This window comes from Bacillus sp. VA13, from assembly GCF_055710085.1.
Genome location: NZ_JBVQPP010000001.1, coordinates 115,000 through 172,670 on the forward strand (window position 1 = coordinate 115,000; position 57,671 = coordinate 172,670).

General features: G+C 43.2%; 63 protein-coding genes and 1 pseudogene (2 of these 64 only partly in view). 62 read left to right on the top strand and 2 right to left on the bottom strand.

Going from position 1 to position 57,671, the window contains the following annotated elements; genetic code table 11:
* From fmt to spoVM, 9 genes are all read left to right on the top strand, one after another.
* Positions 1-139 carry the final stretch of a methionyl-tRNA formyltransferase gene (gene fmt, locus AC0C66_RS00580; RefSeq protein ID WP_072183021.1) on the top strand. Its footprint begins 815 nt before the window's first position, so the window shows 139 of its 954 coding nt (coding positions 816-954); its start codon lies off the left edge, out of view; the stop codon is at positions 137-139.
* Positions 126-1,469: a 16S rRNA (cytosine(967)-C(5))-methyltransferase RsmB gene (gene rsmB / locus AC0C66_RS00585; protein ID WP_072183020.1), complete on the top strand. Its 1,344-nt coding sequence runs from the start codon at positions 126-128 to the stop codon at positions 1,467-1,469. The genes fmt and rsmB overlap by 14 nt, the downstream gene beginning before the upstream one ends.
* Positions 1,470-1,471: 2 nt before the next feature.
* On the top strand, positions 1,472-2,563 hold the full coding sequence (rlmN, locus tag AC0C66_RS00590) for a dual-specificity RNA methyltransferase RlmN (protein ID WP_072183019.1): 1,092 nt from the start codon (positions 1,472-1,474) through the stop codon (positions 2,561-2,563).
* Positions 2,564-2,569: 6 nt separating this feature from the next.
* Positions 2,570-3,334, top strand: a complete 765-nt coding sequence (prpC, locus tag AC0C66_RS00595; RefSeq protein ID WP_072183018.1) for a protein-serine/threonine phosphatase PrpC — start codon at positions 2,570-2,572, stop codon at positions 3,332-3,334.
* A complete protein-coding gene (gene prkC, locus AC0C66_RS00600; protein WP_072183017.1) occupies positions 3,328-5,274 on the top strand; it encodes a serine/threonine protein kinase PrkC in 1,947 nt (648 codons plus the stop codon). Before prpC ends, prkC begins: the two co-directional genes overlap by 7 nt.
* Positions 5,275-5,288: 14 nt before the next feature.
* On the top strand, positions 5,289-6,185 hold the full coding sequence (rsgA, locus tag AC0C66_RS00605; protein ID WP_014113756.1) for a ribosome small subunit-dependent GTPase A: 897 nt from the start codon (positions 5,289-5,291) through the stop codon (positions 6,183-6,185).
* Between the two features lie 4 nt (positions 6,186-6,189).
* Positions 6,190-6,843 (top strand): ribulose-phosphate 3-epimerase, encoded by a 654-nt coding sequence (rpe, locus tag AC0C66_RS00610; protein WP_072183016.1) that lies wholly within the window; start codon positions 6,190-6,192, stop codon positions 6,841-6,843.
* 69 nt (positions 6,844-6,912) lie between these two features.
* Positions 6,913-7,557 carry a thiamine diphosphokinase gene (locus AC0C66_RS00615; protein ID WP_014113758.1) on the top strand — a complete coding sequence of 215 codons (645 nt, stop codon included), beginning with the start codon at positions 6,913-6,915 and terminating at the stop codon, positions 7,555-7,557.
* A gap of 69 nt (positions 7,558-7,626) precedes the next feature.
* Positions 7,627-7,707: a stage V sporulation protein SpoVM gene (gene spoVM, locus AC0C66_RS00620; RefSeq protein WP_003221545.1), complete on the top strand. Its 81-nt coding sequence runs from the start codon at positions 7,627-7,629 to the stop codon at positions 7,705-7,707.
* A gap of 72 nt (positions 7,708-7,779) precedes the next feature.
* Here spoVM and rpmB read toward each other — a convergent pair whose 3' ends face one another.
* Entirely contained in the window at positions 7,780-7,968 is a 189-nt protein-coding gene (gene rpmB, locus AC0C66_RS00625) for a 50S ribosomal protein L28 (protein WP_003221548.1), read from the bottom strand.
* Between the two features lie 279 nt (positions 7,969-8,247).
* Between rpmB and AC0C66_RS00630 the strand changes: the two genes are divergently transcribed.
* From AC0C66_RS00630 to ftsY, 13 genes are all read left to right on the top strand, one after another.
* Entirely contained in the window at positions 8,248-8,610 is a 363-nt protein-coding gene (locus AC0C66_RS00630; RefSeq protein WP_003221550.1) for an Asp23/Gls24 family envelope stress response protein, read from the top strand.
* Positions 8,611-8,625: 15 nt separating this feature from the next.
* Positions 8,626-10,287 carry a DAK2 domain-containing protein gene (locus AC0C66_RS00635; RefSeq protein ID WP_061187448.1) on the top strand — a complete coding sequence of 554 codons (1,662 nt, stop codon included), beginning with the start codon at positions 8,626-8,628 and terminating at the stop codon, positions 10,285-10,287.
* 138 nt (positions 10,288-10,425) lie between these two features.
* Entirely contained in the window at positions 10,426-11,088 is a 663-nt protein-coding gene (gene sdaAB, locus AC0C66_RS00640; protein WP_019714380.1) for an L-serine ammonia-lyase, iron-sulfur-dependent subunit beta, read from the top strand.
* A gap of 23 nt (positions 11,089-11,111) precedes the next feature.
* Positions 11,112-12,014, top strand: coding sequence for an L-serine ammonia-lyase, iron-sulfur-dependent, subunit alpha (gene sdaAA / locus AC0C66_RS00645; protein WP_014113761.1), 903 nt, complete (start codon positions 11,112-11,114; stop codon positions 12,012-12,014).
* Positions 11,992-14,040, top strand: a complete 2,049-nt coding sequence (recG, locus tag AC0C66_RS00650) for an ATP-dependent DNA helicase RecG (protein ID WP_072183014.1) — start codon at positions 11,992-11,994, stop codon at positions 14,038-14,040. The genes sdaAA and recG overlap by 23 nt, the downstream gene beginning before the upstream one ends.
* Before the next feature lie 108 nt (positions 14,041-14,148).
* Positions 14,149-14,715 carry a transcription factor FapR gene (fapR, locus tag AC0C66_RS00655; protein WP_014113763.1) on the top strand — a complete coding sequence of 189 codons (567 nt, stop codon included), beginning with the start codon at positions 14,149-14,151 and terminating at the stop codon, positions 14,713-14,715.
* Between the two features lie 13 nt (positions 14,716-14,728).
* Positions 14,729-15,730 carry a phosphate acyltransferase PlsX gene (gene plsX, locus AC0C66_RS00660; RefSeq protein ID WP_072183013.1) on the top strand — a complete coding sequence of 334 codons (1,002 nt, stop codon included), beginning with the start codon at positions 14,729-14,731 and terminating at the stop codon, positions 15,728-15,730.
* A gap of 18 nt (positions 15,731-15,748) precedes the next feature.
* Positions 15,749-16,702 carry an ACP S-malonyltransferase gene (gene fabD, locus AC0C66_RS00665; protein WP_088679085.1) on the top strand — a complete coding sequence of 318 codons (954 nt, stop codon included), beginning with the start codon at positions 15,749-15,751 and terminating at the stop codon, positions 16,700-16,702.
* A complete protein-coding gene (gene fabG / locus AC0C66_RS00670; RefSeq protein ID WP_014113766.1) occupies positions 16,695-17,435 on the top strand; it encodes a 3-oxoacyl-[acyl-carrier-protein] reductase in 741 nt (246 codons plus the stop codon). Before fabD ends, fabG begins: the two co-directional genes overlap by 8 nt.
* An 84-nt stretch (positions 17,436-17,519) precedes the next feature.
* Entirely contained in the window at positions 17,520-17,753 is a 234-nt protein-coding gene (gene acpP / locus AC0C66_RS00675; protein WP_003154310.1) for an acyl carrier protein, read from the top strand.
* Between the two features lie 139 nt (positions 17,754-17,892).
* Complete coding sequence (gene rncS, locus AC0C66_RS00680; protein ID WP_014113767.1) at positions 17,893-18,642, top strand: ribonuclease III; 750 nt, start codon at positions 17,893-17,895, stop codon at positions 18,640-18,642.
* 101 nt (positions 18,643-18,743) lie between these two features.
* The gene (gene smc / locus AC0C66_RS00685) at positions 18,744-22,304 is read left to right on the top strand and encodes a chromosome segregation protein SMC (protein ID WP_072183009.1); all 3,561 of its coding nucleotides are present in this window, start codon (positions 18,744-18,746) and stop codon (positions 22,302-22,304) included.
* 19 nt (positions 22,305-22,323) lie between these two features.
* Complete coding sequence (gene ftsY / locus AC0C66_RS00690) at positions 22,324-23,313, top strand: signal recognition particle-docking protein FtsY (protein WP_014113769.1); 990 nt, start codon at positions 22,324-22,326, stop codon at positions 23,311-23,313.
* 37 nt (positions 23,314-23,350) lie between these two features.
* Here the strand turns inward: ftsY and AC0C66_RS00695 are convergent.
* Positions 23,351-23,835 (bottom strand): annotated as a pseudogene (locus AC0C66_RS00695) (Ig-like domain-containing protein).
* Between the two features lie 179 nt (positions 23,836-24,014).
* Between AC0C66_RS00695 and AC0C66_RS00700 the strand changes: the two are divergent.
* The 40 genes from AC0C66_RS00700 to fliP form a co-directional block, all read left to right on the top strand.
* Positions 24,015-24,347: a putative DNA-binding protein gene (locus tag AC0C66_RS00700; protein WP_003238590.1), complete on the top strand. Its 333-nt coding sequence runs from the start codon at positions 24,015-24,017 to the stop codon at positions 24,345-24,347.
* A 13-nt stretch (positions 24,348-24,360) separates the two neighbouring features.
* Complete coding sequence (gene ffh / locus AC0C66_RS00705; RefSeq protein WP_014113771.1) at positions 24,361-25,701, top strand: signal recognition particle protein; 1,341 nt, start codon at positions 24,361-24,363, stop codon at positions 25,699-25,701.
* A 105-nt stretch (positions 25,702-25,806) separates the two neighbouring features.
* On the top strand, positions 25,807-26,079 hold the full coding sequence (rpsP, locus tag AC0C66_RS00710) for a 30S ribosomal protein S16 (RefSeq protein ID WP_003220815.1): 273 nt from the start codon (positions 25,807-25,809) through the stop codon (positions 26,077-26,079).
* Complete coding sequence (locus AC0C66_RS00715) at positions 26,079-26,324, top strand: KH domain-containing protein (protein ID WP_003220817.1); 246 nt, start codon at positions 26,079-26,081, stop codon at positions 26,322-26,324. The genes rpsP and AC0C66_RS00715 overlap by 1 nt, the downstream gene beginning before the upstream one ends.
* A gap of 121 nt (positions 26,325-26,445) precedes the next feature.
* Positions 26,446-26,832 carry a YlqD family protein gene (locus AC0C66_RS00720; RefSeq protein WP_072183007.1) on the top strand — a complete coding sequence of 129 codons (387 nt, stop codon included), beginning with the start codon at positions 26,446-26,448 and terminating at the stop codon, positions 26,830-26,832.
* Between the two features lie 4 nt (positions 26,833-26,836).
* Positions 26,837-27,361 carry a ribosome maturation factor RimM gene (rimM, locus tag AC0C66_RS00725; protein ID WP_061187452.1) on the top strand — a complete coding sequence of 175 codons (525 nt, stop codon included), beginning with the start codon at positions 26,837-26,839 and terminating at the stop codon, positions 27,359-27,361.
* On the top strand, positions 27,358-28,089 hold the full coding sequence (gene trmD, locus AC0C66_RS00730; protein ID WP_014113774.1) for a tRNA (guanosine(37)-N1)-methyltransferase TrmD: 732 nt from the start codon (positions 27,358-27,360) through the stop codon (positions 28,087-28,089). Before rimM ends, trmD begins: the two co-directional genes overlap by 4 nt.
* A 139-nt stretch (positions 28,090-28,228) precedes the next feature.
* Positions 28,229-28,576 (top strand): 50S ribosomal protein L19, encoded by a 348-nt coding sequence (gene rplS / locus AC0C66_RS00735; RefSeq protein ID WP_003220825.1) that lies wholly within the window; start codon positions 28,229-28,231, stop codon positions 28,574-28,576.
* Positions 28,577-28,720: 144 nt separating this feature from the next.
* Positions 28,721-29,569 (top strand): ribosome biogenesis GTPase YlqF, encoded by an 849-nt coding sequence (gene ylqF, locus AC0C66_RS00740; RefSeq protein WP_072566265.1) that lies wholly within the window; start codon positions 28,721-28,723, stop codon positions 29,567-29,569.
* A gap of 70 nt (positions 29,570-29,639) precedes the next feature.
* Positions 29,640-30,407 (top strand): ribonuclease HII, encoded by a 768-nt coding sequence (gene rnhB, locus AC0C66_RS00745; protein WP_088679404.1) that lies wholly within the window; start codon positions 29,640-29,642, stop codon positions 30,405-30,407.
* Positions 30,408-30,437: 30 nt separating this feature from the next.
* On the top strand, positions 30,438-32,165 hold the full coding sequence (locus tag AC0C66_RS00750; protein WP_088679086.1) for a hypothetical protein: 1,728 nt from the start codon (positions 30,438-30,440) through the stop codon (positions 32,163-32,165).
* A complete protein-coding gene (locus AC0C66_RS00755) occupies positions 32,162-32,443 on the top strand; it encodes a FlhB-like flagellar biosynthesis protein (RefSeq protein ID WP_014113777.1) in 282 nt (93 codons plus the stop codon). The genes AC0C66_RS00750 and AC0C66_RS00755 overlap by 4 nt, the downstream gene beginning before the upstream one ends.
* Before the next feature lie 173 nt (positions 32,444-32,616).
* Positions 32,617-33,774, top strand: coding sequence for an ADP-forming succinate--CoA ligase subunit beta (gene sucC, locus AC0C66_RS00760; protein ID WP_472973465.1), 1,158 nt, complete (start codon positions 32,617-32,619; stop codon positions 33,772-33,774).
* A gap of 28 nt (positions 33,775-33,802) precedes the next feature.
* Positions 33,803-34,705 (top strand): succinate--CoA ligase subunit alpha, encoded by a 903-nt coding sequence (gene sucD, locus AC0C66_RS00765; protein WP_003238566.1) that lies wholly within the window; start codon positions 33,803-33,805, stop codon positions 34,703-34,705.
* A gap of 60 nt (positions 34,706-34,765) precedes the next feature.
* Complete coding sequence (dprA, locus tag AC0C66_RS00770) at positions 34,766-35,659, top strand: DNA-processing protein DprA (protein ID WP_061187457.1); 894 nt, start codon at positions 34,766-34,768, stop codon at positions 35,657-35,659.
* A 186-nt stretch (positions 35,660-35,845) separates the two neighbouring features.
* Positions 35,846-37,921 carry a type I DNA topoisomerase gene (gene topA / locus AC0C66_RS00775; protein ID WP_472973466.1) on the top strand — a complete coding sequence of 692 codons (2,076 nt, stop codon included), beginning with the start codon at positions 35,846-35,848 and terminating at the stop codon, positions 37,919-37,921.
* Positions 37,922-37,996: 75 nt separating this feature from the next.
* The gene (gene trmFO, locus AC0C66_RS00780) at positions 37,997-39,304 is read left to right on the top strand and encodes an FADH(2)-oxidizing methylenetetrahydrofolate--tRNA-(uracil(54)-C(5))-methyltransferase TrmFO (protein WP_014113783.1); all 1,308 of its coding nucleotides are present in this window, start codon (positions 37,997-37,999) and stop codon (positions 39,302-39,304) included.
* Between the two features lie 67 nt (positions 39,305-39,371).
* Positions 39,372-40,286 (top strand): tyrosine recombinase XerC, encoded by a 915-nt coding sequence (xerC, locus tag AC0C66_RS00785; protein WP_014113784.1) that lies wholly within the window; start codon positions 39,372-39,374, stop codon positions 40,284-40,286.
* Positions 40,287-40,298: 12 nt separating this feature from the next.
* Positions 40,299-40,844, top strand: coding sequence for an ATP-dependent protease subunit ClpQ (gene clpQ, locus AC0C66_RS00790; RefSeq protein WP_003238555.1), 546 nt, complete (start codon positions 40,299-40,301; stop codon positions 40,842-40,844).
* A gap of 16 nt (positions 40,845-40,860) precedes the next feature.
* Positions 40,861-42,264: an HslU--HslV peptidase ATPase subunit gene (gene hslU / locus AC0C66_RS00795; protein ID WP_014113785.1), complete on the top strand. Its 1,404-nt coding sequence runs from the start codon at positions 40,861-40,863 to the stop codon at positions 42,262-42,264.
* Positions 42,265-42,303: 39 nt separating this feature from the next.
* A complete protein-coding gene (gene codY / locus AC0C66_RS00800; RefSeq protein WP_003220850.1) occupies positions 42,304-43,083 on the top strand; it encodes a GTP-sensing pleiotropic transcriptional regulator CodY in 780 nt (259 codons plus the stop codon).
* Between the two features lie 381 nt (positions 43,084-43,464).
* Positions 43,465-43,854 (top strand): flagellar basal body rod protein FlgB, encoded by a 390-nt coding sequence (gene flgB / locus AC0C66_RS00805; protein WP_014113786.1) that lies wholly within the window; start codon positions 43,465-43,467, stop codon positions 43,852-43,854.
* The gene (gene flgC / locus AC0C66_RS00810) at positions 43,854-44,306 is read left to right on the top strand and encodes a flagellar basal body rod protein FlgC (RefSeq protein WP_072182136.1); all 453 of its coding nucleotides are present in this window, start codon (positions 43,854-43,856) and stop codon (positions 44,304-44,306) included. Before flgB ends, flgC begins: the two co-directional genes overlap by 1 nt.
* An 11-nt stretch (positions 44,307-44,317) precedes the next feature.
* On the top strand, positions 44,318-44,638 hold the full coding sequence (fliE, locus tag AC0C66_RS00815) for a flagellar hook-basal body complex protein FliE (protein ID WP_072182135.1): 321 nt from the start codon (positions 44,318-44,320) through the stop codon (positions 44,636-44,638).
* 45 nt (positions 44,639-44,683) lie between these two features.
* Entirely contained in the window at positions 44,684-46,294 is a 1,611-nt protein-coding gene (fliF, locus tag AC0C66_RS00820; RefSeq protein ID WP_072182134.1) for a flagellar basal-body MS-ring/collar protein FliF, read from the top strand.
* A 12-nt stretch (positions 46,295-46,306) separates the two neighbouring features.
* Positions 46,307-47,323, top strand: coding sequence for a flagellar motor switch protein FliG (fliG, locus tag AC0C66_RS00825; RefSeq protein WP_003220860.1), 1,017 nt, complete (start codon positions 46,307-46,309; stop codon positions 47,321-47,323).
* Positions 47,316-48,068 carry a flagellar assembly protein FliH gene (gene fliH, locus AC0C66_RS00830; RefSeq protein WP_072182133.1) on the top strand — a complete coding sequence of 251 codons (753 nt, stop codon included), beginning with the start codon at positions 47,316-47,318 and terminating at the stop codon, positions 48,066-48,068. Before fliG ends, fliH begins: the two co-directional genes overlap by 8 nt.
* A complete protein-coding gene (fliI, locus tag AC0C66_RS00835) occupies positions 48,065-49,381 on the top strand; it encodes a flagellar protein export ATPase FliI (RefSeq protein ID WP_041520951.1) in 1,317 nt (438 codons plus the stop codon). The genes fliH and fliI overlap by 4 nt, the downstream gene beginning before the upstream one ends.
* 2 nt (positions 49,382-49,383) lie before the next feature.
* On the top strand, positions 49,384-49,827 hold the full coding sequence (fliJ, locus tag AC0C66_RS00840) for a flagellar export protein FliJ (RefSeq protein ID WP_003220866.1): 444 nt from the start codon (positions 49,384-49,386) through the stop codon (positions 49,825-49,827).
* An 11-nt stretch (positions 49,828-49,838) separates the two neighbouring features.
* Positions 49,839-50,453 carry a MotE family protein gene (locus AC0C66_RS00845; RefSeq protein ID WP_072182132.1) on the top strand — a complete coding sequence of 205 codons (615 nt, stop codon included), beginning with the start codon at positions 49,839-49,841 and terminating at the stop codon, positions 50,451-50,453.
* Between the two features lie 12 nt (positions 50,454-50,465).
* Positions 50,466-51,932 carry a flagellar hook-length control protein FliK gene (locus AC0C66_RS00850; protein ID WP_072182131.1) on the top strand — a complete coding sequence of 489 codons (1,467 nt, stop codon included), beginning with the start codon at positions 50,466-50,468 and terminating at the stop codon, positions 51,930-51,932.
* Complete coding sequence (gene flgD / locus AC0C66_RS00855; RefSeq protein ID WP_072182130.1) at positions 51,929-52,351, top strand: flagellar hook assembly protein FlgD; 423 nt, start codon at positions 51,929-51,931, stop codon at positions 52,349-52,351. The genes AC0C66_RS00850 and flgD overlap by 4 nt, the downstream gene beginning before the upstream one ends.
* 21 nt (positions 52,352-52,372) lie before the next feature.
* A complete protein-coding gene (gene flgG / locus AC0C66_RS00860; RefSeq protein ID WP_014113794.1) occupies positions 52,373-53,167 on the top strand; it encodes a flagellar basal body rod protein FlgG in 795 nt (264 codons plus the stop codon).
* Positions 53,168-53,206: 39 nt separating this feature from the next.
* A complete protein-coding gene (swrD, locus tag AC0C66_RS00865) occupies positions 53,207-53,422 on the top strand; it encodes a swarming motility protein SwrD (protein WP_003220876.1) in 216 nt (71 codons plus the stop codon).
* Entirely contained in the window at positions 53,419-53,844 is a 426-nt protein-coding gene (fliL, locus tag AC0C66_RS00870) for a flagellar basal body-associated protein FliL (protein WP_072566272.1), read from the top strand. The genes swrD and fliL overlap by 4 nt, the downstream gene beginning before the upstream one ends.
* A 33-nt stretch (positions 53,845-53,877) precedes the next feature.
* Positions 53,878-54,876 carry a flagellar motor switch protein FliM gene (gene fliM / locus AC0C66_RS00875; RefSeq protein WP_003220879.1) on the top strand — a complete coding sequence of 333 codons (999 nt, stop codon included), beginning with the start codon at positions 53,878-53,880 and terminating at the stop codon, positions 54,874-54,876.
* The gene (gene fliY, locus AC0C66_RS00880; RefSeq protein ID WP_061187464.1) at positions 54,866-56,002 is read left to right on the top strand and encodes a flagellar motor switch phosphatase FliY; all 1,137 of its coding nucleotides are present in this window, start codon (positions 54,866-54,868) and stop codon (positions 56,000-56,002) included. The genes fliM and fliY overlap by 11 nt, the downstream gene beginning before the upstream one ends.
* Positions 56,003-56,027: 25 nt before the next feature.
* Positions 56,028-56,390: a chemotaxis protein CheY gene (gene cheY / locus AC0C66_RS00885; protein WP_003220882.1), complete on the top strand. Its 363-nt coding sequence runs from the start codon at positions 56,028-56,030 to the stop codon at positions 56,388-56,390.
* A 14-nt stretch (positions 56,391-56,404) separates the two neighbouring features.
* Positions 56,405-57,064 (top strand): flagella biosynthesis regulatory protein FliZ, encoded by a 660-nt coding sequence (gene fliZ / locus AC0C66_RS00890; protein ID WP_072183478.1) that lies wholly within the window; start codon positions 56,405-56,407, stop codon positions 57,062-57,064.
* Positions 57,057-57,671, top strand: the 5' portion of a protein-coding gene (fliP, locus tag AC0C66_RS00895; protein ID WP_003220886.1) for a flagellar type III secretion system pore protein FliP. 51 nt of this gene lie beyond the right edge of the window; only the first 615 of its 666 coding nucleotides appear in the window; the start codon lies at positions 57,057-57,059; the stop codon falls past the right edge of the window. Before fliZ ends, fliP begins: the two co-directional genes overlap by 8 nt.

Consider the following 57,671-nt stretch of genomic DNA (forward strand, 5'->3'; position numbering starts at 1 on the left):
TGCCACAGGTAACGATACGGCCCTGTTATTAACCGAACTTCAGCCAGCCGGCAAAAAACGCATGAAAGGCGAGGATTTTGTGCGCGGCGCTCATGTTGAAGCTGGTGAAAAGTTAGGAGTAAACAATGAAAAAAAATAGTGTTCGTGATATCGCCCTTGAGGCGCTGATCAAACTAGAACAAAACCAGGCATACAGCAACCTGCTCCTGAAATCGGTCATTAAATCAAATGAACTGAGTGATCAGGACAGAGGGCTTTTGACTGAACTTGTCTACGGGACATTGCAAAACAAAATCGCGCTTGATTATATGCTCAAACCGTTTATTAATAAGCCTCAAAAAGTAAAGCCGTGGGTGATTCAGCTTCTTCGCCTATCCTTATATCAAATGGAGTATCTGGAAAAAATTCCAGACAGGGCTGCTATTCATGAAGCGGTCGAGATTGCTAAAATCCGCGGACACAAGGGCATTGCTTCATTTGTCAACGGTGTGCTTCGTTCCATACAGCGCGAAGGTGTTCCAACCTTTGACGCCATCGAAGATCCTGTCCGCCGGTTGGCGACAGAGACAAGTCATCCGGAATGGCTCGTAAAAGAGTGGACGGATGCGTATGGATTTGATGCGGCTGAAAAGATTTGCCGCATCCATCTCATTCCGCCGAGGCAGACACTGCGTGTCAATCAAATGAAAGCAGATAGAGCGGATTTGCTTGATCAAATGGCTGCTGAGGGAATCGAAGTTGAAAATGGCGACCTCGCAGAAGACGCGGTGAAGCTCTTAAAGGGGTCAATCGCTGGAACTCATTTCTTCCAAAACGGTGAAGTTTCCATCCAGGATGAGAGCTCCATGCTCGTCGCCCGTGCCCTTGATCCTAAGCCCGGTGAAACGGTGCTTGACGCGTGTGCTGCGCCCGGCGGAAAGTCAGCTCATATCGGAGAATTAATGGAGAACAAGGGAAGCGTTACATCGCTTGATCTTCACAAACATAAAGTGAAGCTGATTAAAGAAGCGGCAGACCGGCTTGGCCTTACAATCATTGACGCGAAAACAATGGATGCGAGACAAGCAGGAGAAACGTTTGAAAATGGACAGTTTGACAGGATATTGGTCGATGCCCCGTGCTCAGGTTTTGGAGTGATCCGAAGAAAGCCGGACATGAAATACACGAAAAAGCCTGACGACAGCGCACGGCTTGCTGAAATCCAACTGTCGATCTTGAGGGAAATCGCACCATTAGTAAAAAAAGGTGGCACTCTTGTCTACAGTACGTGTACAATGGACCGGACAGAAAATGATGAAGTAATACATGCGTTTATACAAGAACATCCTGATTTTGAACCCGATTTGTCTCTTGAAAAGCGGCTGCCCGAAAAGGCGAGACCCTTTGTTCGGGATGGAAGGCTGCAAATCCTTCCTCATTATTTCGGAACAGATGGTTTCTTTATTTGCAGCATGAGAAAGAAGGGATAACAATGGCAGAACTTAAAAAAACAAAAGCAAGAAAAGAATTGCGGACAGAGCGTCCGTCTATTTATTCTTTTGAATTAGATGAAATCAAACAATGGCTGACAGACAACGGAGAGAAACCGTTCCGCGCGGCACAGATCTTTGAATGGCTATATGAAAAACGCGTAACTTCTTTTGAAGAAATGACAAACCTGTCAAAGGATCTGCGTGAGAAATTAAGCACTCATTTTGTGTTAACAACGCTGAAAACGGCTGTTAAGCAAACCTCCCAAGACGGTACGATGAAGTTTTTGTTCGAGCTTCATGACGGTTATACAATCGAAACCGTTTTAATGAGACACGAGTATGGCAATTCTGTATGTGTAACGACACAAGTCGGCTGCCGTATTGGCTGTACATTCTGCGCGTCAACGCTCGGGGGTTTGAAACGAAACCTTGAAGCGGGTGAAATTGTCGCTCAAGTACTCAAAGTTCAAAAAGCTCTGGATGAAACGGATGAACGCGTCAGCTCTGTCGTGATCATGGGAATCGGTGAACCTTTTGATAACTTTAATGAAATGCTCGCTTTCTTGAAAATCATTAACCATGACAAGGGCCTGAATATTGGCGCTCGCCATATTACGGTTTCTACAAGTGGAATCATCCCGAAAATTTACGAATTCGCTGATCAGCAAATGCAGATTAACTTTGCGATTTCTCTGCACGCCCCGAATACAGAAATCAGAAGCCGTTTGATGCCGATTAACAGAGCGTACAAGCTGCCTGAGTTAATGGAAGCCGTTAAATATTATATTAACAAAACGGGACGCCGTATCAGTTTTGAATACGGGCTGTTCGGAGGCGTAAACGACCAGGTTGAGCACGCTGAAGAGCTTGCCGACTTATTGGAAGGAATTAAATGCCACGTGAACTTGATTCCGGTAAACTACGTGCCTGAACGGGACTATGTGCGCACACCGCGTGATCAGATTTTTGCTTTTGAGAAAACGCTGAAATCCCGCGGAGTAAATGTCACAATCCGAAGAGAGCAAGGCCATGACATTGACGCAGCCTGCGGTCAGCTTCGCGCGAAGGAGCGTCAAGACGAGACGAGGTGATGAGGGTTGTTAACAGCCTTAAAAACAGATACAGGAAAAATCCGCCAGCATAATGAAGATGATGCGGGGATATTCAAGGGGAAAGATCAATTTGTATTAGCGGTTGTCGCTGATGGCATGGGCGGCCATCTTGCTGGAGATGTTGCAAGCAAGATGGCTGTGAAAGCCATGGGGGAGAAATGGAATGAAGCAGAGGCGATTCCAGTTGCGCCTTCAGAATGTGAAGAATGGCTCATTGAACAGATTCTTGCGGTAAACAGCAAAATATACGATCACGCCCAAGCCCATGAAGAATGCCAAGGCATGGGGACGACGATTGTATGTGCGCTTTTTACGGGGAAAACGGTTTCTGTTGCTCATATAGGTGACAGCAGATGCTATTTGCTTCAGGACGATGATTTCATTCAGGTGACAGAAGATCATTCGCTTGTAAATGAACTGGTTCGCACTGGAGAGATTTCCAGAGAAGACGCCGAACATCATCCGCGAAAAAATGTGTTGACGAAGGCACTCGGAACAGACCGGTCAGTCAGCATTGACACACGTTCCTTTGACATTGAAGCCGGGGACAAACTGCTTCTATGTTCTGACGGACTGACGAATAAAGTGGAAGGCACTGAGTTAAAAGACATCCTGCAAAGCGATTCAGCTCCTCAGGAAAAAGTAAACCTGCTTGTGGACAAAGCCAATCAGAATGGCGGGGAAGACAACATTACAGCAGTTTTGCTTGAGCTTGCTTTACATGTTGAAGAGGGTGAAGATCAGTGCTAATCGGCAAGCGGATCAGCGGGCGTTACCAAATTCTCCGCGTTATAGGCGGCGGGGGAATGGCCAACGTGTATTTAGCTGAGGATATCATTCTAGACCGTGAAGTCGCAATCAAAATCCTGCGGTTTGACTATGTGAACGACAATGAGTTTGTCAGGCGTTTCCGCAGAGAAGCCCAATCCGCATCAAGCCTCGATCACCCGAATATTGTCAGCATTTACGATTTGGGCGAGGAAGATGATATTTATTATATTGTCATGGAATACGTTGAGGGCATGACGCTTAAAGAATACATAACAGCAAACGGGCCGCTTCACCCTAAAGAAGCGCTGAACATCATGGAGCAAATTGTCTCAGCCATTGCTCATGCCCATCAAAATCAGATTGTTCACAGAGACATTAAGCCGCATAACATTTTGATTGACCACATGGGAAATATCAAAGTGACGGATTTCGGAATTGCGACAGCACTAAGCTCGACTACAATCACCCATACAAATTCTGTGCTGGGCTCAGTCCATTACCTATCACCTGAACAGGCGCGGGGCGGTTTGGCAACAAAAAAATCGGATATTTATGCGATTGGAATCGTTCTATTCGAGCTCTTAACCGGCCGTATCCCGTTTGATGGAGAATCAGCAGTCAGCATCGCCTTAAAGCATCTACAGGCGGAAACCCCTTCGGCGAGAAGGTGGAATCCGTCAGTACCCCAAAGTGTTGAAAACATCATACTAAAGGCAACTGCCAAAGATCCTTTTCATCGCTACGAAACGGCTGAAGACATGGAAGCAGATATCCAAACAGCTTTTGATGCCGACAGACTCAATGAAAAGAGATTTACGGTTCAAGAAGATGAAGAAATGACAAAAGCGATTCCTATCATTAAAGATGAAGAGCTCGCTAAAGCTGCTGGCGAAAAAGAAGCTGAATTGACATCCGCCCAAGACAACAAAACAAAGAAAAACGGCAAAAGAAAAAAGTGGCCGTGGGTTTTGCTCACGATATGCATCGTTTTCATCACAGCTGGAATTCTCGCTGTCACCGTTTTTCCGTCGCTTTTTATGCCTGAAGATGTCAAAATACCTGATGTCTCCGGAATGGAATACGAAAAGGCGGCAGACCTCTTGGAAAAAGACGGTTTGCAGGTTGATTCAGAGGTTTTGGAAATCTCAGATGAGAAAATTGAAGAAGGCCTGATGGTAAAAACGGATCCTAAAGCGGATTCGACAGTGAAAGAAGGCGCAACGGTCACGCTTTATAAGAGCACCGGAAAAGCTAAAACAGAGATCGGTGATGTAACAGGCCAAACGGTCGATCAGGCAAAAAAAGCCTTAAAGGACCAAGGGTTTAAACATGTAACGGTGAATGAAGTGAATGACGAGAAAAGCGCTGGCACTGTCATTGAACAGAATCCGTCAGCAGGGACTGAACTTGTACCGAGTGAAGATCCAATCAAACTCACAGTCAGTATCGGGCCCGAAGACATTACGCTTAGAGACTTGAAAACTTACAGTAAAGAAGCAGCGTCTGGATATCTGGAAGACAACGGACTGAAGCTGATCGAAAAAGAAGCATACTCAGATGACGTTCCAGAAGGACAGGTTGTCAAACAAAAACCAGCAGCAGGAACGGCAGTAAAGCCGGGAAACGAAGTTGAAGTGACATTCTCTCTGGGACCTGAGAAAAAACCTGCGAAAACAGTGAAAGAAAAGGTCGAGATCCCCTACGAGCCAGAAAATGAAGGGGACGAGCTTGAAGTGCAAATCGCGATTGACGATGCAGATCACAGTATCTCTGACTCTTACGAAGAATTTAAGATAAAAGAGCCGACTGAACGGACGATCGAACTAAAGATTGAACCTGGCCAAAAAGGGTATTATCAAGTGATGGTAAACAATAAAGTCGTCAGCTACAAAACCATTGAATATCCGAAAGATGAATAACAAGGAGGGAAAATATGCCTGAGGGCAAAATTATTAAGGCGCTAAGCGGCTTTTACTATGTACTCGATGAATCAGAGGATTCAGATAAAGTAATACAATGCAGAGGAAGAGGCATTTTCAGAAAGAACAAAATTACCCCTCTTGTCGGTGATTACGTTGTGTATCAAGCTGAAAATGACAAAGAGGGATATCTATTAGAAATTAAAGAAAGAACCAATGAGCTGATCAGGCCGCCAATTTGCAACGTTGATCAAGCGGTCCTTGTTTTCTCAGCGGTTCAGCCTTCTTTCAGCACGGCATTGCTCGACCGCTTCTTGGTTCTCGTTGAGGCCAATGATATTCAGCCGATTATATGCATTACAAAAATGGATCTGATTGAAGATCAAGATACACAAGATGCGATTCAAGCCTATGCAGAAGACTACAGGAATATTGGTTATGACGTGTATCTCACCTCCTCTAAGGACCAAGACAGTTTAGCGGATATCATCCCGCATTTTCAGGACAAAACAACGGTATTTGCCGGTCAGTCCGGTGTTGGAAAATCCTCGCTCCTGAACGCGATTAGTCCGGAGCTCGGTTTAAAAACAAACGAGATTTCTGAGCATTTGGGCCGCGGGAAACACACAACTCGCCACGTGGAGCTGATTCACACGTCCGGAGGCTTGGTTGCGGATACTCCGGGATTCAGCTCGCTTGAATTTACAGACATTGAGGAAGAAGAGCTTGGCTATACCTTCCCTGATATTAGAGAAAAAAGCTCTTCATGCAAATTTAGAGGCTGTTTACACCTAAAAGAGCCGAAATGTGCGGTGAAACAAGCCGTTGAAGACGGGGAATTAAAGCAGTACCGCTATGACCATTATGTTGAATTTATGACGGAGATTAAAGACAGAAAGCCGAGGTATTAGCATAATGATAAAGGTTGCACCATCTATTCTTTCCGCTGATTTTGCCGCTTTAGGCAATGAGATTAAAGATGTAGAAAAGGGCGGAGCCGATTGTATTCATATTGATGTCATGGACGGCCATTTTGTCCCGAATATCACGATCGGTGCGCTGATTGTAGAAGCTGTCCGTCCGGTAACAGATCTGCCGCTTGATGTTCATTTAATGATAGAAGAGCCGGATCGTTACATCCCAGCTTTCGCAAAAGCGGGCGCAGATATCCTGTCTGTGCATGCTGAGGCATGTCCGCACCTGCACCGTACCATCCAGCTTATTAAAGAGCAGGGTGTAAAGGCCGGTGTTGTTCTAAACCCGCATACGCCTGTACAAGTCATCGAGCATGTTTTCGACGACCTTGATCTTGTTCTTTTAATGACGGTGAACCCAGGATTTGGGGGGCAGAAATTTATTCATTCCGTCCTTCCTAAAATCATAGAGGTTAAGCGAATGGCGGATGAAAGAGGAAAAAAAGATCTGTTAATTGAAGTAGACGGCGGCGTCAACAAGGAAACTGCTCCGTTAGTTATTGAAGCGGGTGCAAATTTACTCGTTGCCGGTTCAGCTGTTTATGGCCAGTCCGACCGCAAAAAAGCAATTTCTGAAATCAGAGGAAGTAAATAAGCAGCAAAAAAAGAGCTGGGCGTACAGAGCCTAAGCTCTTTTTCCTGTATGCAGAGAAAGGAATCAGAGATGAAAACAATCAATATCGTTGCGGGAGGCCCTAAAGATCTCATTCCTGATCTAACCGGCTATATGGCTGAGCACATCCTTTGGATCGGTGTTGACAAAGGCACCGTCACTCTTTTAGATGCCGGGATCATTCCTGATGAAGCCTTTGGAGATTTTGACAGCATAACAGAGCAAGAACGTCTCCGAATTCAAAAAGCCGCTCCCGCACTCCATGTGTATCAAGCAGAAAAAGATCAAACAGATTTAGACCTCGCCCTTGATTGGGCGCTGGAAAAACAGCCGGATATCATTCAGATCTTCGGCATTACAGGCGGCAGAGCTGATCATTTTTTAGGCAACATTCAGCTTCTGTACAGAGGTGTAAAAACGAATATAAAAATTAGGCTGATAGATAAACAAAATCATATTCAAATGTTCCCTCCCGGTGAATATGATATTGAGAAGGATGAAAACAAGCGATATATCTCCTTCATACCGTTTTCCGAAGAAATACATGAGCTGACCCTGACTGGTTTTAAATATCCGCTAAATAAGTGTCATATTATGCTCGGTTCAACACTATGTATTAGTAACGAACTCATTCATTCACGAGGTACTTTTTCGTTTGCAAAAGGCATATTAATAATGATAAGAAGCACGGATTAGCATGTGCTTTCATTCATTTGCTGAAATCAATGAACAGGCGGTTACGGGACGTTATAGGAGGGGACAAAAATGAAATTTTACACCATTAAATTGCCGAAGTTTTTAGGAGGAATTGTCCGGGCGATGCTGGGCTCATTTAGAAAAGATTAATGCCCAGGGGTTCAAAGCCCTCTTTCACCACATAAAAACGCCTGCCACTTATCGAGGCAGGCGTTCATTTTGTTATACACGCTCAACTTTACCGGATTTCAAAGCTCGAGCAGATACATATACTTTTTTAGGTTTTCCGTTCACAAGGATACGAACCTTTTGAAGATTCGCGCCCCAAGTGCGCTTAGAAGCGTTCATTGCGTGAGAACGGTTATTCCCAGCTGTTGTTTTTTTACCTGTGATAACGCATTTACGTGCCATTTGTTTCCCTCCTCACTTGCACAAAACATCTACTTTTTAACATTCATATGGTCTTAGATGCTTTCGATATGGATACTTTAAATAATTTACCACAGCTAAAAAACGTTTGCAACTATTGTTTCATCATCTTTCAAGAAAATTCACTTGACATCTTGCAGAAACAGCGGCGCTATAGTATATGTAGAGGGACGGGCAGCAATAGCCAGGTCTTTTCTTTTCATAATGGAAACCATATAGTAGAATAGCTGTAACTCTATTGCATTCGAAGGAGGAACTAGTGTGTCCATTGAATTAAGAACGAAGTACGGACAGATTGATATATCTAATGAAGTCATTGCGATGGTTGCAGGTGGCGCGGCGATTGATTGTTACGGCATTGTCGGCATGGCCTCTAAAAACCAGATTAAAGACGGACTGACTGAAATCCTTCGGAAAGAGAATTTCAGCAGGGGTGTCCAGGTTCGCCAAGAAGGAGAACAGATACATATTGACATGTATATCATTGTCAGCTATGGCACGAAAATTTCTGAAGTGGCACATAATGTCCAAACAAAAGTAAAGTACACAGTAAATCAAACCATCGGACTGGAAGTGGACTCTGTTAATATTTATGTCCAAGGTGTCCGAGTGACGAACCCGTAGTTAGGAGGAGTAGGATTGTCTATCAGAACATTAGACGGCAGAACCTTTGCCGAGATGATTCTTGCGGGAGCGCAGAATCTGTCTCAAAATGCGAGTGCGGTTGATGCGCTGAACGTGTTTCCGGTGCCGGACGGCGATACTGGAACAAACATGAATCTGTCGATGACTTCCGGAGCTAGAGAAGTGGAGCAAATGAATACGGATGATATCGGGAAGGTGGGCTCCGCGTTATCTAAAGGACTGCTCATGGGAGCACGCGGAAATTCAGGAGTGATCCTGTCCCAATTGTTCCGCGGATTTAGTAAAAGCATTGAAACCAAAAAAGAAATTAATGCACTGGAGTTTGCCGCTGCGCTGCAAGCAGGTGTTGATATGGCGTATAAAGCTGTCATGAAACCTGTAGAGGGCACCATTTTAACAGTTGCAAAAGACGCTGCGAAAAAAGCGATAACCCTTGCAGAAAAAGAAACCGATATCACAATGCTAATGACTGCAGTGACAGAAGAAGCAGAGGCGTCTTTAAACCGGACCCCTGAATTGCTTCCTGTCCTGAAGGAAGTAGGAGTCGTCGACAGCGGCGGCAAAGGCCTGCTTTGTGTGTATGAAGGTTTCCTTGCTTCATTAAAAGGTGAAACTGTGCCTCAGAAAGCTGTTCTTCCATCACTTGATGACATGGTCAGCGCAGAGCATCATAAGAGCGCGCAAAGCCTGATGAATACCGAAGATATTGAATTTGGTTTTTGTACCGAAGTGATGGTAAGGCTCGATCAGACAAAACGAGAATTCGACGAAGGTACGTTCAGACAAGACCTCAGCCAGTTTGGTGATTCTCTGTTAGTTATTGCGGATGAATCACTGGCGAAGGTGCATATTCATGCTGAAGAGCCGGGAAATGTATTAAACTATGCCCAGCATTACGGTGAATTAATCAAAATTAAAATAGAAAATATGAGAGAACAGCATACCTCCATCATCAGCCAAGAAAGCAAGCCTGCTGACAACGAAAAACCGCCGGCAAAGCAGCCGTATGGCATTGTAACTGTGGCGATGGGAGAAGGCATTTCTGACTTATTCAAAAGCATCGGCGCTTCTGTTGTAATTGAAGGCGGACAGACTATGAACCCGAGCACTGAGGATATTGTCGAGGCTGTGAAATCTCTAAATGCAGAAACGGTGTTTATCTTACCAAATAACTCCAACATTATCATGGCGGCTAATCAAGCGGCCAGCGTAATGGATGAACAGGTTTTTGTCATACCGTCCAAAACGGTTCCGCAAGGGATGTCAGCCCTGCTGGCATTTAATCCGGATCAAGAAGCTGAAGCGAACGAAGGCAATATGCTCAGCGCTATTCAGCAAGTAAAAAGCGGGCAGGTGACGTATTCAGTCAGAGATACTCACATTGACGGCAAAGACATTAAAAAAGGCGACTTTATGGGGATTCTGAATGGAACGATTATCGGCACTGCTGAAGATCAGCTGTCAGCCGCGAAAATGCTGTTGTCAGAAATGATCGGAGAAGACGACGAAATTGTCACCATCTTATATGGTGAGGATGCGTCTCAGGAAGAAGCTGAGGAGCTTGAAGCGTTTCTCAGTGAAAAGTACGAGGAGATTGAGGTTGAGATCCACAACGGAAAACAGCCGCTGTATTCATATATAGTTTCTGCAGAATAGAAGGGCAATTTGCCCTTCTATTCTTATGTCTGCTTTTAAGTGCGGCAGCGCTGTAACGCGCCCGCTTGCCATTTTATATCTGATCAATTAGTCTAGAAGCAAAGCGCTTATAAGCTCTGGTTCATAAGGAGGAATAGCATGAAATACAGAAGCGTTTTTGATATTATCGGCCCGGTGATGATCGGTCCGTCCAGCTCGCATACCGCGGGAGCAGCGAGAATCGGGAGAGTGGCCAGAAGTTTATTTGGCAGAGAGCCTGAGCGCATCATTGTATCCTTTTATGGCTCTTTTGCGGAAACGTATAAAGGCCACGGCACAGATGTCGCGATTATTGGCGGATTGCTTGATTTTGATACATTCGACGAACGGATTAAAACCGCTATACAAATTGCAGAAGATAAAGGAATTGATATAGAGTTTAGGGTTGAAGACGCTGTCCCAGTCCATCCGAACACAGCCAAAATCACCATTTCTGATGAAAAGGGAGAGCTTGAGCTGACGGGTATTTCGATTGGCGGAGGAAAGATTGAAATCACAGAATTAAATGGTTTTGAACTCCGGCTGTCAGGAAATCATCCGGCCATATTAGTTGTTCATAATGACAAGTTTGGCACAATTGCCGGTGTTGCCAATGTTCTGGCGAAATTTTCAATCAACGTAGGACATATGGAAGTAGCCCGAAAGGATATCGGCCAGCTCGCGCTGATGACAATAGAGGTCGATCAAAATATTGACGACCACGTTCTCGACGAGCTGTCGAAACTGCCGAATATTATTCAAGTGACAAAGATTGCTGACTAGCGAAAGGTCAGGAGGAGCCAGTTATGTTTCGTAATGTAAAGGAATTAATTGAGATTACTAAAGAAAAGCAAATATCCATCTCTGATGTAATGATCGCGCAAGAGATGGAAGTAACAGAAAAAACAAAAGAAGAAATTTTTCAGCAAATGGATCACAATCTGACTGTTATGGAAGCTGCGGTTCAGAAAGGACTCGAGGGAGTTACGAGCCAAACGGGCTTAACAGGCGGTGACGCCGTTAAATTACAGGCCTACATTCGATCAGGTAAAAGCCTGTCTGGCCCGCTGATTTTGGATGCTGTATCGAAAGCTGTTGCAACAAATGAAGTAAATGCAGCCATGGGAACGATTTGTGCGACACCGACTGCAGGTTCTGCCGGTGTGGTGCCTGGCACGTTATTTGCTGTAAAAGAAAAGCTGAACCCAACAAGAGAACAAATGATCCGCTTTTTATTTACAGCCGGTGCTTTCGGATTTGTCGTGGCTAATAACGCAAGTATTTCCGGCGCCGCCGGGGGATGTCAGGCAGAGGTTGGATCAGCCTCAGGCATGGCAGCTGCGGCGATTGTTGAAATGGCAGGGGGAACACCCGAACAAAGCGCGGAGGCCATGGCCATTACATTAAAAAATATGCTCGGCCTAGTGTGCGATCCTGTTGCGGGGCTTGTTGAAGTACCTTGCGTGAAACGGAATGCAATGGGCGCGTCAAATGCGATGATTGCTGCTGATATGGCATTGGCAGGCATTACAAGCCGCATTCCATGTGATGAGGTTATCGATGCCATGTATAAAATTGGCCAGACGATGCCTACTGCACTTAGAGAAACAGGCCAGGGCGGTTTGGCAGCAACACCGACAGGAAGAGAATTAGAGAAAAAAATTTTCGGAGGAGCGCTAGGTTCAAGTGAAACAACATCAGCAAACTAGTATAGCTAACATTAAGGGTATTGGGCCGGAAACAGAAAAAACATTGAATGAACTCGGTATTTATGACATTTCTGATCTTCTGAATTATTTCCCTTATCGCTATGATGACTACGAGCTGAGGGATTTAGAAGAAGTAAAGCATGATGAAAGAGTTACAGTCGAAGGGAAGGTTCATTCAGAGCCTTCTCTTACCTATTACGGAAAGAAACGAAACAGGCTGACATTTAGGGTTCTCGTCGGCCACTATTTAGTTACAGCCGTATGTTTCAACCGGCCTTATTTGAAGAAAAAGCTTTCTCTGGGTTCTGTCGTGACGGTCTCCGGTAAATGGGACAAGCACCGCCAAACCATCTCTGTTCAGGAGTTGAAGAACGGTCCGCACCAAGAGGATAAGAGCATTGAACCAGTGTATTCTGTGAAAGAAAATGTTACCGTCAAAATGATGAGACGCTTTATTCAGCAGGCGCTGACTCAATATGCAGATTCACTTTTAGATCCTCTTCCGGAAAAGCTAAAAACACGCTATAAGCTGCCGGATTATCAGCAGGCGTTAAAAGCAATGCACCAGCCTGAAACAAGAGAAGCGTTAAAGCTTGCCAGACGTCGGTTTGTTTACGAAGAATTTTTGTTGTTTCAGTTGAAAATGCAGGCGTTCCGAAAGGCGGAAAGAGAGCAGACACAAGGGATACGGCAGCGTTTTTCAAACGAAGAACTCATGAGATTTATAAAAAGCCTCCCGTTTCCCCTCACAAACGCCCAGTCGCGCGTGCTTCGCGAAATAACAGCAGACATGTCTTCTCCATACAGAATGAACCGTCTTCTTCAAGGGGACGTTGGATCAGGAAAAACGGCAGTCGCCGCCATTGCGCTGTATGCCGCGATCCTCTCCGGATACCAGGGAGCGCTCATGGTGCCGACAGAAATTCTGGCGGAACAGCATGCGGATTCGCTCGTTTCACTATTTGAAAAGTGGGATGTCAGCGTCGCCCTTTTGACAAGCTCTGTTAAAGGGAAGCGGCGAAAAGAACTGCTTGAACGTCTTGAGGCGGGAGAGATTGATATTCTTGTAGGAACCCACGCTTTAATTCAGGATGAGGTGGAGTTTAAGGCGTTAAGTCTTGTCATTACAGATGAGCAGCATCGATTTGGAGTTGAGCAGCGTAAAAAGCTTCGAAACAAAGGGCAGGATCCCGATGTTCTCTTTATGACAGCCACTCCAATCCCAAGAACGTTAGCCATCACAGTGTTCGGAGAAATGGATGTATCTGTCATAGATGAAATGCCGGCGGGACGAAAACAAATCGAAACCTATTGGGTAAAGCATGATATGCTGGACCGTATTTTGGCATTCGTTGAAAAAGAATTAAAGCAGGGCAGACAGGCTTATATCATCTGCCCGCTGATTGAAGAATCAGACAAGCTTGATGTGCAAAACGCCATTGATGTGTACAATATGCTTTCTGACATTTTCCGGGGGAAATGGAACGTCGGCCTTATGCACGGAAAGCTGCATTCCGATGAAAAAGATCAGGTCATGAGAGAATTCAGCGCAAATCACTGTCAAATTCTCGTATCAACCACTGTGGTGGAGGTTGGCGTGAATGTTCCGAATGCAACCATCATGGTGATTTATGACGCCGACCGTTTCGGGCTGTCACAGCTTCACCAGCTGCGCGGCCGTGTCGGACGGGGCGAGCACCAATCTTTCTGCATTCTGATGGCCGATCCTAAATCAGAAACAGGGAAAGAACGGATGAGAATCATGTCCGAGACCAATGACGGCTTCGAGTTGTCTGAAAAGGATCTGGAACTGAGAGGCCCTGGAGATTTCTTCGGGAAAAAACAAAGCGGAATGCCTGAATTCAAGGTGGCGGACATGGTTCATGATTACAGAGCACTTGAAACGGCAAGGCAGGATGCTGCGAATCTTGTGGCTTCTGATTCGTTTTGGAAGGAGCCGGAATATGGTGCGCTGAGAGAGCAATTGCTGAAGAGCGGAGTAATGGATGGGGAAAAATTAAGCTGAGCACCAGAAGTTTTTGGTGTTCAGTCAGAAACAATCGTTGCATTCCAATCTATGAAATTATATACTACTATTAGTACCTAGTCTTAATTGTCCGGATGGTGTTTAGATATGAGAAGAAATAAGAGAGAACGCCAGGAATTACTTCAGCAGACGATTCAAGTAACCCCCTTTATTACAGATGAAGAATTAGCGGGTAAATTTGGGGTGAGTATCCAGACGATACGTTTGGACCGCTTAGAGCTTTCCATACCGGAGCTGAGAGAAAGAATTAAGAACGTGGCAGAGAAAACACTTGAAGATGAAGTGAAATCCCTGTCACTTGATGAAGTTATCGGAGAGATTATTGACCTTGAGCTGGATGATCAGGCGATATCCATTTTAGAAATAAAACAGGAGCATGTGTTCAGCCGGAATCAGATTGCGAGAGGCCACCATTTATTTGCGCAGGCGAATTCCTTGGCTGTTGCAGTCATTGATGACGAGCTGGCGCTGACTGCAAGTGCAGACATCCGCTTTACAAGACAGGTAAAGCAGGGTGAACGTGTCGTAGCGAAAGCGAAAGTGACGGCGGTCGAAAAAGAAAAAGGAAGAACAGTTGTCGAAGTGAACAGCTATGTCGGCGAAGAAATTGTTTTTTCTGGACATTTTGACATGTACCGTTCAAAACATTCATAAAGGTGGAGCATGCATGAGAATATCTGTAGATGCAATGGGAGGAGACCACGCTCCCAAAGCCGTTATTGACGGAGTTATAAAGGGTATAGAGGCATTTGATGATCTCCATATCACACTTGTCGGTGACAAAACAACGATAGAATCACATTTAACAACAACATCAGATCGCATCACGGTGCTGCACGCAGATGAAGTGATTGAGCCTACGGATGAACCGGTCCGCGCCGTGCGAAGAAAAAAGAACTCATCTATGGTCCTTATGGCGCAGGAAGTTGCCGAAAACAGAGCTGACGCCTGCATCTCAGCAGGGAATACCGGTGCGTTAATGACAGCCGGTCTGTTTATCGTCGGAAGAATTAAAGGGATTGACCGCCCGGCGCTTGCCCCGACACTTCCGACCGTTTCAGGAGACGGATTTCTTCTCCTTGATGTCGGCGCCAATGTCGATGCCAAACCGGAGCACCTTGTTCAATACGCCATCATGGGTTCTGTTTATTCTCAGCAAGTGCGCGGTGTCAATTCACCGAGAGTCGGGCTTTTAAATGTCGGAACAGAAGATAAAAAAGGAAACGAACTGACGAAGCAGACGTTTCAAATGTTAAAAGAAACAGCAAACATCAATTTTATCGGAAATGTGGAAGCGCGAGACCTTTTAGATGATGTGGCGGATGTTGTAGTAACAGACGGCTTTACCGGGAATGTTACACTCAAAACGCTGGAAGGTTCTGCGTTATCTATTTTTAAAATGATGAGAGAAGTAATGACGTCTAATCTCACATCAAAGCTTGCAGCAGCTGTGCTGAAGCCAAAGTTGAAAGAAATGAAAATGAAAATGGAGTATTCGAATTATGGCGGAGCAAGTCTTTTCGGCTTAAAAGCGCCTGTGATCAAGGCGCACGGCTCTTCAGATTCGAATGCTGTATTTCATGCGATTCGTCAAGCAAGAGAGATGGTCACCCAAAATGTGGCTGCGCTCATTCAGGAAGAAGTTAAAGAAGAAAAAACAGATGAGTAGTCTGGAGGTTTTTACATCATGAGTAAGATTGCATTTTTATTCCCGGGTCAAGGATCACAATTTATCGGCATGGGAAAAGAGCTTTATGAGCAGGTGCCTGCTGCAAAGCGTCTGTTCGATGAAGCGGATGAAACATTGGAAACAAAACTCAGCTCACTGATTTTTGAAGGTGATGCTAAAGAGTTAACACTTACATACAATGCGCAGCCTGCTTTACTGACGACAAGCATTGCTGTTCTTGAGAAATTTAAAGAATCAGGCATTACACCTGATTTCACAGCAGGACACAGCCTTGGTGAATATTCCGCACTGGTTGCATCTGGCGCACTATCTTTCAAAGATGCTGTTTATACCGTCAGAAAACGCGGAGAGTTTATGAATGAAGCAGTGCCGGCTGGCGAAGGAGCTATGGCTGCGATTCTTGGCATGGATGCCGAAGCATTAAAGCAAGTAACCGGTAAAGTCACGGAGGAAGGCCACCTTGTACAGCTTGCAAATCTCAACTGTCCTGGACAAATCGTTATTTCCGGAACAGCTAAAGGTGTAGAGCTTGCATCTGAACAGGCAAAAGAGAACGGTGCAAAACGCGCCATTCCGCTTGAAGTAAGCGGTCCGTTCCATTCCGAACTGATGAAGCCTGCTGCTGAAAAGCTGAAAGAAGTATTGGAATTCTGTGATATAAAAGACGCTGGCGTTCCGGTCATCTCAAATGTTTCTGCTGATGTCATGACTGAAAAAGCAGAAATCAAAGAGAAACTCATTGAGCAGCTTTACTCTCCGGTTCGTTTTGAGGAAAGCATTAACAAGCTGATTGCAGAGGGTGTGACGACTTTTGTTGAAATCGGTCCCGGAAAAGTGCTTTCAGGCCTTGTGAAAAAAGTAAACAGACGCTTAAAAACAATTGCTGTATCAGATCCGGAAACGATCGAGCTGGCAATTCAAACGCTTAAGGAGGAGAATGAAAATGCTTAATGACAAAACAGCTATTGTCACTGGCGCATCCCGCGGAATCGGCCGCTCAATCGCCCTTGACCTGGCAAAAAGCGGCGCGAACGTTGTCGTCAACTACTCCGGCAATGAAGCGAAAGCAAATGAAGTGGTAGATGAAATCAAATCAATGGGCAGAAAAGCAATTGCTGTCAAAGCGGATGTATCAAATCCCGAAGATGTACAAAACATGATAAAAGAAACGCTTTCTGTTTTTTCTACGATTGATATTCTAGTTAATAATGCGGGAATCACAAGAGACAATCTTATCATGAGAATGAAAGAAGATGAATGGGATGATGTCATTAACATTAACCTGAAGGGTGTTTTCAACTGCACGAAAGCTGTTACAAGACAAATGATGAAACAGCGTTCAGGCCGGATTATTAACGTATCGTCTATCGTCGGCGTCAGCGGAAATCCTGGACAAGCCAACTACGTGGCTGCAAAAGCCGGCGTGATCGGTTTAACAAAATCTTCTGCTAAAGAGCTCGCAAGCCGCAATATTACGGTAAATGCGATTGCGCCTGGATTTATCTCAACTGATATGACAGATAAGCTTGCAAAAGACGTTCAAGACGAAATGCTGAAACAAATTCCGCTCGCACGCTTTGGCGAACCTGGTGACGTCAGCAGCGTTGTCACGTTCCTTGCTTCAGAGGGAGCTCGTTACATGACTGGCCAAACGCTTCATATTGACGGCGGAATGGTGATGTAAGTTTTTTTCTCAAAAATTTCATCATAGTTTCTCTAGTTTTTTAAAAACGAATCCACTATAATACTTGAGGGGAGGTGAATTGCTATGGCAGACACATTAGAGCGTGTAACGAAAATCATCGTAGATCGCCTTGGCGTTGATGAAGCAGACGTCAAACTTGAAGCTTCTTTCAAGGAAGACTTAGGTGCTGATTCCCTAGATGTAGTTGAGCTTGTTATGGAACTTGAAGACGAGTTTGATATGGAGATTTCTGACGAAGATGCTGAAAAGATTGCAACAGTCGGCGACGCTGTGAACTACATACAAAACCAGCAATAAGCTGATGCTAAAAGTCCCGCCGAAACGCGGGGCTTTAGCCCTTTATTCGTGCAGTTATTACAGCATGCCGCTTTTACGCGCGCTGTATCCGGTTTAGTCAGAGAAGCGCGGTGAACCTGATGTGCCTATGGAGGTTACTATGTCAAAACACTCACATTATAAAGATAAAAAAAAGTTCTATAAAAAAGTAGAACAGTTTAAAGAGTTTCAAGAACGGATTTCGGTTCACTTTCAAAATGAAAAGCTTTTGTATCAAGCATTTACACATTCATCTTATGTGAATGAGCATCGGAAAAAGCCGTATGAGGATAATGAAAGGCTTGAATTTTTAGGTGACGCTGTTTTGGAACTGACGATCTCCAGATTCTTATTTGCCAAGTACCCGGCTATGAGTGAAGGAGATTTGACGAAGCTGAGAGCTGCGATTGTATGCGAACCGTCTCTCGTTTCATTGGCTCACGAATTGTCATTCGGCGACCTTGTCCTGTTGGGGAAAGGTGAGGAGATGACTGGCGGAAGAAAGCGTCCCGCACTATTGGCGGATGTTTTTGAGGCATTTATCGGAGCCTTGTATCTTGACCAGGGATTAGAGCCGGTCGAAAGTTTCTTAAAAGTCTATGTGTTCCCTAAAATTAACGATGGTGCTTTTTCTCATGTGATGGATTTCAAAAGCCAGCTGCAGGAATATGTGCAGCGGGACGGCAAAGGCTCTTTGGAGTATAAAATCTCCAACGAGAAAGGACCTGCGCACAACCGTGAATTTGAAGCCATCGTATCTCTAAAAGGTGAACCACTCGGAGTCGGAAACGGCCGTTCAAAGAAAGAAGCCGAACAGCACGCTGCTCAGGAAGCTTTAGCTAAATTGCAAAAACACCATACGAGACAATAAAATCCCCCTGAATCATAAGGGGGATTTCAGTATGTATGCCGTCTTATTTTATCCATGTTTTATGATAGAATTGAAATACTTATTACATAAGGAGGATCGCTATGTTCCTCAAACGTTTAGACGTTATAGGATTTAAATCATTTGCAGAACGGATTTCCGTAGATTTTGTAAAAGGCGTGACAGCGGTTGTCGGCCCAAATGGAAGCGGAAAAAGCAACATCACAGATGCCATTCGCTGGGTTCTCGGTGAACAATCGGCACGGTCTCTTCGCGGCGGAAAAATGGAAGACATCATTTTTGCCGGCAGTGATTCGAGAAAGCGATTAAATCTAGCTGAAGTTACGCTTACTCTTGATAATGATGATCATTTCTTGCCGATTGACTTCCATGAGGTCAGTGTCACAAGACGTGTATACAGATCAGGCGAGAGTGAGTTTCTGATTAACAATCAGCCGTGCCGCTTAAAAGATATTATTGATTTATTTATGGACTCTGGTCTGGGTAAAGAAGCATTTTCTATTATCAGCCAAGGGAAAGTGGAAGAGATCCTGAGCAGCAAAGCGGAGGATCGCCGCAGTATCTTTGAAGAAGCGGCCGGGGTGCTTAAATATAAAACAAGAAAGAAAAAAGCAGAAAATAAACTGTTTGAGACACAGGACAATTTAAACCGGGTAGAAGATATATTACATGAACTTGAAGGACAGGTTGAACCTCTTAAAATTCAAGCATCAATAGCGAAAGACTACTTGGAAAAAAAGAAAGAGCTGGAGCATGTTGAAATCGCGCTGACTGCTTATGATATCGAAGAGCTGCATGGCAAATGGTCAACTCTTAAAGAGAAAGTGCAGCTCGCGAAGGAAGAAGAGCTCGCTGAATCATCTGCGATTTCTGCCAAAGAAGCAAAGATTGAGGATACGCGCGACAAAATTCAAGCGCTTGATGAATCAGTAAATGAGCTCCAGCAGGTCTTATTGGTGACGAGTGAAGAGCTGGAAAAGCTTGAAGGCCGTAAAGAAGTCCTGAAAGAACGCAAGAAAAACGCTGTGCAAAACCAAGAACAGCTTGAAGAAGCTATTGTACAGTTTCAGCAAAAAGAAACGGTGCTGAAAGAAGAGCTTGCGAAGCAGGAAGCTGTCTTCGAAACACTTCAGGCAGAGGTGAAACAGTTAAGGGCTCAGGTAAAAGAAAAGCAGCAGGCTCTCAGTCTTCACAATGAAAATGTCGAAGAGAAAATCGAACAGCTGAAAAGCGATTACTTTGAACTGTTGAACAGCCAGGCTTCGATTCGCAATGAGCTCCAGCTTCTGGATGACCAGATGTCCCAATCGGCTGTTGTATTGCAAAGGCTTGCGGACAACAATGAAAAGCATCTTCAGGAACGGCGCGATATTTCTGCGCGAAAAGCCGCATGTGAAACGGAGTTTGCCCGACTAGAGCAGGAGATTCACAGCCAAGTCGGTGAATATCGTGATATGCAGGCAAAATATGAGCAGAAAAAGCGCCAATACGAAAAAAATGAATCTGCTCTGTATCAGGCGTACCAATACGTTCAGCAAGCGAGATCGAAAAAGGACATGCTTGAGACGATGCAGGGTGATTTCTCCGGCTTTTATCAAGGTGTTAAAGAAGTGCTGAAAGCGAAAGAGCGCCTTGGCGGAATTCGCGGAGCGGTCCTTGAGCTGATCTCAACAGAACAGAAGTATGAAACGGCCATTGAAATTGCGCTCGGCGCTTCTGCCCAGCATGTCGTGACCGACGATGAACAGGCTGCCCGCAAAGCGATTCAATATTTAAAACAGAATTCCTTTGGCCGGGCGACGTTTCTGCCTCTTTCTGTTATTAGAGACCGCCAGCTTCAAAGCCGGGATGCGGAAACAGCAGCCCAGCATTCGTCATTTCTCGGAGTCGCCAGTGAACTTGTCACATTTGATTCTGCGTATCGGCGTATCATCCAGAACCTTCTTGGAACCGTTCTGATCGCAGAGGATTTAAAGGGAGCAAACGAACTAGCGAAGCTTCTCGGGCACCGGTACCGTATCGTAACCCTTGAGGGAGATGTCGTGAATCCGGGTGGATCAATGACGGGCGGCGCGGTTAAAAAGAAAAATAACTCGCTGCTAGGAAGAAGCAGGGAGCTTGAAGATGTGAGCAAACGGCTCGCTGAAATGGAAGAGAAAACAGCACTGCTTGAACAAGAAGTCAAAACCCTTAAGCAATCCATTCAGGATATGGAGAAAAAACTGGCTGACTTAAGAGAGACCGGGGAAGGCTTAAGATTAAAGCAGCAGGATGTAAAAGGGCAGCTGTACGAGCTTCAAGTTGCTGAGAAAAATATCAACACCCATTTAGAGCTCTATGATCAAGAAAAATCTGCTCTGTCAGAAAGTGATGAAGAGAAGAAAACGCGCAAACGCAAGCTGGAAGAAGAGCTTTCTGCCGTGTCAGAAAAGATGAAACAGCTTGAAGAGGATATTGACAGACTAACGAAACAAAAACAAACACAATCCTCAACAAAAGAGTCTCTCTCCAACGAGCTGACTGAGCTGAAAATCACAGCTGCCAAAAAAGAGCAGGCATGTAAGGGTGAAGAGGACAACCTTGCCAGATTAAAGAAAGAGCTCACAGAAACAGAGTTTGCGTTAAAAGAAGCGAAAGAGGACTTAAGCTTCTTAACGTCAGAGATGTCATCAAGCACCAGCGGTGAAGAAAAGCTTGAAGAGGCCGCAAAACATAAATTGAATGACAAAACGAAAACGATCGAACTCATTGCGTTAAGACGCGATCAGCGTATCAAGCTTCAGCATGGGCTTGATACATATGAGCGTGAGCTGAAAGAAATGAAACGCCTGTACAAACAAAAAACAACGCTCTTAAAAGACGAAGAAGTCAAACTCGGCCGAATGGAAGTTGAGCTTGATAATTTACTCCAGTACTTACGGGAGGAATACAGCCTGTCCTTTGAGGGGGCAAAAGAGAAATATCAGCTTGAAACTGATCCAGAGGAAGCAAGAAAGCGCGTGAAGCTGATTAAACTCGCAATCGAAGAGCTGGGTACCGTAAACCTCGGAAGCATAGACGAGTTTGAGAGAGTCAACGAACGGTATAAGTTTCTGTCAGAACAAAAAGAAGATTTGACAGAAGCGAAAAATACCCTGTTCCAAGTGATTGAAGAAATGGATGAAGAAATGACGAAACGCTTTAACGACACATTCGTCCAAATCCGCTCACACTTTGATCAAGTCTTCCGCTCCTTATTCGGAGGAGGGCGCGCTGAACTTAGGCTCACTGATCCTAACGATCTGCTTCACTCAGGAGTCGAGATTATCGCGCAGCCGCCGGGGAAAAAACTGCAAAACTTAAACCTTCTGTCAGGCGGAGAGCGTGCGCTTACTGCAATAGCGCTCTTATTCTCAATCTTAAAGGTTCGTCCTGTGCCGTTTTGCGTCCTTGACGAAGTAGAGGCTGCGCTTGACGAAGCGAATGTGTTCCGATTTGCGCAGTATTTAAAAAAATACAGCAGAGATACCCAGTTTATCGTGATTACCCACAGAAAAGGAACGATGGAGGAAGCGGATGTGCTATACGGCGTAACAATGCAGGAATCCGGTGTTTCCAAGGTAATCTCAGTTAAGCTGGAAGAAACAAAAGAATTCGTTCAGTAACGAGGAAAGAGGTTAAAAGATGAGCTTTTTTAAAAAATTAAAAGAGAAAATCACCAAACAGACAGATTCCGTATCTGAAAAGTTTAAGGATGGCCTTGAAAAAACAAGAAACTCCTTTCAAAACAAAGTGAATGATCTTGTATCCCGTTACCGTAAAGTGGATGAGGATTTCTTCGAAGAGCTAGAAGAGGTTCTCATCAGCGCGGATGTCGGTTTTACAACCGTTATGGAATTAATAGATGAGCTAAAAAAAGAAGTGAAACGCAGAAATATTCAAGATCCGATGGAAGTCCAATCTGTTATTTCTGAGAAACTGGTCGAGATTTATAACAGCGGAGATGAGCAAATTTCTGAGTTGAACATAGAGGATGGGCGTTTAAATGTAATCCTTCTGGTAGGTGTAAATGGAGTCGGCAAAACGACAACAATCGGAAAGCTTGCCCATAAACTGAAGCAAGAAGGAAAATCTGTTGTACTTGCTGCCGGAGACACATTTAGAGCAGGAGCCATTGAACAGCTGGAAGTATGGGGAGAGCGTACGGGAGTGCCAGTCATTAAGCAGACGGCCGGAAGCGATCCTGCGGCTGTCATCTACGATGCTGTACATGCTGCGAAAGCAAGAAATGCCGATGTATTAATCTGTGATACGGCAGGGCGTCTCCAAAACAAAGTAAACCTGATGAAAGAGCTTGAAAAAGTGAAGCGCGTCATCGAAAGAGAAGTGCCTGAAGCGCCGCATGAGGTGCTGCTTGCCCTTGATGCCACAACTGGCCAAAATGCAATGGCTCAGGCAAAAGAGTTCTCTAAAGCAACAAATGTTACCGGCATTGCATTAACAAAGCTTGACGGTACGGCTAAAGGCGGTATCGTCCTCGCGATCCGCAACGAGCTTCAAATCCCGGTTAAACTAGTCGGGTTAGGTGAAAAAGTTGATGATCTCCAGGAATTTGATCCTGAATCGTATGTGTACGGACTCTTTTCAGATTTAGTGGAAAAAGCCGACGATTAAGAAAAAGGCCCTCACATTTTGGGGCCTTTTTCTTTTTTTATCTTCTCACTTGATAGGCGAAATGATAAAGGCTATTATCAGTGGATACCAGTCTTGAATCTCCTGAATAAACTCTGAATGGGATGATGTCATAGTAATGGACGGAAACAGATGTGTAATATGTGTAGTACCCAGCAGCTGGCCCCAAATACATTGGAACTTCAAACGCTCCGTTTCCATCGGTTGTTCCTGATGCTGTTTGTATTGTATTTCCGACTTTCGTATCTGCTCAAATCGTACTGGAGCGTTCGGCACCGGCTGCCCGTTTTGGTCGAGTAATTTGCCGCTTATTGTAATATTGTACTTGACTCGCCAAAATTGACCTTGGCCGTAATTGATTTTACCGTAAACCCCTCCATCTGTGCTGATATTTGTGATCGAAGCCTTATAAGGCGCCTCAGCAGCGTCTGCTTGATGTACCGGGACAAGGATTGTAAACACGGCTGCCAAGCACAACATAAACAAAAAACTGATTTTTTTCATAAAAAATCCTCCTTTAAAATGGGGATCATATACAATATCGGAATAAGTTGGATTATATTTAGCTTATTTTGGAAAAAGGTAATCACTGCTTTGACAAGATAAAAACTTGACAGTCTCAATAAAACCGTGTAAACTAAGTTATCGTAAAGGGATTTGACTTAACAAAGGGGAGAGCTCAAATGTCACTCGAAAAGACAACGAGAATGAACTATCTGTTTGATTTTTATCAGTCGTTGTTGACTTCAAAACAGAAGAGCTATATGTCGCTTTATTATTTGGACGATTTCTCCCTAGGCGAAATAGCCGAAGAATATGAGGTTTCAAGACAAGCTGTTTATGATAACATCAAACGAACAGAAGCGATGCTTGAACAATATGAAGAAAAGCTGCTCCTTTTGAAAAAGTTTCAGGAGCGTAAAGAGATGTTTAATAAGCTGAAGGAGCTTGCTTCCGGTTCAAAAGAAGAGGAAGAAATTACAGCTCTGATTGAAGCGCTTGAGAAATTAGATTAGGAGGCGGCAAACTATGGCATTTGAAGGATTAGCCGACCGACTGCAGCAGACGATTTCTAAAATCCGCGGAAAAGGGAAAGTCAGCGAACAAGATGTAAAAGATATGATGCGTGAGGTTCGTCTTGCGCTGCTTGAGGCTGACGTTAACTTTAAAGTAGTCAAGGATTTTGTCAAAAAAGTAAGTGAACGCGCTGTAGGCCAAGACGTCATGAAAAGTCTGACGCCCGGCCAGCAGGTCATTAAAGTTGTTAAAGAGGAACTGACTGAGCTGATGGGCGGCGAAGAGAGCAAAATCGCCGTCGCAAAAAGGCCGCCGACTGTTATTATGATGGTCGGTCTCCAAGGTGCCGGTAAAACGACAACAAGCGGTAAGCTTGCGAATCTGCTGCGCAAAAAGCATAATCGCAAACCGATGCTGGTTGCTGCCGATATTTACCGCCCAGCCGCAATTAAACAGCTGGAAACGCTCGGCAAACAGCTTGACATGCCTGTTTTCTCTCTTGGTGATCAGGTCAGCCCTGTAGAAATAGCTAAACAGGCTATTGAAAAAGCCAAGGAAGAACATTATGACTATGTCATTTTGGATACGGCAGGCCGCTTGCATATTGACCATGAACTGATGGATGAACTGACCAATGTGAAAGAAATCGCGAATCCGGAAGAAATCTTCCTGGTCGTCGATTCAATGACCGGTCAGGACGCTGTAAATGTTGCCAAAAGCTTTAATGAACAGCTCGGTTTAACCGGTGTTGTGTTAACTAAGCTTGATGGAGACACACGCGGCGGTGCAGCGCTTTCTATTCGCGCAGTCACAAACACGCCGATTAAGTTCGCTGGTTTAGGCGAAAAGCTTGACGCATTAGAACCGTTCCATCCTGAACGCATGGCATCAAGGATTCTCGGCATGGGCGACGTGCTGACATTGATTGAAAAAGCACAGGCCAGCGTTGATGAAGACAAAGCCAAAGAGCTGGAACAAAAAATGAGAACAATGAGCTTCACATTGGACGATTTTCTGGAGCAGCTCGGGCAGGTCAGAAACATGGGACCGCTTGATGAGCTTCTGCAAATGATGCCGGGTGCAGGTAAAATGAAAGGCCTGAAAAACATCCAAGTTGATGAAAAGCAGCTGAATCATGTGGAAGCAATCATCAAATCAATGACTGTTCTTGAAAAAGAACAGCCGGATATCATCAATGCCAGCCGGCGGAAGCGGATTGCGAAAGGAAGCGGGACATCCGTGCAGGAAGTCAACCGTCTGCTTAAGCAGTTTGACGAAATGAAAAAAATGATGAAGCAGATGACAAACATGTCAAAAGGTAAGAAAAAAGGGTTTAAGCTACCTTTTATGTAATCGGTTATACATGATAAAACCGTTGTTAAGAAAAAACACTTTACAAACACTTTTATCATTGTTAATATACTATCTTGTTGAAATATTTTCGGAGGTGCTAGTAAAATGGCAGTAAAAATTCGTTTAAAACGTATGGGAGCAAAAAAATCTCCTTTCTATCGTATTGTTGTAGCAGATTCTCGTTCACCACGTGACGGCCGTTTCATCGAAACAGTCGGAACTTACAACCCGGTTGCAAAACCAGCGGAAGTAAAAATCGACGAAGAGCTTGCTCTTAAATGGCTTCAAACTGGAGCGAAACCATCTGATACAGTTCGCAACTTGTTCTCTAGCCAAGGAATCATGGAAAAATTCCACAACGCTAAACAAGGCAAGTAATGACTGATCAACACTTGGAAGATTTGATTGTCCGAATTGTGACGCCGCTTGTTGATCATCCAGATGACATTCGCGTCATAAGAGAAGAAACCGATCAAAAGATTGCGCTGCGCTTATCTGTCCATAAGTCAGATACCGGTAAAGTTATCGGAAAGCAAGGCCGGACTGCAAAAGCGATTCGAACAGCTGTATTTGCAGCTGGCGCACAGTCTTCTAAGAAAGTTCAATTTGAGATATTTGACTAAAAGGGAGAGGGCCGGCACCTCCCCTTTTTTTACACGCAAAAAAAGGGTAAACTGATAGAAGCTTAGGCAAAATAGAAAAGCCCTGAGCCAAAAAAGTTTTAAAAGCGGGGAGCTTGGTGCGATGCAAATTATTCACCGTGTAGCCGTTATGCAAGTCTTAACCGAGCGCAGCAAAGAAAAGCTTTTAGCTTCTTTTGCCGAAAAGAAACAAATGCTTGAACGAGAATGCAGCCAGCTCTATTTTCAGCTTAGAAAACATGAGAAAGAACAGCAAAAACCAGATATGATTGAACAATTTAAAAAGGCAATAGAAAAGCGAAAAGATAACATAAAAATAATCGATTTTCAAATTGCTCAAGTACATACATTGCCGCTTGGCAGTGAGATGAAAGAAAAGGAAGTCGATGCGCTGCTGACGATTGAAGCCGGGGATGACTGGCATGAGAAAACAGCAGCAAACACCATCGTCATAAAAGACGGAAAAGTAATTGAAATTCGCCAGAGGTGATCATATGACAAAGCGATGGTTTAATGTAGGTAAAATCGTAAATACCCACGGAATTAAAGGCGAAGTGCGGGTGATTTCGAAAACAGATTTTGCCGAAGAACGGTATAAGCCGGGCAACACGCTGTATTTGTTTATGGACGGACGTAACGAACCAGTGGAAGTAACAGTAAACACGCACAGACTGCATAAGCAATTTCATCTGCTGCAGTTTAAAGAAAGACAAGGCCTGAATGAAGTAGAGGAACTGAAAAACGCAATCATTAAAGTGCCTGAAGAAGATTTAGGAGAGCTGAATGAGGGAGAATTTTATTTCCACGAAATCATTGGGTGCGAAGTATTTACCGAAGACGGCGAACTCATTGGAAAGATTAAGGAAATTTTGACGCCTGGAGCTAATGACGTTTGGGTTATCGGGCGAAAAGGGAAAAAAGACGCGCTGATTCCTTACATTGAATCAGTGGTCAAACATATCGATGTCAGCGAAAAGAAAATTGAGATTGAACTCATGGAAGGATTAATAGACGAATGAAAATCGACTTTTTGACGCTGTTTCCCGAAATGTTCGAAGGTGTGCTCGGTTCATCGATTCTTCAAAAAGCCCAGGACAAAGATGCGGTACAGTTTCAGGTCGTAAATTTCCGGGAGTATTCTGATAACAAGCACAATACTGTTGATGATTATCCTTATGGCGGCGGCGCAGGCATGGTTCTCAAGCCTCAGCCTGTTTTTGACGCGGTCGAGGACCTGACATCAAAGGCAGCTGCTGCTCCGCGTATTATCCTCGTCTGTCCGCAAGGTGAGCGTTTTACCCAAAAAAAAGCAGAACAATTAGCGAAGGAAGAGCATTTGCTGTTTATTTGCGGCCACTATGAAGGTTATGATGAACGCATTCGTGAGCATCTGGTGACAGATGAAATATCCATTGGCGATTTTGTTCTGACGGGCGGTGAGCTTCCTGCAATGATGATTGCAGACAGTGTGGTCAGACTGCTTCCGGGTGTGCTGGGCAAAGAAGCTTCCCATATTGAGGATTCATTCAGCACCGGCCTTTTAGAACACCCGCATTATACAAGACCGGCAGATTACAAAGGTTTAAAAGTGCCTGAAACACTCCTGTCAGGAAACCATGCAAAAATCAAAGAATGGCGGAATAAAGAATCGATTAGAAGGACCTATGTAAGACGTCCGGATCTTTTGAAAGACTACCCGCTTACAGAGCAGCAAAGAAAATGGATTTCTGAATGGGAAAAAGAATAGATTTTATTGCATACGCTATGAAATTGTGATAAGATACTACTTGTGGCTTAAGCGGGCTTATCCGCTGCAAGCTTGAAAACGATGTTCCGCTGTGCCGGGTTTTGTGGCCAAGAGCATCTGTTGGAAGGAGTTGAAAACGATGCAAAAACTAATTGAAGATATCACAAAAGAACAGCTTCGTACTGATCTTCCTGCGTTCCGTCCTGGTGACACTTTACGTGTACACGTTAAAGTTGTTGAGGGTAACCGTGAGCGTATCCAGATCTTTGAAGGTGTTGTGATTAAGCGTCGTGGTGGTGGAATCAGCGAAACGTTCACAGTTCGTAAGATTTCTTACGGTGTTGGCGTTGAACGTACTTTCCCTGTACACACACCAAAAATCGCGAAAATCGAAGTTGTACGTTACGGTAAAGTACGCCGTGCTAAGCTTTACTACCTGCGTGAACTTCGCGGAAAAGCGGCTCGTATTAAAGAGATCAGACGATAATGATAACGAACGAAAAGAGCTTGTTACCTGTAACAAGCTCTTTTTTTATACAGAATTTGAAAATGCCGGACAGGCATCGTAAAATACATAAAGGACAACAAAGAATCATACATACTGAAGAGATAAAGGCGGTGTTCGTGTCACATGACAATTCAATGGTTCCCGGGCCATATGGCAAAGGCAAGAAGGGAAGTAACCGAAAAATTAAAATTAATCGATATAGTATATGAATTGGTAGATGCCAGAATTCCAATGTCGTCAAGAAACCCAATGATTGAAGATATTCTAAAAAATAAGCCGCGAATTATGCTGTTAAACAAGGCGGACAAAGCAGATGCGGCAGTTACACAGCAGTGGAAAGAGCACTTTGAGAACCAGGGGATCCGCTCCTTGTCCATTAATTCTGTAAACGGACAAGGCTTAAATCAAATTGTGCCGGCATCAAAAGAGATCCTTCAAGAAAAATTTGACCGGATGAAGGCAAAAGGTGTGAAGCCGAGAGCAATTCGCGCTTTGATTATCGGCATTCCAAATGTCGGGAAATCAACGCTTATCAACCGGCTGGCAAAGAAAAATATAGCAAAAACAGGGGACAGACCTGGTATTACGACATCTCAGCAGTGGGTCAAAGTCGGGAAAGAATTAGAACTATTAGATACACCGGGGATTTTATGGCCTAAATTTGAGGATGAGCTTGTCGGCTTGAGGCTGGCCGTCACCGGGGCTATTAAAGACTCGATTATCAATCTGCAGGACGTGGCTGTGTTTGGTCTTCGTTTTCTTGAAGAACACTATCCTGAACGGCTGAAAGAGCGTTACGGCCTTGATGAGATCCCAGAGGACATTGCAGAGCTGTTTGATGCAATAGGTGAAAAGCGCGGCTGTCTCATGAGCGGAGGGCTCATTAACTACGATAAGACGACTGAAGTCATTATTCGCGATATCCGCACTGAAAAGTTCGGCAGGCTGTCATTTGAACAGCCAACTATGTAAAGGCGCGCAGAAATGCGGGTCTTTATTTTTTCCTGGCCGAACCGATACATACAGTAAGGGAGAAGAGAAAGTGAATACATTAACCGTAAAGGACATTAAAGACCGTTTGCAGGAAGTGAAAGATGAACAAGACCCTTTTATTGCCCAATGCGAAAAAGACCCGAGAAAAAGCGTTCAAACGCTTGTAGAGCAATGGCTTAAAAAGCAGGCGAAAGAAAAAGCGCTGAAGGAACAATGGGTGAGCATGACTTCCTATGAAAGGCTGGCAAGAAACAAAGGATTTCGCTTGATTGCAGGTGTTGACGAGGTCGGCCGGGGGCCCTTGGCAGGACCCGTTGTCGCCAGCGCAGTCATCCTTCCAGAGGAATGTGAAATCCTTGGGCTGACAGACTCCAAAAAGCTTTCAGAAAAAAAGCGTGAGGAATACTACGAGCTTATTATGAAGGAAGCATTAGCGGTCGGAATAGGAATTGTAGAGGCCTCTGTGATTGATGAAATCAATATATATGAAGCTTCAAAGATGGCAATGATGAAAGCGATACACGATATGTCAGAAACACCTGATTATTTGCTTATTGACGCAATGACGCTGCCGCTCGACACGGCTCAGTCATCCATTATAAAAGGTGATGCCAAAAGCGTGTCAATTGCGGCAGGTGCGTGTATTGCGAAAGTAACGAGGGACCGAATGATGAGCGCCTATGCCAAAACATATCCGATGTATGGGTTTGAAAAAAATAAAGGCTATGGGACAAAAGAGCATCTCGAAGCTCTCGCCGCATACGGCCCAACTGAATTGCACCGCAAAACTTTCGCTCCTGTTCAAACTTTCAGATAAACCAATGGACAAGGAGGCACCTTTTTTTAAATGAATATACGAAATGATGTGCAAAAGGCGCTGCAGCACCTTTTTGGAAATACAGCAGTCCCGCAGGAAACAGCAAATGTCAGCGATGCGTTAAATGGGGAGAAGCGTCTCCTTTTAGGAAAAGTGCTTCGTTTATTAGGGGACCAGCATGCGCTGATCCAAGTCGGCAATCAAACTGTTCAGGGAAAACTTGAAACCCAGCTTCGTCCTCAGGCGTATTATTGGTTTTTCTACGAAAAAAATACGGCAGAACAGATAGGACGTCTTCAGGTCGTTCAAAGCTTTGACCAAAATCCGAAAACCATTCAGGATGCAGCTGGCAAGCTTTTACATGCCATATCATTGAGACCGTCAAATACGGCTCTCATGATGACAGAAGCAATGCTGAAGAGCAAATCACCCGTAACAGAAAATGATATCAAAACAGCTGTCCGCTGGATGGATACGCTGCCTGCACAAGACACAAAAAAAGCGATTGAAACGGTTCTGTTCGCTTTGAAGCGTGACCTTCCCATTCACCCCGAGGTTTTGAGCGGTGTTCATGCTGTAAAATCGCCTGTTCCTCTGCATCAGCACGTATCCCAGCTGCTTCAGGCAATCAATCAAAGCCCTCAGCAGAGCCAAATGATGGCAAAGCTAAAGGAAGCTGTTACGGTACTTCTTAATAGTGAGATCGATGTCCATGCAGAACGTCTGATTGATAAGCTCAGCTCTCTAACGGACAATAACAAAGCATCTTCTTTAGGCAATACAGTTGGAAACAAGGAGCTTAGCGCACCAGCCGGCTCCCCTAGAGAGGCCAATTTGCCGCCTGTAAACCACACGGCGGAACAGAGAAGCCAGAGAGAGCCTGTTAAAACTTCACCAGACATTCCAATCAAAGAAGCTAGCCAGCTGCTGACAAAGCTGACGGAATCTGCTGAAAAAAACAGTCTTGACATTGTAAAAGAAGCAGCAAATTGGATTAAAGCGGCTGCCTCGTCGGGTGACCGTAAGTCACCTGTTGCTTCAGCAATTCTACAGGCGGCACATGTAACAGATCAGGAAGCTGAAGTCTTTTTAAAAGCTGTTCAGCAGACGGCACCTAGTTTGGCCGATAAAGCAGATGTTCTTTCTTTCTTATCCAAAGTGAAAATGGCAATCGGTGCAAGGGACGAGCTTGCATTCATTAAAGCGTTTGAACAAGGAAGCTCAATCACACCTGACGATATACAATCCATCAAGCTGGCCCTTCATGCCGCAAGAGCGTCGCATGATGTAGCAGATCCTGTCAAACAGGAAGCCGACCAGCTCTTTCATAAATTAAACGGCCAGCTTTTCATGCAGCAGGACCATCCGTCATACAGCCAAATTGTAATGTCATTTCCGCTGTTTTCGAAGTCAGGGGTTCACGACATGACTGTTCTGTTTAAAGGAAAGAAGGAAGCAGATGGAAAGCTTGATCCTTCTCATTGCCGCCTTTTATTTTTGCTGCAGCTGGATACGTTAAAAGAAACTGTCGTTGATTGTTTGATACAGCAAAAAGTCATGACCATTACAATTGAGACTGATTTCGAGCTTCAGGCTGCAATCGATCCGATGGTGCCCGCACTTAAACAGGGTCTGAAGGACATGGGATACAGCCTTTCAGGGGTAAACGCTAAAAAAAGGATTCACTCCGAAGAGAAGGCCGCAATCGATCAATATGTAACAAGCATCAGTGATCAGGAAGTGGACGTGAAAGTATGAAAGAGCAGACGCCGATCAGAAAAGCTGTGGCTCTCCATTATAACGAACAAAAAGACAAGGCGCCGAAAGTGATTGCGACAGGAAAGGGCCATGTAGCCGACAACATTATCAAAGAAGCGAAAAAGGCAGGGGTCCCGATTCAAGAAGATCGGACCCTTGTCGAATTAATGCGCCATTTGACTGTAGATGATCAAATCCCGGAAGCTCTTTATGAAACAGTAGCCGAGATTTTTTCGTTCATTTACAGATTGGACGAGAGTGTAAAAAATAAAAAATAGCTAAAATATTCCCCATCCTCCGTTTGAAATTTATGTTTTTAATAAAATAAAAGTTTGAATGTTTAGAAGGATTTAAAGATTTTGCATCGAACTCTAGACAATTCTTCCAGTATTATTATAGAATGAAAGCGCAGTCTATTTTAGTTTTGTTACATAAGTTAGGAGGATGGGAAATGAATATCCATGAGTACCAGGGAAAAGAAGTCCTCAGAAAATATGGGGTATCTGTTCCTGAAGGTAAAGTGGCTTTTACAGAAGAAGAAGCAGTTGAGAAAGCAAAGAACTTATCCAGCTCGGTTTATGTCGTAAAGGCTCAAATTCATGCTGGCGGTCGAGGCAAAGCTGGTGGGGTAAAAATAGCAAAATCGTTAGACGAAGTGAAAGCGTATGCCGAAGAACTCTTAGGGAAGACCCTAGTTACACATCAGACGGGTCCGGACGGCCAAGTAATAAAACGCTTACTTATTGAAGAAGGCTGCGATATTAAAAAAGAATACTACGTGGGGCTTGTGCTTGACCGCGCCACTTCTAGGATCGTTCTGATGGCTTCTGAAGAAGGCGGAACGGAAATTGAAGAAGTAGCGGAGAAAACACCGGAAAAAATCAAGAAAGCTGTCATTGATCCGGCTGTCGGCCTCCAAGGCTATCAAGCTAGAGAAATCGCATTCGCTATTAATATTCCAAAGGAGCTTGTGGGAAAAGCTGCTAAATTTATGCTTGGACTATACAAAGCATTTGTTGAGAAAGACTGCTCAATCGCCGAAATCAACCCGCTCGTTGTTACTGGCGACGGAAATGTGATGGCGCTTGATGCGAAATTGAATTTCGACAGCAACGCGTTGTACAGACAAAAGGACATTATGGAATACAGAGATTTGGATGAAGAAGATCCGAAAGAAATCGAAGCGTCCAAATATGACTTAAGCTACATTTCTCTTGATGGAAATATCGGCTGTATGGTAAACGGCGCGGGACTTGCAATGTCCACAATGGATATTATCAAGCATTATGGAGGAGAACCCGCCAACTTCCTTGATGTGGGCGGCGGTGCAACCGCAGAAAAAGTCACGGAAGCATTTAAAATCATTCTTTCTGATCAAAACGTTAAAGGGATTTTTGTCAACATTTTCGGCGGCATTATGAAATGTGATGTCATCGCAGAAGGGGTTGTTGAAGCGACAAGACAAGTCGGTTTGACATTGCCGCTTGTCGTCCGTCTTGAAGGCACAAACGTGGATCTAGGGAAGAAAATCCTTAGTGAATCAGGATTAAATATTACATCTGCGGAATCAATGGCTGACGGCGCGCAGAAAATCGTATCCTTAGTTTAGGAAAGAATGAAAGGCAGGGGACCAGATAATGAGTGTTTTTATTAATAAAGATACAAGAGTTATTGTGCAAGGGATTACAGGTTCTACCGCTTTATTTCATACGAAGCAGATGCTCGAATACGGCACAAATATCGTAGGCGGTGTAACACCTGGAAAAGGCGGAACTGAAGCGGAAGGTGTTCCTGTATTTAATACAGTGGCTGAAGCAGTTCAAACGACTGGCGCTAACGCGTCTGTTATATATGTGCCGGCACCGTTTGCAGCTGATGCCATTATGGAAGCGGTAGATGCGGAGCTTGATCTCGTGATTTGTATCACGGAGCATATTCCGGTTTTGGATATGGTAAAGGTCAAACGCTTCATGGAAGGCAAGAAAACGAGACTGATAGGGCCAAACTGCCCTGGTGTCATCACGCCTGAAGAATGTAAAATCGGCATTATGCCTGGATATATCCATAAAAAGGGTCATGTAGGCGTTGTATCGCGTTCAGGAACATTAACATACGAAGCGGTGCACCAGCTGTCAGAAGCGGGTGTAGGACAATCTACAGCTGTTGGAATCGGCGGCGATCCTGTAAATGGAACAAACTTTATTGATGTTTTAAAAGCGTTTAACGAAGATCCTGACACACACGCTGTCATCATGATTGGCGAAATCGGCGGTACTGCCGAAGAGGAAGCGGCAGAGTGGGTAAAAGCCAACATGACAAAACCGGTAGTCGGTTTTATCGGCGGGAAAACAGCACCTCCAGGGAAGCGCATGGGGCATGCAGGCGCCATTATTTCCGGTGGAAAAGGGACAGCTGATGAAAAAATCAAAACGCTAAATGCATGCGGAATCGAAGTTGCAGAGACACCTTCTGTAATGGGTGAAACCTTAATTAAGGTGCTGAAAGAGAAGAACTTGTTCGAAACTTGCAAAACGCATTAATAAAGAAGGGACAGCCGTCAAGGCTGTTCCTGCTTTTTCTGTCAAAAGGAGGTCAATATATTGGATCAGGCCGCTGCCTGTTTAATGATTTGCAGAATCAATCAATTATTATCCCCATCCCTTCTATTAAAATGGTGGAAAGCTGATCCGTCTATGTCGCTGACGTCACCCGTGTTAGAAACTGTTACTCGAGGTAAAATAAAGGCAGCTGCATTAAAAAATAAAATAGAAGAACAATATCCAAAGCTTCAGCGTGTACTTGCTGCTTACCATGAGCAAGGAATTAACCCCATCCCGATTTCTTCAAAGCAATATCCTTTCTGGCTGAAAACCATTTATGATCCCCCCGCTGTCCTGTTTGCAAAGGGTGATATGACCCTTCTTTCTAAAGGGAGGAAAATTGGAATTGTAGGGACAAGAAATCCAACAGCTTATGGGATACAAATTGTCAATCATCTTACAGAAGAGCTCTGCCGTAAAAATTGGGTGATTGTCAGCGGACTGGCGTCTGGGATAGACGGAATGTCCCATGCTGCAAGTATTAAGGCGAAGGGGCGGACAATCGGCGTCATTGCAGGCGGATTTCAACACATATATCCCCGGGAAAACCTTCAGTTAGCAGATCATATGGCTAAACACCATATCCTTCTGTCAGAGCACCCACCTGAAACCAAACCCCAAAAATGGCATTTCCCTATGAGAAACCGTATTATCAGCGGATTAAGTGAAGGCGTTATTGTCGTGCAGGGCAAAGAAAAAAGTGGTTCGCTGATTACTGCATATCAAGCACTGGAACAAGGAAGAGAAGTATTTGCCGTACCCGGCTCATTATTTGATCCTTACGCCGGAGGTCCTATAAAACTGATCCAGCAGGGGGCTAAAGCTATATGGTCAGCAGAGGATATTTTCGAGGAGCTTCCTGAGAGAAACGTTCAATATACGGAACCCTTTTGAATTATCGTTTGACAAACGGTATCGTAATATTTAATAATAGTGAGGATTTAAAGTTGCATATTGTTTTCTATTTAAATAATGACGTTCATCATAAAGAATGAAATGTTGAAAGCCAAATAAAGACAGCTGCAAAAACAAAATTGAAATACTTGAAAAGAGAGAGAACACCTCTTGAGGGGGATGAAAATGTCTGATTATCTAGTCATCGTGGAATCGCCCGCTAAGGCGAAAACGATTGAACGTTACTTAGGTAAAAAATATAAAGTAAAAGCATCAATGGGACATGTCCGGGATCTTCCAAAAAGTCAAATGGGAGTTGACATAGAACAGAATTTTGAACCGAAATATATTACCATTCGAGGTAAAGGGCCGGTATTAAAAGAGCTGAAAACGGCTGCGAAAAAAGCCAAAAAAGTGTATCTCGCAGCCGACCCCGACAGAGAAGGGGAAGCGATTGCATGGCACTTGGCACACAGCCTTGATTTAGATCTTAATTCAGACTGCCGTGTGGTGTTTAATGAAATTACAAAAGACGCCATTAAGGAATCGTTTAAGCATCCTCGCATGATCAATATGGATTTAGTGGATGCACAGCAGGCGAGACGTATTTTAGACCGGCTTGTCGGATATAAAATCAGTCCTATCCTATGGAAAAAAGTCAAGAAAGGGCTTAGCGCAGGCCGCGTTCAATCCGTTGCCCTCCGTTTAATTATTGACCGCGAAAAAGAAATTAACGACTTTAAGCCGGAGGAATATTGGACAATTGACGGTACGTTTTTGAAAGGACAGGGAACGTTCGAAGCGAGCTTTTTCGGAAAAAACGGCAAAAAACTTCCTTTAAAAAGTGAAGCCGATGTAAAAGACATTCTTTCTCAGCTCAAAGGCAATAAATATACAGTTGAAAAAGTAACGAAAAAGGAACGCAAACGTAATCCAGCTTTGCCTTTTACCACTTCCACCCTGCAACAGGAAGCGGCTCGCAAGCTCAATTTCAGAGCGAAGAAAACGATGATGATTGCACAGCAATTATATGAAGGAATTGATCTTGGAAGAGAAGGAACAGTCGGTCTGATCACGTATATGAGAACGGATTCAACCCGTATTTCAAATACGGCGGTGGATGAAGCCGCTGCATTTATTGATCAGGCATACGGCAAAGAGTTCTTAGGCGGCAAACGAAAGCCTGCGAAAAAGAATGAAAATGCTCAGGACGCTCACGAAGCAATTCGCCCGACATCAGTTCTCAGAAAACCAAGTGAATTAAAAGCAGTACTTGGCAGAGATCAAATGAGATTGTATAAATTAATTTGGGAGCGCTTTGTTGCCAGCCAAATGGCACCTGCTGTTCTCGATACAATGAGTGTCGACCTGACAAACAATGGTTTGACATTTCGTGCAAATGGAAGTAAAGTCAAGTTTTCCGGGTTTATGAAGGTGTATGTTGAAGGAAAAGACGATCAAATGGAAGAAAAAGACCGGATGCTGCCTGACCTGCAAGAAGGCGACACGGTATTATCAAAAGATATAGAACCGGAGCAGCATTTTACCCAGCCGCCTCCGCGTTATACTGAGGCACGGCTCGTGAAAACTCTTGAAGAACTCGGTATCGGCCGTCCTTCCACATATGCTCCGACGCTTGATACTATTCAGCGGCGCGGCTACGTAGGACTGGATAATAAACGGTTTGTTCCCACAGAATTAGGGCAGATCGTGCTTGAGCTGATCATGGAATTTTTCCCTGAAATCATTAACGTTGAGTTTACGGCAAAAATGGAAAAAGACCTAGATAATGTTGAGGAAGGCAATATAGAATGGGTACAGATTATTGATAACTTCTATACCGATTTTGAAAAGCGCGTGAAAAAAGCCGAATCAGAAATGAAGGAAGTTGAAATTGAACCAGAATATGCCGGAGAAGATTGTGAATTGTGCAGTTCTCCAATGGTATATAAAATGGGCCGATACGGTAAATTCTTAGCTTGCTCCAACTTCCCGGACTGCCGGAACACAAAACCGATTGTGAAACAAATCGGTGTGAAGTGCCCGAGCTGCGGTGAAGGAAATATTGTTGAACGAAAATCGAAAAAGAAACGGGTTTTTTACGGCTGTGACCGTTATCCGGACTGTGAATTCGTTTCCTGGGACAAACCAATTGAACGAAAATGCCCGAAATGCGGAAAAATGCTCGTCGAGAAAAAACTCAAAAAAGGCATACAAGTCCAATGCGTGGAATGCGATTATAAGGAAGAACCACAGAAGTAGCGGTGAGCAGGGTCTTGCTCACCTTCTTTGTGTGTTAAAAGAAGGCCTTGAATAATAAACTAGGAGATGTGAAAGATGAACCAACAAACAGTGAATGTAATCGGAGCCGGACTCGCAGGAAGTGAAGCGGCGTGGCAGCTTGCCAAACGGGGGATTCAAGTCAGATTATATGAAATGCGCCCTGTTAAACAAACGCCTGCGCACCATACAGATAAATTTGCCGAGCTTGTGTGCAGCAACTCTCTGCGTTCCAATACGCTTGCTAACGCTGTCGGTGTATTAAAGGAAGAAATGCGAGCGCTTGATTCAGCCATCATCGCGGCTGCTGACGAATGTTCGGTGCCTGCTGGCGGCGCTCTCGCAGTAGACCGTCATGAATTTGCCGCAAGTGTGACAAATCGGGTGAAAAACCATCCGAACGTAACCGTTATTAATGAAGAAGTGACTGGAATTCCTGAAGGTCCTACCATTATCGCAACGGGTCCGTTAACATCTGAATCACTGTCTGCCCAACTGAAGGAGCTAACTGGCGAGGACTATCTGTATTTTTATGACGCAGCGGCGCCAATTGTAGAAAAAGACAGCCTTGATATGGATAAAGTGTACTTGAAATCTCGTTATGATAAAGGTGAAGCGGCATATTTGAACTGCCCGATGACAGAAGAAGAGTTTGACCGTTTTCATGAAGCATTAACATCAGCAGAAACAGTCCCATTAAAAGAATTTGAAAAAGAGATTTTCTTTGAAGGCTGCATGCCGATTGAGGTCATGGCAAAACGGGGAAAGAAAACAATGCTTTTCGGACCGATGAAACCTGTTGGATTAGAGCATCCTGTTACAGGAAAACGTCCCCATGCTGTCGTTCAGCTCAGACAGGATGATGCAGCGGGAACACTCTATAATATTGTAGGATTCCAGACTCATTTAAAATGGGGAGACCAAAAGGAAGTTCTCAAATTGATTCCAGGGCTTGAAAATGTAGAAATCGTCAGATACGGCGTGATGCACAGAAATACATTCATTAACTCTCCAAGCCTGTTAAAGCCGACATATCAATTTAAAAATCGCAGTGATTTGTTCTTTGCAGGCCAAATGACGGGAGTAGAAGGATATGTGGAATCCGCTGCCTCAGGACTGGTAGCAGGTATTAATGCGGCTAAACTTGTTTTAGGAGAAGAGCTTGTCACTTTCCCTCAGGAAACAACAATAGGCAGTATGGCACACTATATTACAACAACAAACCAGAAGAACTTCCAGCCGATGAATGCAAACTTTGGGCTTTTAAAAGAACTGCCTGTTAAAATTAAAAATAAAAAAGAGCGTAATGAACAATACGCGAACCGTGCAATCGAGACAATTCAAACAATTTCGAAAACAATATAGGTATTGATTGCAACCTGAACGCGATTTGTGATACCATTTAAAAGCCCTTCCTGGGGAGGTATTAGGCATGGAGAATGTTAAGAATTTCGTAAAGTTATTCGTTGAATATTTACAAATTGAAAAAAATTATTCACAATATACTATTGTGAATTATGTGGATTCAATTGAAGAATTCGAGACTTTCCTGCGCGTTCAAGGTATAAATGGATTTGAAAAAGCTGCATATCAAGATACTAGGATTTTTTTGACAGAAGCCTATGAAAAAGGTTTATCGAGAAGAACAATAAGCAAAAAGATATCTGCATTAAGAAGCTTTTATAAGTTTCTGATGCGGGAAAAACTTGTTGAAGAAAATCCGTTTCAGCTTGTTCATCTGCCGAAACAAGAGAAACGAATACCAAAGTTTCTATATCAAAAAGAGCTTGAGGAGCTGTTTGAAGTTTCAGATATAAGCCAGCCGACCGGAATGAGGGATCAAGCGCTGTTAGAGCTTCTCTATGCCACCGGAATGAGGGTCAGTGAATGCTGTTCCATAACTGTTAACGACGTTGACTTGTTTATGGACACTGTGCTTGTTCACGGTAAAGGCAAGAAGCAGCGCTATATCCCCTTTGGGTCTTACGCCCGCGAAGCGTTGAAGGTTTATATGAATAGCGGAAGACAGTGCTTGCTGATGAAAGCAAAAGAACCTCATGATCTATTATTCGTAAATCAAAGAGGCGGACCGCTTACAGCCCGAGGCATCAGGCATATTTTAAGCGGGCTTGTTCAAAAAGCGTCCGGCACTTTACATATCCATCCGCATATGCTTCGACATACGTTCGCCACTCATCTGTTAAACGAAGGGGCAGATTTGAGAAGCGTTCAGGAACTGCTCGGGCATTCCAATCTGTCTTCGACACAGATATACACGCACGTTTCGAAGGAAATGTTGAGAAACACATATATGTCTCACCATCCAAGAGCTTTTAAGAAAAATTAAAGGAGGCCCTTTATGTCATCTTTTCATGCGACCACAATATTTGCCGTACAGCATAAGGGACGAAGCGCTATGTCCGGAGACGGCCAAGTGACATTTGGTCAGGCTGTTGTCATGAAACACACTGCAAGAAAAGTAAGGAAACTGTTTAACGGTAAGGTTCTTGCCGGGTTTGCAGGATCTGTTGCAGACGCTTTCACATTATTCGAAAAGTTTGAAGCTAAGCTTGAAGAATATAACGGCAACTTAAAACGGGCAGCTGTTGAGCTTGCGAAGGAATGGCGTAGCGATAAAGTGCTTAGAAAGCTTGAAGCCATGCTGATTGTTATGAATCAGGATACTTTGCTTCTCGTATCGGGAACAGGCGAGGTGATCGAACCAGATGACGGCATTCTCGCGATTGGATCAGGAGGCAATTACGCTCTGGCAGCCGGAAGAGCTTTGAAAAAGCATGCCGGTGAAAGCATGTCTGCAAGTGAGATTGCTAGAGCCGCGTTAGAAACAGCAGGCGAAATTTGTGTTTACACGAACGATCAAATCATACTGGAAGAGCTTGAATAGAAAGGACTTGAGGCGCATGGAAAAACAACCGTTAACACCAAGACAGATTGTAGATCGGTTAGACCAATATATTGTCGGTCAGCAAAACGCGAAAAAAGCTGTCGCCGTGGCATTAAGAAACCGCTATAGAAGAAGTCTTCTGGATGAAAAGCTGAAGGACGAGGTCGTTCCGAAAAACATTTTAATGATGGGGCCTACCGGCGTTGGGAAAACTGAAATTGCAAGACGAATCGCCAAGCTTTCAGGTGCGCCATTTATCAAAATTGAAGCAACAAAATTTACTGAAGTCGGCTATGTAGGCAGAGATGTTGAATCAATGGTCAGAGACCTTGTGGAAACTTCTGTTCGGCTTATAAAAGAAGAGAAAATGAATGAAGTAAAGGAGCAGGCAGAAGAAAATGCAAACAAACGCATTGTTCGTCTGTTGGTTCCTGGGAAGAAAAAACAATCAGGCGTTAAAAATCCGTTTGAAATGTTTTTTGGCGGCAGCCAGCCGAACGGTGAAGATGAGGCGGAGAGCCAGGAAGAAGCAAACATTGAAGAAAAAAGAAAACGCATGGCGCATCAGCTGGCTTTAGGAGAGCTCGAAGACTACTATGTAACAGTAGAAGTCGAAGAGCAGCAGCCTTCTATGTTTGACATGCTGCAAGGCTCGGGTATGGAGCAGATGGGCATGAATATGCAAGATGCGCTGAGCGGATTAATGCCAAAGAAAAAGAAACGGCGCAAAATGACAGTCAGAGAAGCCAGAAAAGTCCTGACGAATGAAGAAGCGAGCAAACTCATCGATATGGATGAAGTCAGCCAGGAAGCTGTTCAGAGAGCAGAAGAGAGCGGAATTATCTTTATCGACGAGATTGATAAAATTGCAAAAAACGGCGGCGCGTCATCTTCTGCCGATGTATCTAGAGAAGGCGTTCAGCGGGACATCCTCCCAATCGTTGAGGGTTCAACCGTTGTCACTAAATATGGTTCGGTAAAAACAGACCATGTGTTATTTATTGCAGCAGGAGCGTTTCATATGGCCAAACCGTCAGATTTGATTCCTGAACTGCAAGGGCGTTTCCCGATTCGTGTAGAACTGAGCAAACTCACGGTAGACGACTTCGTGAGAATTTTGATTGAGCCTGATAATGCACTGCTGAAACAATATCAGGCATTATTGCAGACAGAAGGTATATCTCTTGAATTTTCTGACGAAGCTATTCATAAGATTGCTGAAGTTGCTTATCATGTGAACCAGGACACAGATAATATCGGTGCGAGACGCCTCCATACAATACTTGAACGCTTATTAGAAGATCTGTCGTTTGAAGCTCCTGATGTAACAATGGAGAAAATAACGATTACACCACAGTATGTCGAAGAAAAGCTCGGAACGATAGCAAAAAACAAAGATTTAAGTCAATTTATTTTGTGAAAAATTTAATAAGAGGAACGTTTAGGAGGATTATTTATCATGGCTTTATTACAAAAAACACGAATTATTAACTCCATGCTGCAAGCTGCGGCAGGGAAACCGGTAAACTTCAAGGAAATGGCGGAGACGCTGCGGGATGTAATTGATTCCAATATTTTCGTTGTAAGCCGCAGAGGCAAGCTCCTTGGATATTCTATTAACCAGCAAATTGAAAATGATCGCATGAAAAAAATGCTTGAGGATCGTCAATTCCCTGAAGAATATACGAAAAATCTGTTTAATGTCCCTGAAACATCTTCTAACTTGGACATTAATAGTGAATATACTGCTTTTCCTGTTGAAAACAGAGACCTGTTCCAAGCTGGTTTAACAACAATTGTACCGATCATCGGAGGCGGAGAAAGATTAGGAACACTCATTCTTTCACGTTTACAGGATCAATTTAATGACGATGACTTAATTCTCGCTGAATACGGCGCTACAGTTGTCGGTATGGAGATCCTGAGAGAAAAAGCAGAAGAAATCGAAGAGGAAGCAAGAAGCAAAGCTGTCGTTCAAATGGCTATCAGTTCTCTTTCTTACAGTGAGCTTGAAGCAATTGAGCACATTTTTGAAGAGCTTGACGGAAACGAAGGTCTCCTCGTTGCAAGTAAAATCGCTGACCGCGTCGGCATTACCCGTTCTGTTATTGTGAACGCACTCAGAAAGCTGGAAAGCGCGGGTGTTATCGAGTCAAGATCATTAGGAATGAAAGGTACTTATATCAAAGTCCTAAACAATAAATTCCTAATCGAATTAGAAAATCTAAAATCTCATTAATCACGCAAAGAACCCCCTCTTAAGGGGTTCTTTTTTTATTTCAAATAAAGGAAATCAATAAGCTTTATTTCCTGGGTTGAAAGTCTTTCTTTGTAATAATTTTAATAAATCTCATAAATTTCTTCAAAAAGACTCAAAAATGACGAAAAGAATATAGAAAAAACAGAAATTCTGCTATTTTCAGGCTTATATTAAGGCGGGAAATGTAGTTCTAACAATCTAGGACTATATACCTAGTTGTAAAATAGATAATTGTGAGGACATTTTTTTACACGATCTTCATAGACTTTATGCCTGTTATTTCTTACAATAAGCATATAGTTTTACAATTCTCGACAAGGATATTGAGGGTGAAAAAAACTGAAATGGAGGTAAGTGGATTTGAGCTTATTTTCTGGAACGATACAAAATCTTGAAAATGCCTTGGGCAGAGCGAATATTAAGCAAAAAGTCATAACTAATAATATTGCCAATATAGATACACCGAACTATAAGGCAAAAAAAGTCTCTTTCCAAAATTTATTAGATCAAGAATCCTCTCGTCTTGAAGCGATAAAAACAGACTATCGTCATATTGATTTTTCTGGTACTGATTCGAATTATTCAATTGTAACGAGCGGAGATACATCGTATCAGCAAAACGGAAACAATGTTGACGTTGACAAAGAGATGACAGAATTGGCACAAAATCAAATCAATTATCAAGCTTTAGTTGAAAGAATGAACGGTAAATTTAATTCGCTAAAGACCGTATTAACAGGAGGAAAATGATGACAGCTTTTCATAGCTTAAATGTTTCAGCATCTGCTTTAACAGCTCAGCGAGTCAGAATGGACGTTGTATCGTCTAATTTGGCAAATATGGATACGACAAGAGCTAAGCAGGTGAACGGAGAGTGGGTGCCTTACAAAAGAAAAATGGTTTCCCTTCAGTCAAAAGGTGAATCGTTCTCTTCTATTCTCAATTCTCAAATGAGCGGAAGCGGCAATGCTGGAAACGGTGTAAAGGTTTCTAAAATTACGGAAGATGATTCAGAATTTAATCTTGTCTATGATCCGACAGACCCTGATGCAAACGCTGAAGGATATGTACAAAAGCCTAATGTTGATCCGTTGAAAGAAATGGTTGACCTTGTCAGCAGCACAAGATCATATGAGGCGAATGTCACAGCGATGAATGCCACAAAGGGAATGCTGATGAAGGCGTTAGAAATCGGAAAGTAAGGTGAATGAAAGTGATTAATGCAATTTCTCCTTTTCAGGTTCAAAATACTCAAAACACTCAAAATGCAACAAATCAAGTAAACAATAGCCAAAAAACAGATTCTTCAAATCAAACAAGCTTTTCGGAGCTTTTAAAAAACTCTATTAGTTCGTTAAATGAGTCCCAAGTAGCTTCTGACAACATGACTAATGCCTTGGCTGCAGGAATAGATGTAAATCTTGATGAGGTCATGATCGCCGCTCAAAAAGCAAGCATCTCTCTAACTGCAGCAACAGAGTTCCGCAATAAAGCTGTGGAAGCTTATCAGGAGATTATGAGAATGCAAATGTAGGGGGTCTGACGATTAAGAGAAAGAGTGGAATGACCGGGGGTTAACATGAATCGTACTCTAATGCAAATGAAAAACAAAACGAGTGAGTTTTGGAAAAATAGATCTAAATTACAAAAGATTTTAATGATTAGTGCTTTAGCGGCAATTATTATTATTGGAATTATTATTAGTGTTTTTGCTTCAAGTTCTAAAATGGCGCCGCTGTACAAGGATTTGTCTGCCGAAGAAGCAGGGCAAATCAAAGAAGAACTGGATGCGAAAAAAGTGCCAAATGAACTTTCGAATGGCGGTACAGTGATTAGTGTTCCAGAGGATCAGGTTGATTCTTTGAAAGTGCAGCTGGCTGCAGAAGGACTTCCCAAAACTGGATCAATTGACTATTCATTTTTTGGGCAGAATGCCGGCTTTGGTTTGACAGACAATGAGTTTGATATGGTGAAAGTGAAAGCCACACAGACAGAACTGTCAAATTTGATCAATGAAATGGACGGTATCAAAAATTCAAAAGTAATGATTAACCTCCCGAAAGACGCAGTGTTTGTCGGTGAGGAGCAATCTGCAGCATCCGCATCAATCGTTCTGCAGATTCAGCCGGGCTATACACTTGAGCAAAGCCAGATCAACGGATTGTATCATCTGGTATCGAAAAGTGTGCCGAACTTAAAAGAAGATAACATCGTGATCATGGACCAAAATTCTACATACTACGACAAATCAGACAGCGATGCAGGGTCCTACGCGGATAGTTATTCTTCTCAGCAAGGAATTAAGTCCCAAGTTGAAAAAGACATTCAAAAACATGTTCAGTCACTGCTTGGTACGATGATGGGCCAAGATAAAGTTGTTGTCTCTGTTACAGCAGACATTGATTTCACAAAAGAAAATCGTACAGAAGACATTGTCGAGCCTGTTGATAAAGAAAACATGGAAGGCATTGCAGTCAGCGCTGAAAAGGTATCTGAAACATACCAGGGTGACAGTGCAGCCAATGGCGGAACTGCCGGAACCGGCGACGAAGATGTAACAAATTATAAAGCTGACGGTGAAAATGCCGAAAGCGGGAACTATGAAAAAAGCAGCAATAAAATCAATTACGAGGTTAACCGAATCCATAAAGAAATCGCTGAAAGCCCTTATAAGGTCAGAGATTTAGGGATTCAAGTAATGGTTGAGCCGCCTGATGCCAAAAATACAGCGTCGCTATCAACTGAAAGACAGGATGATATACAAAAAATCCTCTCAACTGTAGTCAGAACATCATTAGATAAGGATGCAACACAAAACCAGAATCTTTCTGATGAAGATATTAATAATAAAATTGTGGTCTCCGTTCAGCCATTTGACGGGAAAGTCAACTTGGATACAAATACGGAAAAGTCTTCAGGTATCCCGCTGTGGGCATATATCGTAGGCGGTGTTTTAATCGCAGCGATCATTGTTCTGATCATTATGCTTGTCAGAAAGAAACGGGCGCAAGAGGATGAATTTGAGGAATATGAGTATGAGGTTCCTCAAGAACCAATCAATTTGCCTGATATCAATGAAGAGGAAAATGAAACAGCGGAAACAGTCAGACGAAAACAGCTTGAAAAGATGGCGAAAGACAAGCCGGAAGATTTTGCAAAACTGCTGAGAAGCTGGCTGGCCGAGGATTAGGAGGAATTAGAAATGGCGAGACGTGATCAAGATAAGCTTACAGGAAAACAAAAAGCAGCCATTCTCATGATTTCCTTGGGGTTAGATGTGTCAGCTTCTGTATATAAGCACTTAACCGATGAAGAAATTGAAAGGCTTACCCTGGAAATATCAGGTGTTCGAAGTGTCGATCATCAAAAAAAGGATGAAATAATAGAAGAATTTCATAATATAGCCATTGCGCAAGATTATATTTCTCAAGGCGGCCTAAGCTATGCGAGACAAGTTCTTGAAAAGGCGCTTGGTGAGAATAAGGCGGAAAACATTCTAAACAGGCTGACTTCTTCTTTACAAGTTAAACCATTTGATTTTGCCAGAAAAGCGGAGCCCGAACAAATTTTGAATTTTATACAGCAAGAGCATCCGCAGACGATGGCTTTAATCTTGTCTTATTTAGATCCTGTACAAGCTGGGCAAATTTTATCCGAGCTGAATCCTGAAGTACAGGCTGAGGTTGCGAGAAGAATCGCGGTCATGGACAGAACGTCACCTGAAATTATTAATGAGGTAGAACGGATTCTGGAACAAAAATTATCTTCTGCATTTACTCAGGATTATACACAAACAGGCGGAATTGAAGCTGTTGTTGAAGTGTTAAACGGGGTAGACAGAGGAACAGAGAAGACGATCTTGGATTCATTGGAAATTCAGGATCCTGATCTTGCTGAAGAAATTAAAAAGCGGATGTTTGTCTTCGAAGATATTGTTACACTTGATAACCGCGCAATTCAGAGAGTCATTCGCGATGTTGAGAACGACGATCTGCTCCTTTCATTAAAGGTTGCAAGCGAAGAAGTCAAAGAAATTGTATTCAACAATATGTCACAGCGTATGGTTGAAACCTTTAAAGAAGAAATGGAATTTATGGGCCCTGTACGTTTGAAAGATGTAGAAGAAGCTCAATCAAGAATTGTAAGCATCGTCAGAAAGCTTGAAGAAGCCGGAGAAATTGTGATAGCAAGAGGCGGAGGGGACGATATTATTGTCTAATATCATTAAACAAGAATCATCTTTTTCTCCACAAAAGGAAAGAAGAAAACTCTCTGTACAAGAGGTGCGTATCGATCATTCTCATCTTTTGCAGGCTGAAGAGAACCCAGAAGCGCTTATGGCTCGAGTGAAAGAGGAAGCTGACCGGATTTCTGAGCAGGCAAACAGCCATATAGAAAATATTCGCCGTCAAATTGAGCAGGAAAAAAATGATTGGTCGGATGAAAAACAGAAGCTTATTGAGGAAGCAAAAGCCGAGGGCTTTGAACAAGGTGTGGCATTAGGAAAAGCTGAGGCGCTTCAACAGTATGGCGAGCTGATCAACCAAGCAAACAGCATAACTGAAATGTCCAGAAAAGCTGTTGAGGATAAGCTTGAAGACGCTAATGAAGAAATTGTTGAGCTTGCCGTTGCACTAGCTAAAAAAGTTTGGCAGCAAAAATCTGATGATAAAGAGGCTTTTCTCCTGCTAGTGAAACAGGTCATAAACGAAGTAAAGGAATATGACGATATCTCAATATATGTGGATCCATATTACTATGAGACAGTCTTTCAGCAAAAGGATGAAATTCAGCAACTGCTTTATAAAGAATGCCGGCTTGGCATATATGCTGATGAAAAAGCTCAAAAAGGATCCTGTTATATTGAAACACCTTTTGGCAGGGTAGATGCGAGTGTTGACACACAATTGATGCAATTGAAAGATAAACTTCTGACAGCGCTGGAAGCGGGTGCAGCTGAATGAAGACACAGAGTCTGATAGATTGCATAGAAATGACGGACTCGTATAAACGGTACGGAAAAGTCAAGCGGGTGATCGGCCTGATGATTGAATCAAAAGGGCCTGCAAGCTCAATTGGCGACGTGTGCCTGATTTATGCAAAAGGGCAATCTGGGAACGTCATAAAAGCTGAGGTTGTCGGCTTCCAGGAAGAAAATATTTTGCTTATGCCTTATTTAGAGGCTGCAAGCATTGCACCCGGCAGCATTGTAGAAGCCACCGGTGAATCTCTTCGGGTTAAAGTCGGAGCCGGGCTGATCGGACAAGTCATCGATGCTTTTGGAGAGCCGCTTGACGGCAAGCTTTTGCCGAAAGGGCTTTCGCCTGTATCGACGGAGCAATCACCGCCCAATCCGATGAAACGGCCGCCTATCCGTGAAAAGATGGGTGTCGGAGTCAGATCAATTGACAGCTTGCTGACAGTCGGTAAAGGCCAGCGGATTGGCATTTTTGCAGGAAGCGGTGTCGGAAAAAGCACACTAATGGGGATGATCGCCAAGCAGACAGAGGCTGACTTAAACGTCATTGCACTTGTTGGGGAACGCGGGCGAGAGGTTAGGGAGTTTATTGAAAAAGATCTTGGGGATGAGGGTCTGAAACGATCGATTGTAGTCGTTGCCACCTCAGATCAGCCAGCATTAATGAGATTGAAAGCGGCATATACAGCAACGGCAATTGCTGAGTATTTCCGCGATAAAGGCCAAAATGTCATGTTTATGATGGATTCTGTTACAAGGGTGGCAATGGCGCAGCGTGAGATTGGACTGGCCGCCGGAGAGCCTCCGACGACAAAAGGCTATACACCTTCTGTGTTCGCTATTTTACCTCGTTTATTAGAACGAACGGGTGCAAATGAGCACGGAACCATTACCGCGTTTTATACAGTATTGGTAGACGGGGATGACATGAATGAGCCGATTGCTGACACTGTTCGCGGAATTTTAGACGGACATATTGTATTGGACAGGGCGCTTGCCAATAAAGGCCAGTTTCCTGCAGTTAATATACTAAAAAGCATCAGCAGGGTGATGTCAAACATATCGACAAGGCAACACCTAGATGCAGCAAATAAATTCCGTGAACTTTTATCGACATATCAAAATTCGGAAGATCTCATTAATATCGGAGCTTACAAAAGAGGATCCTCAAGAGAAATTGATGAAGCGATACAATTTTATCCGCAACTTATTCAATTTTTAAAACAGGGAACAGATGAATCAGCATTATTAGAAGAAAGTATTGCTGCATTAACTAGTTTGACAGGAAATGAGGAATAAACGTGGCTTATCAATTTAGATTCCAGAAGCTGCTGGAACTAAAAGAAAATGAGAAAGATCAATCCTTATCCGAATATCAGCAATCCGTTTCTGAATTTGAAAACGTTGCTGAAAAATTATATGAGAATATGAGCAAAAAGGAATTGCTTGAACAAGATAAGGAAAAGAAATTGAAAAGCGGCATGAGTGTACAAGAAATGAGGCATTACCAGCAATTTGTCTCAAATCTTGAAAATACGATTTATCACTACCAAAAGCTAGTTATTATGAAAAGAAATCAAATGAATCAAAAACAAGAAATTTTGACAGAGAAAAATATTGAAGTGAAAAAGTTTGAAAAAATGCGTGAAAAACAGTTTAAAATGTTTGCTATTGAAGACAAAGCTGCAGAGATGAAAGAAATGGATGATATTTCGATTAAGCAGTTTATGATTCAAGGCCATTAGGAGCGAATGTAATGTCCGGCAAAAAGAAAGAATCAGGTAAGTTCCGTTCGGTTTTGCTTATCATTATCCTTCCGCTGATGTTTCTTCTAATCGCAGGGGGGATTGTTCTTTGGGCTGCTGGTGTCAATGTTTTAAAGCCGATACAGGAAGCGGCGGCAAAAACGCCGGTTCTAAAAGAATTGGTTCCTGAAACCGAAAATAAAAAAGACACAGCATCAAGTAAGGATAGCAGTAATACGGCAGCTCTGGAAAAGACCATTAAGGATCAAAAAAGTGAAATCAGTATATTGAATAAAGATTTAGAAACGAGTAAATCTGAAATCGACAGACTCAATCAAAAGATCCGTTCACTTGAAAAGACGGCGGAGGATCAAAAAAAGTCATCAAAAGATAATACTGAAAATGCATCAGGCTCGAATTCTTCTTCTGAAAATGACAAAGTGATCAATGTATATAAAAGCATGGACAGCGGAAAGGCCGCTAAAATTATTGCCCAATTAAAGGAGCAAGAAGCGCTGAAAATATTGAATGGCCTAAGCAAAAAGCAGCTTGCTGACATATTGGCGAAGATGACTCCTGAGCAAGCAGCAACTTATACAGAAAAAATTGCTGCCAGCCAAGAATAGGGGGAATTAAAGGTGAAGCTGCTTGAATTGGCAGGACCTTTGCTGCAAACCACAGCGGGTACTGCGGCTAAAACCATGAAAAGCAACCAGGGAGTTTTTCAAAACTGGCTTATGTCTGAGACCGGATTGAAGGAACTCTCAGAACAAGGAAAGGGAGCTCCTGATTTCAGTGATCAGCTTTTAGCAGATGCGCTTAAAAAAATCAGTGATTGGCTAAAGGCAAGTCCTGAAGATCAAGACAAACAAAAAGCGGAACTTCTGCAAACATTAAGCAAACTAACAGGGAAGCAGTTGGATGAAACCGCTCTGCAAATGCTGCAGCATCTGTTGCAAGCAGTTGAATCAAAAATGTCCGGCGGGATGGATCAATTACTCGCTGAAGCGGAGAAAATCATTTCAGAAGGTAAAACGGCTCTTGCTGCCAATGATTCTGCTGCAGACATTAATGGAGAACTGAAGTTTGATACAGAGCAACCCAATCAGGAAAATGAAGTATCTGAGGATGATAAAGAACTTGTCCTTATCCAGATGTTCATTAGTCAGCTGCTAGAAGGAAATAAGCTGTCTGACCGTGGGAATAGCAATGAAGCTCATGTCATTTATCAGAATGGAGATCAATTTCTTTCTGCATTAGAAAAAAAGGGCGTATCTCAACAGCTGATTCAAGATCTTAAACAGCAAATATTCACTAAAGATGAGTCAAGTTCAAAACTTTATTCGATGACAGCGTCAGAGCTGAAAAGTTTTCAAAGCTTAATGGAACAAATGTCTATGCTTCCTCAAAAAGGGACTAAAGAATGGAATTTAGCTGAAAGTCAGCTGAAAGCTTTCTTGTTATCGAAATCATCCGAATCATCGCAAGACTTTGGAAAGCGTGTCCTCGCACCGCTCTCGCAACATTCATCCAGCAAAAGTGCATCCGATGTTTCTGGAAGTATTCAGCCTGTAGATAGTAAATCAGGACTCCAACAAATGCTGTTTTCAGGATACCGGAGCACTGGAGGAGTTCAAACACTTGATCTGCACCAGCTCTCATCTGATTTACCGGCTGCCGAAACAAAAACGGTGGCTGATCAAGTGATCAATGCGTGGAAGCAAATGAAATATACGCCATTCGGCAGATCGACGGGAAGTTTCACCATTCGGCTGAACCCTGAACATTTAGGATTTGTCACAATCAAGCTGACAAATGAAAATGGGATGTTTCAGAGTAAAATCATTGCATCGAGCCAATCAGCAAAAGAACTGCTTGAACAGCATCTTCCTCAGCTGAAGCAATCATTGCCGAATATGGCCGTCCAAATTGACCGTTTTACTCTCCCTGTCCAAAGCGGGGATCAGCCGATATACGGCCAGCTTGCTGATGAACAGAAACAGCAGCAAGAGGGGCAGAGACAGCAAAAACAGAAAAAGCAATCAAATGATTTCGGCGATCTCCTCGATGAAGTGTCGACGGTTGAAATGGAGGAAGAAGAATGACTTCTATAAGTTCAGAATATAAACTGCCTGAAAAAACAAGCACTGTGACGACTAGCAATAGCAGCTTGGGGAAAGATGAGTTCTTAAAAATATTAATGACCCAAGTCCAAAACCAAGATCCGCTCAACCCGGTTGATGACAAAGAATTTATCAGTCAGATGGCGACTTTTTCAAGCCTGGAGCAAATGATGAACATGAATAAGACCATGACTCAATTCGTTGAAAATCAAGATCCGTTTACTTCGTATGTTGATTTGCTGGGAAAAGAAGTATCTTGGACTGATGGTCAAAGTACTACAGATAAAACTGGCACAGTTAGCTCTGTTAAGCATTCTAAAGGAAACTATTATCTCATTCTGGATGATGGGACCGAGATTAATCCGTGGAATGTAATGTCTGTAGCACAGTCTTCTAAATAAAAAAATCTGGGGGAATTTATTATGTTACGTTCACTTTATTCTGGAATTAGCGGTATGAAAAACTTTCAAACAAAGCTTGACGTTATCGGCAACAACATTGCCAACGTGAATACAGTAGGATTCAAAAAGAGCCGTGTTACCTTTAAAGATATGGTAAGCCAAACGATTGCCGGCGGTTCTGCGGCTGGTGCAACTATCGGCGGTACGAACTCTAAACAGATCGGTTTAGGTTCATCTTCTGGCACAATTGATACAATTCATTCAACAAGCGCAACACAAAGTACAGGAAGAACACTTGATTTAGCGATTGACGGCGATGGGTACTTTAGAATTGATACAGGCGACGGAACAGCTTATACAAGAGCAGGAAACTTCTATTTAGATAATACCGGAACACTGGTTACAGGTGATGGCTACCATGTATTAAATATGAATGGTGGAACAATTCAAATACCTACAGATGCACAAAGTTTTAGTATTGGTTCTGATGGAAAGGTGTCAATTGTTGATGCAGGCGGTCAAACGCAAGACGGAGGACAAATCGGGATTGTCACTTTTGCAAACAGTGACGGTTTGGATAAAATCGGAAGCAACTTATACCGTGAGTCTTTAAACTCTGGGACTGCCAGTGCAGCCAACCAGCCTGGTGATGGAGGTACAGGTTCACTTAAATCAGGATTTCTCGAAATGTCTAACGTTGATTTAACTGACGAATTTACTGAAATGATCGTTGCCCAGCGCGGATTCCAATCAAACTCAAAAATTATTACAACATCTGATGAAATCCTTCAAGAACTGGTTAACCTTAAACGTTAAGGAGGGAGGGGAGGCGAGTAATCGCTTCTCCGCTGTTTTATGATTAAAGTAACCCGTTTGAATGGGCAGCCCTTTACACTGAATGCGCTGTTTATTGAACAGATTGAATGCTTTCCGGATACTACAATCACTCTGTCAAATGGTAAGAAGTTTGTAGTAAAAGAAGATGAAGAAGCTGTTCTGGAAAAGATCGCATCTTTCTACCGAAAAATACAAATATTTTCAATGGATCAAGGAATAGAGGAACCGGAATGAAGAAAAAATTAATGGTCATTTTACTAATTATTCTTATCGTAATTGGTGCTCTCGGGGCGGCGGCTTATTTTGTTTTAGGCGGAAAGTCCGAAGAAAAAAGTGAAGCGAAAAAAAGTATTGATGAAATCGTTGCATCTTCTGTTGATGTAGAAGAGATCACAACAAATTTAAAGTCTGATAACATTATCCGGCTTGCTATTAAACTTGAAACTGACTCTGATAAATCAAAAGAAGAACTTGAAAAACGTGATTTTCAAGTGAAGGACGCTGTGATATCACTGCTAGCTGATACGAATGCTAATGAGATTGAGGGAGACAAGGGAAAAGAAGCCTTTAAGAAGGAACTAAAAGATAAATTAAATAGCTACCTCCAAGAAGGAAAAGTAGAAAAAGTGTATATTACCTCCTTTAATCTGCAATAAACAATCATTTGACAGAATACGGAGGTGAGGAAAATGTCAGGAGAAGTTCTCTCCCAAAATGAAATAGATGCACTACTTTCTGCAATATCAACCGGTGAAATGGACGCTGAAGAGCTGAAAAAAGAAGAAAAAGAGAAGAAAGTGAAAGTTTATGATTTCAAACGTGCACTGCGGTTTTCAAAGGATCAGATCCGCAGTTTAACGAGAATTCATGACAATTTTGCAAGACTTCTTACTACTCACTTTTCTGCTCAGCTAAGGACCTATATTCACATATCTGTCAGCTCTGTTGACCAGGTCCCGTATGAGGAATTTATCAGATCCATCCCGAACATGACGATACTGAATCTATTTGATGTCCATCCGATGGAAGGCAGAATTATGATGGAGGTTAATCCGACAATTGCATATACGATGATGGATCGGGTAATGGGCGGAATTGGAATCAGTCATAATAAGGTTGACAGCTTGACAGAAATTGAAACAAAAATCATTTCTAATTTATTTGAAAATGCACTGGGAAATTATAAAGAAGCTTGGCAGTCAATTGCTGATATTGAACCGGAAATGACTGAGTTTGAAGTGAATCCGCAATTCGTTCAGATGGTATCACCTAATGAAACAGTCGTGGTAATCTCACTCAATACCCAAATCGGTGAAATCAGCGGTGTTATAAATCTTTGTATCCCGCATATCGTCCTCGAGCCGCTCATACCGAAGCTTTCAGTCCACTATTGGATGCAATCAGATAGAAATGAGCCAAAGCCTGAGGAAACAAAGTCGCTTGAAAAACGTATCATGACAGCACAAATACCTGTCGTGGCCGAGCTCGGCACATCTGAACTGACAATAGAAGAGTTTTTAAGTTTAGAAGTCGGAGACTGCATAACTTTGGACAAATCAGTCACGGATCCTCTTACTGTATTGGTCGGAGATAAGCCGAAATTTTTAGGACAAGCCGGCCGGGTGAATCGAAAACAGGCAGTGCAAATTTTAGATCACGACATAAGAGGTGAACAAGATGGAGAATAATAGATTATCTCAAGATGAGATTGACGCGCTTCTTAACGGCACAGGCAGCACGCCGGATGAGCCAGAGGTTCCGGAAGTACATGACTTATCGGAAATGGAGCGTGATGCGATCGGTGAAATCGGAAATATTTCATTCGGCAGTTCTGCGACAGCACTATCAACGCTTTTAAATCAAAAGGTCGATATTACGACTCCAAGTGTAACTGTCATTCCTAAAAGTAAAATCAGCGATGCGTTTCCTGAACCGTATGTAGCGATTGAAGTGAATTATACGGAGGGCTTCAGCGGCAGCAACCTGCTGGTCGTGGAACAAAATGACGCGGCCATCATTGCTGACTTAATGATCGGGGGAGACGGAAAAGGCGCCGACCCTTCACTGGGTGAAATCCATTTAAGTGCGGTTCAAGAAGCGATGAACCAAATGATGGGGTCGGCAGCTACATCAATGTCTACTGTATTCAGTAAAAAAATTGATATTTCACCGCCTCGGGTTGAATTGCTCGATGTTACTGAAGAAAAGGGAACTGACCGTATTCCTGATGATGAAATGCTGGTGAAAGTTTCTTTTAACTTAAAGGTGGGGGAATTAATAGACTCCAGCATTATGCAGCTTTACCCGCTGACATTTGCGAAAGATTTAATTTCAAGCCTTATGAATACAGGAAATGCAGAGGAAGAAACAACGTCGCAGCCTGATGTTACATATGAGCAGCCGAAAGAGCCTGTGACGCCAGAGCCGCGTATTGAACCACAGCAACAGCAGCAGCCACCAAAAAGGCAGGGAACACCGAAAAAAGCAGCGCCGGTTCAGGTTTCGCCGGTTGAATTTTCCGCGTTTGATCCAAACGAGGCTTCGCAAGCCCCTATTAACAATCTGGATATGCTTTTGGATATCCCGCTTTCGATCACTGTTGAGCTTGGCAGAACGAAGAGAAGCGTAAAAGAAATTTTGGAGCTTTCTGCCGGAAGTATTATTGAGCTTGATAAATTAGCCGGTGAGCCGGTAGATATTTTAGTTAATCAGCGTATTGTTGCCAAAGGCGAGGTCGTTGTCATTGAAGAAAACTTCGGAGTAAGAGTCACTGACATTTTAAGCCAGGCAGAGCGCATTAATAATTTAAAATAACGAAACACAAGGAGAGAGATAGATTATGGCACACAGAATTTTAATTGTAGATGACGCAGCATTTATGCGAATGATGATTAAAGATATTTTGGTGAAAAACGGTTTTGAAGTAGTAGCGGAAGCTGAAAACGGAGCACAGGCAGTAGAAAAATATAAAGAGCATTCTCCTGACCTCGTTACTATGGATATCACGATGCCAGAAATGGACGGTATTTCAGCATTAAAAGAAATTAAACAAATTGATGCACAGGCAAGAATCATTATGTGTTCTGCTATGGGACAGCAATCAATGGTTATCGATGCTATTCAGGCAGGCGCTAAGGATTTTATCGTAAAACCTTTCCAGGCAGACCGTGTGCTTGAAGCAATCAACAAAACATTAAGTTAAAGGGTGTACGACTGTTGAAAAAGAGTCAATATTTCATTGCTTTTATTTGTTTTTTCGTTTTATTCAGTGTACATCCGATTGCTGCTGCCGCGGCAGACTCTGATAATTCAACTGTAAACGAATGGTTTCAAAAGAAAGACGAAAAAACTGCAGATAAGTCAGAGCAAAAGGAAGAAAAAACAACACAAACTGCTGATGAGACGGAGGGAGCGGCTGCTCCTTCTGTCTCAGCTTTTGATTTTGTGAAGATGATTTTCGCTTTATTGTTTGTTATCGTGCTGATTTACGGGCTGGTTAAGCTCATGAACAAAAGAAATCGGCTCCTAAAGCCTTTTCAATATGTTGAAAATATTGGCGGCACATCGGTCGGCCAAAACAGATCCATCCAATTGATCAAAGTCGGAAAAAGTGTGCTCGTCGTCGGTGTAGGAGAGACGATCCAGCTGCTGAAAGAAATTGAGGATGAAAAAGAGATTGAAGTCATTCTCAGCCAGCATGAAGAGGCAATGTCAAGCAAAATAGAGTGGCAAAAGTTTGTGAAGCCGCTGAAGGGTTCTGAACATCAGTCGCAGCAAAAACTGCCTTCATTTTCAAAAGCATTAAAAGAGCAGCTTGAAGAGTTAAAACAAAACCGTTCTGAAGGAAAGAAGAAAGGCCCACGTCATCATGAATGAGTTTATAAATATTTTCAGTTCAAGCGATCCGGAAAACGTAAGTTCAACTGTTAAATTACTATTATTGTTAACTGTATTTTCAGTGGCGCCTGGAATATTGATTCTTATGACTTGTTTTACTCGCATCGTCATTGTTCTGTCATTTGTCAGGACTTCACTGGCGACGCAATCTATGCCGCCAAACCAGGTTCTTATCGGACTTGCGCTGTTTTTAACGTTTTTTATTATGGCTCCTACTTTTTCAGAGATTAATAAAGAAGCGCTGACCCCATTGATGGACAACAAAATCAGCTTGGACGAAGCGTATTCGAAAGCTGAAGAACCGATTAAAGAATTTATGAGTAAACACACAAGGCAGAAGGACCTGGCGCTGTTTATGAATTACGCGAAAATGGATAAACCCGAATCATTAAAGGATATTCCGCTTACAACAATGGTTCCCGCTTTTGCCATATCGGAGCTTAAAACAGCGTTTCAAATAGGTTTTATGATTTTTATTCCATTTTTAATTATAGATATGGTAGTAGCAAGCGTCCTAATGTCAATGGGAATGATGATGCTCCCTCCAGTTATGATTTCTCTGCCCTTTAAAATATTACTTTTTGTT

Bases quoted from the DNA above. Each gene is read 5' to 3' on its own strand.
- flgC (WP_072182136.1), top strand. From the start codon at position 43,854: ATGACAGCTTTTCATAGCTTAAATGTTTCAGCATCTGCTTTAACAGCT.
- fabG (WP_014113766.1), top strand. From the start codon at position 16,695: ATGCTTAATGACAAAACAGCTATTGTCACTGGCGCATCCCGCGGAATC.
- rplS (WP_003220825.1), top strand. From the start codon at position 28,229: ATGCAAAAACTAATTGAAGATATCACAAAAGAACAGCTTCGTACTGAT.
- rpe (WP_072183016.1), top strand. From the start codon at position 6,190: ATGATAAAGGTTGCACCATCTATTCTTTCCGCTGATTTTGCCGCTTTA.
- fabD (WP_088679085.1), top strand. From the start codon at position 15,749: ATGAGTAAGATTGCATTTTTATTCCCGGGTCAAGGATCACAATTTATC.
- AC0C66_RS00715 (WP_003220817.1), top strand. From the start codon at position 26,079: ATGACTGATCAACACTTGGAAGATTTGATTGTCCGAATTGTGACGCCG.
- acpP (WP_003154310.1), top strand. From the start codon at position 17,520: ATGGCAGACACATTAGAGCGTGTAACGAAAATCATCGTAGATCGCCTT.
- clpQ (WP_003238555.1), top strand. From the start codon at position 40,299: ATGTCATCTTTTCATGCGACCACAATATTTGCCGTACAGCATAAGGGA.
- fliL (WP_072566272.1), top strand. From the start codon at position 53,419: ATGAAGAAAAAATTAATGGTCATTTTACTAATTATTCTTATCGTAATT.
- flgG (WP_014113794.1), top strand. From the start codon at position 52,373: ATGTTACGTTCACTTTATTCTGGAATTAGCGGTATGAAAAACTTTCAA.
- ffh (WP_014113771.1), top strand. From the start codon at position 24,361: ATGGCATTTGAAGGATTAGCCGACCGACTGCAGCAGACGATTTCTAAA.
- rncS (WP_014113767.1), top strand. From the start codon at position 17,893: ATGTCAAAACACTCACATTATAAAGATAAAAAAAAGTTCTATAAAAAA.
- sdaAA (WP_014113761.1), top strand. From the start codon at position 11,112: ATGTTTCGTAATGTAAAGGAATTAATTGAGATTACTAAAGAAAAGCAA.
- topA (WP_472973466.1), top strand. From the start codon at position 35,846: ATGTCTGATTATCTAGTCATCGTGGAATCGCCCGCTAAGGCGAAAACG.
- swrD (WP_003220876.1), top strand. From the start codon at position 53,207: ATGATTAAAGTAACCCGTTTGAATGGGCAGCCCTTTACACTGAATGCG.
- hslU (WP_014113785.1), top strand. From the start codon at position 40,861: ATGGAAAAACAACCGTTAACACCAAGACAGATTGTAGATCGGTTAGAC.
- AC0C66_RS00615 (WP_014113758.1), top strand. From the start codon at position 6,913: ATGAAAACAATCAATATCGTTGCGGGAGGCCCTAAAGATCTCATTCCT.
- rpsP (WP_003220815.1), top strand. From the start codon at position 25,807: ATGGCAGTAAAAATTCGTTTAAAACGTATGGGAGCAAAAAAATCTCCT.
- fliI (WP_041520951.1), top strand. From the start codon at position 48,065: ATGAAGACACAGAGTCTGATAGATTGCATAGAAATGACGGACTCGTAT.
- AC0C66_RS00845 (WP_072182132.1), top strand. From the start codon at position 49,839: ATGTCCGGCAAAAAGAAAGAATCAGGTAAGTTCCGTTCGGTTTTGCTT.
- spoVM (WP_003221545.1), top strand. From the start codon at position 7,627: ATGAAATTTTACACCATTAAATTGCCGAAGTTTTTAGGAGGAATTGTC.
- AC0C66_RS00720 (WP_072183007.1), top strand. From the start codon at position 26,446: ATGCAAATTATTCACCGTGTAGCCGTTATGCAAGTCTTAACCGAGCGC.
- flgD (WP_072182130.1), top strand. From the start codon at position 51,929: ATGACTTCTATAAGTTCAGAATATAAACTGCCTGAAAAAACAAGCACT.
- fliG (WP_003220860.1), top strand. From the start codon at position 46,307: ATGGCGAGACGTGATCAAGATAAGCTTACAGGAAAACAAAAAGCAGCC.
- AC0C66_RS00750 (WP_088679086.1), top strand. From the start codon at position 30,438: ATGAATATACGAAATGATGTGCAAAAGGCGCTGCAGCACCTTTTTGGA.
- sucD (WP_003238566.1), top strand. From the start codon at position 33,803: ATGAGTGTTTTTATTAATAAAGATACAAGAGTTATTGTGCAAGGGATT.
- rimM (WP_061187452.1), top strand. From the start codon at position 26,837: ATGACAAAGCGATGGTTTAATGTAGGTAAAATCGTAAATACCCACGGA.
- fliY (WP_061187464.1), top strand. From the start codon at position 54,866: ATGGAGAATAATAGATTATCTCAAGATGAGATTGACGCGCTTCTTAAC.
- trmD (WP_014113774.1), top strand. From the start codon at position 27,358: ATGAAAATCGACTTTTTGACGCTGTTTCCCGAAATGTTCGAAGGTGTG.
- ylqF (WP_072566265.1), top strand. From the start codon at position 28,721: ATGACAATTCAATGGTTCCCGGGCCATATGGCAAAGGCAAGAAGGGAA.
- sucC (WP_472973465.1), top strand. From the start codon at position 32,617: ATGAATATCCATGAGTACCAGGGAAAAGAAGTCCTCAGAAAATATGGG.
- fapR (WP_014113763.1), top strand. From the start codon at position 14,149: ATGAGAAGAAATAAGAGAGAACGCCAGGAATTACTTCAGCAGACGATT.
- rlmN (WP_072183019.1), top strand. From the start codon at position 1,472: ATGGCAGAACTTAAAAAAACAAAAGCAAGAAAAGAATTGCGGACAGAG.
- AC0C66_RS00755 (WP_014113777.1), top strand. From the start codon at position 32,162: ATGAAAGAGCAGACGCCGATCAGAAAAGCTGTGGCTCTCCATTATAAC.
- rpmB (WP_003221548.1), bottom strand. From the start codon at position 7,968: ATGGCACGTAAATGCGTTATCACAGGTAAAAAAACAACAGCTGGGAAT.
- smc (WP_072183009.1), top strand. From the start codon at position 18,744: ATGTTCCTCAAACGTTTAGACGTTATAGGATTTAAATCATTTGCAGAA.
- rsmB (WP_072183020.1), top strand. From the start codon at position 126: ATGAAAAAAAATAGTGTTCGTGATATCGCCCTTGAGGCGCTGATCAAA.
- codY (WP_003220850.1), top strand. From the start codon at position 42,304: ATGGCTTTATTACAAAAAACACGAATTATTAACTCCATGCTGCAAGCT.
- xerC (WP_014113784.1), top strand. From the start codon at position 39,372: ATGGAGAATGTTAAGAATTTCGTAAAGTTATTCGTTGAATATTTACAA.
- rsgA (WP_014113756.1), top strand. From the start codon at position 5,289: ATGCCTGAGGGCAAAATTATTAAGGCGCTAAGCGGCTTTTACTATGTA.
- cheY (WP_003220882.1), top strand. From the start codon at position 56,028: ATGGCACACAGAATTTTAATTGTAGATGACGCAGCATTTATGCGAATG.
- ftsY (WP_014113769.1), top strand. From the start codon at position 22,324: ATGAGCTTTTTTAAAAAATTAAAAGAGAAAATCACCAAACAGACAGAT.
- sdaAB (WP_019714380.1), top strand. From the start codon at position 10,426: ATGAAATACAGAAGCGTTTTTGATATTATCGGCCCGGTGATGATCGGT.
- plsX (WP_072183013.1), top strand. From the start codon at position 14,729: ATGAGAATATCTGTAGATGCAATGGGAGGAGACCACGCTCCCAAAGCC.
- AC0C66_RS00700 (WP_003238590.1), top strand. From the start codon at position 24,015: ATGTCACTCGAAAAGACAACGAGAATGAACTATCTGTTTGATTTTTAT.
- fliM (WP_003220879.1), top strand. From the start codon at position 53,878: ATGTCAGGAGAAGTTCTCTCCCAAAATGAAATAGATGCACTACTTTCT.
- fliF (WP_072182134.1), top strand. From the start codon at position 44,684: ATGAATCGTACTCTAATGCAAATGAAAAACAAAACGAGTGAGTTTTGG.
- trmFO (WP_014113783.1), top strand. From the start codon at position 37,997: ATGAACCAACAAACAGTGAATGTAATCGGAGCCGGACTCGCAGGAAGT.